The following is a 57,671-nucleotide window of genomic DNA, read 5'->3' on the forward strand; positions in this document are numbered from 1 at the left end:
GACTCGAACCTAGAATGACGGTACCAGAAACCGTAGTGTTGCCAATTACACCATAGGCCAATAAAGACTGGCGCTTTCACACTGTCTTTGTACCCCGTACGGGATTTGAACCCGTGTTACCGCCGTGAGAGGGCGGCGTCCTAGGCCGCTAGACGAACGGGGCTTAGAACTGAATTCGACTCAACTAATCAAGAGACTAACCAAGCGAATTCCGCTGGCCTACCAGGACTCGAACCTAGAATGACGGTACCAGAAACCGTTGTGTTGCCAATTACACCATAGGCCATCGCTGCTGAACGCAACGAGGAATAATATAGCCAATTAGCGTAAACAAGAGCAAATCACCTGGTCAAAGGTTCGTTGTCAAAGGTTCGTTTAAATTCGCGAGCCCCCCACAGCCCACCTCAGCAGTGCGCATAACTAATGCATAACCAATGCAGTGCATATAGCTAACACAATCCCAGATCGAAAGCCCATTCGATCGCAGCGCAAAGCCGATCCGCCCTTCAGGAGACACTTCGTGGTGATGCGGCTGGCAAACAGCCGCCGCACATCAAAAACAGACCTGAAAGGCAATCATCATGACTTCCCCCACATCCGTCAGTTCGCGAAAATCATCTCGGCCCTCAACCTCGATGCCAACCCACGCGTGTCCCGCACCGGCCGCATCACCGATGCCATCATGGAAACCATCGACACCACGCCGGAGCTCTTCGCCTACAAGTCCAAGGGTGTGCTCCTGGCCTCCACTCAGTTCACCAGTGAAGACAGTCTCTACCGCTTCACCTTCAGCAACCGTCGCATCGAAGGCATCCTCGACGGCGGCCACAACTCGCTGGCAATCGCGCTGTTCGTCCTGGGCAAGCTCACTCCGCCGCCTAGCCGCAAAATCAAGACGTGGTCCGAAATGAAGGAGGTCTGGATGGAGTGCTCCGAAGAAATCGAGGAATTGCTTGCCGACAAAAGCCTCACCGAGCTCGATGCCCGAGCTCCGGTAGAGGTACTCGTGCCCGGTGCTCGGGACGAAGACACAGTGCAAGAGTTCTCCGATGCTCTGCTCGATATCTGTGCCGCCCGCAACAACAATGCGGAGCTCAAGGCGGAAGCAAAACTCAATCGCGCCGGCTACTTTGACGATCTGAAACATGCTCTGCCGCAGGGAATTAGCGACAACGTGCAGTGGCGCACCAACGATACTGGTCGACTAAAGGTGGGCGATGTCATCGCTATGGCGTGGATTCCACTGTCCTGTATTGACCTGCCGAAGGATGCCGACGGCAAGCAGATTGAAGCACCGACCCCTACCAGCCTCTACTCCGGCAAGGCCAAGCTGCTTGACCGCTTCGAGGATGTCATGAGTTCCCCGGAGGTCACTAAACCCAGCACTGAAAGCATCAATGAGCGCACCGAAGAGGTCGTTCTCTACAATGAGAAGGTCCGCAGTGCCTTGAACCTCACGCGTGACTTCATCGATATTTTCGAGCGCATCAACGCGGAGCTACCCGATCTCTACAACAAGAGCGGGGGCAAATTCGGCGGCATTGATGCTGTTGACAAGGCCAACAAGAAGAATCCGCGGACTGGCAAGACTTCACAGAAGTACTCGAAGTTCTACCGCCAGCCCATCGGCTACGCGATTCCGGACGGGTTCATCTACCCGCTCGTGTACGCATTTGCCGCACTGCTCAAGCGAAACGAGGACGGCACGGTCTACTGGGGAACCGACTGGCACGAGTTCTTCAACAACCACATGGGGGCGCTGGTCAAGGACTACCGCGAAACCTCCATGAATATGCTGAACCGCGACCCGCAGAAGGTGGGCAAGGAAGCGGGCTCTTACACGAACCTGCTTCGCTCAGCCCAGCTCGCACTCTTTACTGAGCAGCAGTAAAAGGAGTGACCTCGAGAGCCTTGCGCAGTCGACTCAGGCTACGGCTGCGGCCAAGCAGCTCCATGGACTCGAACAGCGGCGGCGATACCTGAGCACCAGTTACAGCCACGCGCACCGGGCCAAAGGCCTTGCGTGGCTTCAGCTCCAGGTCCTCGATGAGGGCCTTCTGAAGTGCAGCTTCGAGCTTCTCGGTGACGAAGTCCTCTTCGCTGAGCGGTTCCACAGCTGCAATGGTGGCCTCCAGGACAGCGACGGCGTCTTCCTTGAAGTTACGGCGTGCCGAGCGCTCATCGAAGGTGAACTCGCCCTCTTCCACAACCAGGAACTTCGAGAGGTCCCAGGCGTCGGAAAGCGTCTTCACACGGGTCTGCAGCAGCGTTGCCAGGAAAGCGAACTTATCCTCCGGGTAGTCGGCCGGGAAGTCGAAGTGGCTTTCCAGGTAGGTGCGCAGACGCTGTTCGAAGTCCTTCGGATCGAGCATGCGGATGTGGTCAGCGTTGATAGCGTCGGCCTTCTTCTGGTCGAAGCGGGCCGGGTTGGACAGCACATCGTGGATGTCGAAAGCCTTGACCATCTCGTCCATGGTGAAGATGTCCTGATCGCCGTCCATGGACCAGCCCAGCAGCGCCAGGTAGTTCAGCAGACCCTCGCGAATGAAACCGTTATCGCGGTGGATGAAGAGGTTGGACTGTGGGTCGCGTTTGGACAGTTTCTTGTTGCCCTCGCCCATCACGAACGGCAGGTGGCCGAACTCCGGAGTGAACTTGGCGACACCGATGCGCTTCAGCGACTCGTAGAGAGCAATCTGACGCGGAGTCGATGGCAGCAGGTCCTCACCACGCAGGACGTGAGTGATCTCCATTAGAGCGTCATCCACCGGGTTAACCAGTGTGTAGAGAGGTTCACCGTTGGAGCGGGCGATGACAAAGTCCGGAACCAGGCCGGCCTTGAACTCAATGCGACCGCGAACGAGGTCCTCGAAGACAATGTCCTCGTCCGGCATGCGCAGGCGGATCACCGGCTTGCGCCCCTCTGCGCGGAAGGCTTCCTTCTGCTCCTCGGTGAGGTTGCGGTCGTAGTTGTCGTAGCCCAGCTTCGGGTCACGGCCGGCGGCCTTGTGGCGCTCCTCAACCTCTTCAGCGGTGGAAAAGGCCTCGTAAGCTTCACCAGCGTCAATGAGGCGCTGCAACACATCGGCGTAGATGTCCTTGCGCTGCGACTGGCGGTACGGGCCGTGCGGACCGCCGACATCGATGCCCTCGTCCCAGTCAATACCGAGCCAATTCAGGGCCTCGATGATTGCCTGATAGGACTCTTCGGAGTCGCGAGCGGCATCGGTATCTTCGATGCGGAAGACCAGCTTGCCACCAGTGTGACGGGCATATGCCCAATTGAACAGGGCGGTGCGGATGAGGCCAACGTGCGGGGTACCGGTTGGCGACGGGCAAAAGCGTACGCGAACATCTGACATGCTTTCCCACGATACCCGCCCTCCCACCTGCAGGCATGCATAGGGTTTTACATAGGGTTACAGAGTCCATTCCCCAGCCACTTCACCGGCGTATCCAGCGGCGCGCAGCCGCTCAACCCAGCTGCGCAGCGGCACCCCGCCGGTGCCCGGCGCGCCGCGGCCTGGGAAATCGGCAATCTGGACGTGCGCCGGCAGACTCACTCTTCCGGCCTCCACATCGGTGAGCCAGGCATCCACGTCCACGCCATTGGCCGCAAAATGGTAAAAGTCCGCGAGCACGCCAGCACCAGCCTGTTGCGCTAACTCCTCGGCCTGCCAGGGATCGGTAATGGGATAATCGCTCATCCCGGACAGTGGCTCAATCAACGCGCGGACACCACTGAGCTCCAGCTGGGCAGTGATCTCAGTTAGCCTCTGCACCTGCAAGTCCGTTAGCTCCCCAGACCGCCCCAGCAGCACATTCGAGCACTTCAACCCCGTGGCACTCGCAATCTGGCTGACTGCTTCCAAGTGTCCGGCAGGCAACCCGTCTGTATCGAGCACTCCCCGCTGTCCCGCTGCCATGTCCCCTCCCCACAGGTTCATGGCATAAAGACCAAGGCTGTCGTCAAAGAGGTCACAAAAAGCGGAAACCTCATCGGGTGCGGGCACTGCGAGGTCAAATGGCCACCAGAATTCCACGGCCGCGTAGCCGTCGTCACGCGCGGCGTTGACGGCGTCGTGCGGGGACATGTGTGCGTAGACCGTAGAACAGTTAATAATGGTGCTCATGACCAAAACGGTAGTAGTAACTGGTGGCGGCGCGGGCATTGGTCGCGAAATTGCTCTGGCTTTCGCCGCCGATGGCTGGCACGTGCATATCTGCGGCAGGCGTATCGACGCGCTCGAGACTGTTGCCGCCGAAGCGGACAACATCACCTACTCCAGGTGTGACATCACCGATCCTGAGCAGGTCCGTGCGATGTTTGAGAACGCGCAGGTGGCTACGGGAACCATCGATGTTGCAGTGCTCAATGCGGGGCTGCCCGGCACGCCCGCGGAGTTCGGAGAGACTGACATTGAGGACTTCCGGGCGGTCATCGATACGAATGTGGTCGGCTCGTACCTGTGTGCACGCGAGGCTTTTTCGCGGATGAAGGCGGGGTGCGAGGGGAAGACAGAGCAAGCAGGCGGCCGAATCCTGGTCAATTGTTCTATCGCAGCGCAGGTGCCGAGAGCGCACACGGCGGCGTACGCGACGTCGAAAAGCGCGCTTGCCGGAATGACCCACGTGCTTGCCCTCGACGGACGCGAGTATGGCATCACGGCAACGCGCATTGATATTGGCAATGCGCAGACTGACCTGTTGGGGACGTTCACAGGCAGCGAGCCGATGTTCGATGCCAAGCAGGCTGCGGAAACTTTCCTCTACGCCGCGAATCTGCCGGCAGGTGCCGTCATCGATCAGCTTACGATTACCGCTGCGGGTATGCCCTTTTTGGGCAGGGGTTAGCCTGCCCCTTAAACTGGAGCACAATTGGGTTTAGATTGAGGAGGCGGGTTAGGGCGATGTCCATGGAAAACCACCCCTCTCTGGGCGGCGGAAACGAAGAAGAGCAGCAGGAAAAGTCTCACCCGTCGAACGAGCCTGCAGCGACTCCGAAACGTTCGACGCGCTGGGACACGTCCCGCCCAACCACCGCTCCTGATTTTTTGCTCTCCCGTGCGCACGGCTCCATCCGCACGCAAGGTATTGAAGAGCAGATTTCCGACCCCTGGCTCGCAGCCGAGGGACTGCACTCGGGCATTCACAAGATGGTGGTCGGCGCCCTGCCCTTCGACTTGGACAAGCCCGCCGCCCTGACCGTTCCCCGGGAAGTCATCCGCTCCTCGCAGCCGCTGGAGCCACCCGCGCACTACCGCTGGAACGCACCGAAGCCTCACGCCAGCATCGTCGCTTACGATCCCCCGCTCGTTGAGCACGCTGAGCGCATCGCCGCAGCCATCCGCACCATCGAGTACTCGGCGCTGGAAAAGGTCGTGCTCGCGCGCGCTGTGGAACTCGAAATCGATCCCCCGATTGACCCACTCCTTCTCGCATCGCGGCTTATCGACGGATCCCCCAACCGTGATGGCTTTGTCGTGGATCTCTCTCCCGCCGGTTCCGATTATGAGGGCAAGTTGCTCATCGGTTCCTCCCCGGAAATGCTGGTCCGCCGTACGGGTGACATCGTTGAGGCATTTCCCTTGGCCGGGTCGCTGCCGAGATCCCGAAATGAAGAGGCGGACCGGGCGTCGGCTCGTCGTTTAGCGGACTCGCGCAAGAACCTGGATGAACACGCCTTCGTTGTCGATGACATCGCCGACAACCTGGCGCCGCTGTGCAGTTCGCTGGATGTTCCGGACAGCCCCGAGCTGATGAGCACCGCCGAGATGTGGCACTTGGCCACACATATCCGCGGTCGATTGAAGGATCCGTCGCTGTCCGCGCTGGATTTGGCACTGGTGGTGCACCCAACACCTGCCATTTGTGGCACGCCGACGGAATCCGCCTTCGGTGTCATCCAGGCCGTGGAAACCGACCGGGGCTTCTACTCCGGCGCTGTCGGCTGGTGCGATGAGAATGGCGATGGTGAGTTCGTGGTCTCCATTCGCTGTGCCGAAATCGACACTGAGGGGTCCGTGGCACGACTATGGGCCGGAGGCGGCATTGTGTCGCACTCCGACCCAGAAGAAGAAGTCACGGAAACCAGCGCCAAAATGGGCACTGTGCTCCGCGCTTTTGGAGTTAAGGGGGCTTAAGCCCCTAGCGGCTTAAGCCCGCTCCACCGGGTTGGCCAGCTTGCCGATACCCGGAATCTCGATTTCGATGCGGTCGCCCGGGAACATCGCAGCGGTACCGGCCGGGGAGCCGGTGCAGATGACGTCACCCGGCAGCAGCGTAATCGAGGCGGTGATGAACTCGATGATCTCCGGGATGGACATAATCATCTGGTTGGAGTTGGAGTCCTGCTTAGTCTCGGTAACACCCTCGTGAGTCAGGTGCGCCTTGATTGGCAGCTCGTTGTAGTCCAGCTCCGTCTGAATCCACGGGCCCAGCGGGCAGAAGGTATCGATGCCCTTTGCGCGCGCCCACTGACCGTCGGCGAACTGCAGGTCACGGGAAGAAACATCATTGACGATGGTGTATCCGAAGATCACATCGTGAGCGTTTTCCTTCTTCACGTTCTTGCACGGCTTACCAATAACCAGTGCCAGCTCGCCCTCAAACTCGACGTTGGTGGCGAAATCCGGAATGCGAATCGGCGCTTCCGGACCAATAACGGCCGTCGGCGGCTTAATGAACATCGTCGGCGGCAGCGATTCTGCCGACTTCTTGAACACCTCGGCGACGTGGTCAGCGTAGTTACGACCAATAGCGATGACCTTCGACGGCAGCATTGGGGCGAGCAGACGTACGTCGGCAAGCGGCCAGGAACGGCTTGTCTTATTCAGCTGACCGAAAGGGTGCCCTTCGATCTCGTGCAAAGTAACTTCATTGCCTTCGCCCTCGACGAGCGCGAAGCACATGCCCTCTGGGTGGGCGATTCGAGCAATACGCATAAAAATAGGGTACACGTCACATTGCAATAATTATGCAACGACCCCCACTCTCAAACACTTACGATTTAAACTCCGCGCGATTCCTGCGCAAGCCACACCAGTGCACAAGCCAGTGCATCATTGAACGCGTGGTGCGCCTTAAGACGGGGAATGCCGTACTTGTCGCACAGTGACCACAACCGCAGCTCATCACGGACGGGCTCGCGGTTGGCCCGCAAAATCGCGTCGTACTCGCGTGTCATAGTGTCCGCCACCGGCACATCAAAGCGCGCATCAAAGTACTTCCGGCACAACGGATTCAGGAAACCAACTTCCATCCGCGCGTAGTGCGCCAGCAGCTTCCGTCCGCGCAGAGCTTCTAACAGCTTGCCGACGGCTACCTCTGCCTCTACCCCGGTTGCGACCATGTCGTCGGTAAGCCCATGCACCGTCGCCGACTCGCCGACGCTCACCTCCTCGCGCTCTGGGCGGATGAGAAGATGACCCGACTCTTCCAGGACGATGTCGCGGCCTTCCACTGCCACCCAGCCGATGGAAAGCAGCTGATCTTTGGAAGGATCCAGACCTGTGGTTTCCACATCGACCGCGAGCCAGGCATTGTCGCGGATAGGTGCGTCCAGGAGTTTCTTGCGGGGTTTGAAAAACTTCAACATTGCGCGCTCCCACAGCTAACTCACACAGCTAAACTCACACAGCTAAACTACGACATCGCCCGGATGGGATACTTCGCCCCGAGACTCTGCTGCAACTTGCGGATAACACCAAACGCATCGCGCAAGTGCTCCCGTTCCAGGCTTGATAGGCGCTTCGGGTAGATGTGGTTATTCGGCTGGGTGCCGGCGTTGAACTGGGCCTGCTGGTGATGAAGCTGCACCGTGCACAGGAACTCGAACGCATCCGCAAGGTCCTGAGCACCTTGGCGACTCACGCTTCCGGCTCCGGCACTTGCTGCCAAACGCTCACGTGTCGACAGCTGTGGCAGACCGGCTGCCACAGCAAATAGACGCGCCATCTGCACCACAGCAGCAGTTCCCCCCTTCTTGATGTCCAGGGTTTCCGCGTGCTCGCCGCCCTTTTCCAGCACCAGGCCACGGAAGAAGCCGAGCGGCGGCTCCCGCCAGGCCGCGAGTTTGGCCAAGTGCGCGTGCAGGCGCTGCGACCCCTGCGCCAGCGGCAGGTAGGCGGCGCGCAGTTCCTCCACTAGTTGCACGTCGCCCGCCACCCCACGCATGTCGAAGAAGGTCTGTGCATGTAGCAACGCCTCCGCCTCCGGTGCCGTAATCCACCCGTGGAAAGTGCGCAGCCACTGCGACTTGGTCATCCGCCACGCAGGGTTACTGGCCATCATGTCCCCTGGACAGAGCGGATAACCGACTCGGTCGAGGTTAGTGCAAATCTCGTCGCTAAGCGCGGCGAAATAGTCAGCGTGAACGTCGGCGTCGTAGTCGTCGGCGAGAACCAGCGCATTGTCTTGATCGGAGGCGAGCCCCATCTCCCCGCGCCCATGCGAGCCCAGTACCGCAAACGCGTAGCTGACCGGCGGGGGCCCGAGCTTTTCCTCAGCAAGCGTGACCAGACGGCGAGTGACAGCATCGGCCACGGCAGTCAGCAGCTTGGCGACCTCCTCCCCCGAGTCACCCCGGTCAATGAACCGGCCGACAATTCGCCGCGCGTTCTGAGCAATCTCCGCGATCTCCGAAATATCACTCTTCCGCGCTAGCATCGCCGTCGCGTACACGGGATCGGTGTGCAGACTGCGCAAGAGGTCACCAATGACAATCATGCCGACCACTCTCGTCCCGTCGTGCACCGGCAGATGATGGTAACCGCGCTCGGCCATCAGCAGCATTGCTTCAAAAACCAACAGATCGGGACTGATGGTTTCCGGGTTTCCGGTCATCACTTCGCTTACGAGACTCTCCGCCGGCTTGGCCTTCGCCAGCACTCGACGACGGAGGTCGCGGTCAGTGATGATGCCAACGAGTGGGCTCTGGTTGGCGCCTGCAGACTCCATCACGAGCAGACTGGAGACATTCCGCTCCGTCATAATCTGTGCCGCCTCTTGCACTGTCGCGTCAGCGCTGCAGGTCACCAGCGACGTTTCCATTAGGTCCGCAACCCGTGTGCGCAACGACTCCGATGCCGCAGTACTCCGCAGCTTCGATGCCACTGCGCGAATGCGCGCGTTCTCACCGCCGTAATAGCGCCGGACCTCTACGAACTGGGCATTGAGCTGGTTAAAGACCTCCTTGGAGATTACCAGGAATACGCAGTCCTCCACCGCCGTCATCGTGTACAGCGAGGGGTCACCGCTCAGCAGCGTTGAATAACCGAAATGATCTCCCACATCTCGCCGGTCCAACAGAGTGCCAGCCGGGTCGAAGATATCCACCATGCCGGAGCGAATGATGAAACAGCTGTTATTGTCCGCACCCGCCCGGATAATCTCCGTACCACGACGGGCATAGCGCATGGTCAAAAGCGATGGGATAGTCGCCCGCTCTTCATCGGAGAGGTCCGAAAAGGGGCGAGTGTGGCTGAGGAAGTCTGCGATTTCCGCAAGCTCGACGGTCATGGGGCCAATTATCCCCTATTTTTGGCCCCAATAGGAGTGATTTGCGGGAATACTCGACCTTATGACCGATTCCACACACAGCGCTTCCACAAATCCCGAATGGCCGCTCGATGCCCACATCCTCGGCAGGATGGACAAGCTCGCGGCACTCGTCGCCACGCTTGACGACGACACCTTCAACGCAACCCTCCCTATCCCAGCCATTAACTCCCTGGCAGTGCTGCTACGGCATGTGACTGGATCTGCGAGGTACTGGCTCGAGCGCGTCTGCCTTGGGCGCGATTATGTCCGCAATCGCGATGGGGAGTTTTCTGCTCATTGCAGTGTTTCGGAAGGGCTGGAGATTTACCACCGTGATCGCGCGGCTATTGAATCCGCGCTGGTGGAGCTGCAAGGCGTTGACCGCGCTGGTGCTCCTGCTGCGATTCCTACCGATAAAGACCGTTGGTGGTGCGGCAGCATCGAAGGAGTGATTGTGCATGTCTTCCACGAGGCGGCTCAGCACCTGGGACATGCGGAGATTACGAGGGATGCACTGGTGGCAGGGCTGGGAGGGAATGGCCCCGATGGCGGCGCAGAAAGCCCTTCCCCACACACCCTCGACACCATCATCAATGTGCTTGCCCAGGTCGGACATGCGTCGGACTTCATCGAGCACACCGCCGACGGTAAGACTCACATCACTACCGTCGATGGCAAAACTGTGATTGTCTAACCCTTCCCCTGTTTTACTGCACTACTGTTTGCACTACCGCATGCGCTACTTCAAAGCAGCAGCAATGCGGTCGCCAACTTCACTGGTCTTGATTGGGCCACTACCGCGGGTAGCCATGTCAGCTTCCACAGCAGCTTCGATGCGCTGAGCGTCTTCCTCACGACCCAGATGGCGAAGCATCATGGCACCCGACAGAATGGCTGCCGTCGGGTCAGCGATCCCCTTGCCAGCAATGTCGGGCGCGGAGCCGTGAACGGGCTCAAACATGGACGGGTTGGTATTGGAGGCGTCAATGTTGCCGGACGCTGCCAGGCCAATACCGCCCGAAACTGCACCAGCTTCATCAGTAATGATGTCGCCGAAGAGATTGTCGGTGACGATGACGTCGAAACGCGAAGGATTAGTGACGAGGTAAATCGTCGCAGCGTCGATGTGCGAGTAATCGACATCTACCTCAGGGTATTCCTTAGCGACCTCGTCGACCGTACGCTGCCACATACCGCCGCCGTGCACCAGCACATTGGTCTTGTGGACGAGTGTCAGCTTCTTGCGACGGGTCATAGCCAGCTCGAAGGCGTAGCGAACAACGCGCTCAGCACCGAAGCGGGTATTGACGGAGGTCTCGTTGGCAACCTCGTGTGGCGTGCCGACGCGAATCGCACCGCCGTTACCGGTGTAGGCACCTTCGGTTCCCTCGCGGACGACCACGAAATCAATCTCGCCCGGGTTCTTCAGCGGAGACTCGACGCCCGGGAAGAGCTTGGAAGGACGCAGGTTAACGTGGTGATCCAGCGCGAAGCGCATCTTCAGCAGCAGTCCGCGTTCGAGAACGCCCGGGGGAACGTTCGCCGGGTCACCGATGGCACCGAGCAGAATAGCGTCGTGCTCGCGCAGAGAGTCAAGGTCGGCGTCGGTGAGCAGTTCGCCATTGCGCAAGTAGCGACGCGAACCGAGGTCATACTCGGTGGTGTCGAACTCGCCGATAGCAGCCTCCAGCACCTTCAGTGCTTCTGCCGTAACTTCCGTGCCGATGCCATCCCCCGGGATGACGGCAATCTTCAGCTTTCCTACCTCAGTCATTTTTTGAGATACCCTTCTCACTATATGGACACAAATGAGTGTAGCAGAACCTAGCACTCACTCCCCATCACTGTCTCCGCGGTTTTTACCATCTCTATCGCTTTCACCATCCCTATCACTTTCACAATCCACCCCGTCTACCGCCTTCTCCTTTTCCAAATCCCTCCGCACCTTATCCACTAGGCCGCGGAGACTGTCATGCAATTTGCGACGTTTCTCATTGTGCTCAGCCAGCGCAGCGGTCTTCTTTTCAGTCTGCGAAGCAAAAGTGTAACGACCATGCCCAGTGTGCTCTTTATCCGACTGCGCAAACGGCCCCTCATCACAAGAGAGGAACGTCCAGGCTTCAGTCCCATCATCACCTCGAACAACTCGCCACATACCAGCAGTTTTAAGGTTGTGGTGCCGTCGACAGAGACAATGGAGATTATCTGTGTGCGTAGCCCCTTCCGTTTGCCGCTCACCACCGGAAAGACTGTGATCAAATTCCACAATATGGTCGATATCGCACTTTTCCGCAGGGACATCGCATCCAGGAAAACTACACACACCGTCACGGGCACGCACGAATGCACGCTGCGACTCGGAGGGCCGATAGCCCTCAACCGCACTATCCCCCAGCACCCGCAATGTCGATACCCGTTTCAGCCAAGACTCGGCCACCAGCGTAGAAAGCCAACCAGCACCAGCGAGCCACACTGGAGTGTTTTCCGGCTCGCCATCCTCCCCGGGAGAGAGCACTCGGAAGAGCTCCAGATTCACCTCCACCTCACAAGTACCGCGTAACGCATGCATGAAAGCTGCCGCGCGACTCACTTTCATCTTCTTAGCCACTGCGTCGATAATTGCACGGGCTTCCACCGCATGATGTCGCTCGAGCACAGTAGTCAGCGTTGTCACTCCAGCGTCACCATGTTCATCAACCGCGATAAACTCCTTAGCCGTCATGCGATCGCCAAAGTAATCGAGAGCCGCAGCTTGAACCTCCTGCACCTCAGACGACTCCGCGGGATCCTCCGCAGATTCCCCATCCTTCTCAACTTGGTATGCCGCCGCATCAATTGCAGCATCTACGGTCGCTTCCACATTCCGGGCCAGGACCCTATCAGTGTGCAACCCAGCGACATCCACATCGCGTGGCCGGACTTCCGGAGCACACCCACCAATCACTCGCTGCACCCGCGTTGCCATCGCCCGCACTCCACGGAGCGCTTCCCCGTCTCGCCTTGGCTTAACGACATCCACGAGACCTGACTCAACTGCGTCAACTTTTTCATCGACTACAGGGCGTGTGTGTTTTCCGAGCATTGTCAAATGCTTCATTGACAAGTGCCCGCGCTCCCGACACATTTCCGCCAATTGCGGCATGCGCCCAAGCATGTAGCCAATTTCCATATATTTATTCACTTCGGTGCGCGAGATGCCCAGCACCACCGACCAATAAGCCAGATGAGCTTCAACATCGCCATCATCTGGTGGTGCGACCCGCTGAGCGATAACCACTTGCAAGCGATTAATCTCCCGCATCACTTCAGCGAGCGGATGAGCCCTCACCTCATGACTGAAGCGAAATTCCCCACACGATTCCAACTCCGACATTGCACTGCCCCCTCCCTAACGAGGTCCCCTAACGAACAGTTCTTTATCAATTCGCCCACACCATATCCCTCACCCCGGATTCAAACCGCCGCCCAAGCCCAAGAATCACCGCCAAATTCGAACACTCTTTCGAGACGATACTAAAAGCAAATCCCGCCCTACGACGCAAACTTCGTCGTAAAGCGGGAAACGCGCTAGAACCTTAGTCGACCGGCTTCATCGAGCCGTTCTCAAGGAAGCGACGGTGGAAGTCGTAAGAAGTACCCAGATCATGCGGGGTGTGCAGGTACGGAGTGGCCTTTTCAGCACGCTCAACGTACTCGAGCAGCGCCTCCTTGTACATCGGGTGAGCACACTTCTCGATAATAAGGCGGGAGCGCTGACGTGGGGCCAGACCACGGAGGTCAGCCAGACCCTGCTCAGTGATGATAACCATCACATCGTGTTCAGTGTGGTCAACATGGGAGACCATGGGCACGATAGCAGAAATATTGCCATTCTTAGCCAACGACGGAGACACGAACGACGAAATGTAGGCGTTGCGGGTGAAGTCGCCGGAGCCACCAATACCGTTCATCAAGCGCGAGCCAGCCACGTGAGTGGAGTTGACATTACCGTAGATGTCGGCCTCAATCATGCCGTTAGTGGCAATCAGACCCATACGGCGAGTCAGCCCCGGATTATTGGAGAGATCCTGCGGACGCAGCACAATCTTGTCACGGTAGTCAGCAGCATTCTCATTCATTCGAGCTGCATATTCCGGAGACAGCGAGAAAGCAGTGCCGGAAGCCATGGTCAGCTTGCCAGCATCCATCAGGTTAATCATTCCATCCTGAATAACCTCAGTAAAGGAGGTCAGGTTCTCATACTTGGAGTCAAGCAGCCCCGCAAGCACGGCGTTTGGAATGTTGCCGACACCCGACTGCATCGGCAGCAGGTTCTCCGGCAGACGTCCGGCCTTGACCTCACAATCGAGGAAGTCGAGCAGGTAACCCGCAATGGCCTTAGAGTCATCATCCAGCGGCTTGAACGGCGAGTTACGATCCTCGGCGTTAGTCTCAACGACAGCAACAACCTTGTCGACATCAATCGGAACATACGGGGTGCCAATACGGTCACCCGGAGTCAGAATCGGAATCTCCTTGCGGTTCGGAGGCAGGCCGACACTGTAGATATCATGCATGCCCTCGAGGTCCTCAGATTGCCAGGAGTTGACCTCAATGATGATCTTCTCGGCGGCATTCAAATATGAAACACTATTACCAACCGAAGAGGAAAGAATCAGGGAGCCATCGGCCTTAATGCGAACGGCTTCAACGACGGCAACATTGACCGGACCAAAGAAGCCCTGCTCCGTCATCGGACCAGAGTGCGAAAGGTGAATATCACTGTAGTACGCGTCGCCCGCATTAATGAGGCTACGCATTGTCGGATCAGACTGGTATGGCATGCGCCACTCGACACCATTGGCCCTTGCCAACACACCATCGAGTTCCGGAGCGGTAGAAGCACCGGTCAAGACCTTAATCTTGAACTCGTCACCCCGTTCGTGAGCGGCCTCCATGCGCTCAGCGAGAGCCGGCGGAACAACCTTCGGATAACCGGCGCCGGTAAATCCGGCAAAGCCCACCATATCTCCGTGATTGATGAACTGTGCCGCCTCCTGCGCGGTCATCACCTTGGATTTGAGGCCGGCATGGGCAATACGATCTGACATGAACTCACCTTTCTGCATCCCCCAACGCGACTATCGGGGGTAGCACTTCGAACACCGAAGCACACCCCCAACCCTATCAACGAAGCGGTTAGCACCCTTCATTCAGAAGCCCGAAAGCGCCCCCGTTTTAGGCACGCTCCATGCGCCACTAAAACCGACTACAACACCGTTTTATGCCCTACGTCACAACTGGCCAATAATCAGCCATACGACACATTTACAACCTTCCCCGCACCTTAATTTACGCACACGTTATTGATAATCATTTTCAGTACGCTAGTCTTGTTGGGTGACTTCTACCGAATTTTCTGATATCACCACCCCGACCACTCCCGTCACCGTCCTGTCCGGATTCCTGGGCGCCGGCAAGACCACGCTCCTGAACAACCTCCTGGCAAACTCACAGGGGCGCAAAATCGCGGTTATCGTTAACGACTTCTCGGAAGTCAACGTCGACGCCGCCCTGATCGAGCAGGGCACATATCTCGAGCGCGGCGAAGACCGTTTCATCGAAATGTCCAACGGCTGCATCTGCTGCACACTGCGAGATGACCTCGTTGAAAACGTCGGCAAGCTCGCGCGCAGCGGCAAATTCGAGCACATCGTCATCGAATCCACCGGCATCTCCGAACCCATGCCAGTCGCCGCTACCTTCGAGTGGGAATTCGACGACGGCCGTCGCCTCGCCGACATCGCCCCCATCGACACGATGGTCACGCTCGTCGACGCCTCCACATTCCTCGACAGCCTCCGCCAGGGGCGTGCACTGCCTGACGACGAACGCACGGTCGCCGACCTCCTTGTCGACCAGGTGGAATTCGCCGATCTCATCCTCATCACCAAATCCGATCTCGCAGGCGAAAAGCTCACCGGCGGTACCGAGGAAACCATCCGCGCAATGAACCCTCGTGCACGCATCGTCCGCGTGACTAACGGAGAAATCGCCACCTCCGCCATTCTCGACGCATCGCTTTACGACGAAGGCACGGCGGCCACTTTCCACGGATATGCAGAAGAACTTGCGAATCCCCACACGCCGGAGACCGAAGAATACGGTATTTCTTCGGTTGTTTTCCGAGGCAACCGCCCCTTCGACCGCGAACGACTAATCAAGGCCCTCCGCGGCACAAAGGGCCTCGTACGATCCAAGGGGCACTGCTGGATTTCCGACCGCCTCGAAGTCGCCCACGTGTGGAGTCAGGCGGGACCGAACCTGAAGATCACCCCTGCTGTCATGTGGGCACAAACCGATGTCCCACCATCCAATGAGGTCGTACTCATCGGTGTGAAATTTAACCCAGAGGCCACACTGCAAGCATTCGAGGATGCCATGCTGACCGACGAAGAAGTGCGGGAGTTGCTGTAGCAAAGCCCCTGGAAGAGCGCCGATAAACAACCAGCTGAAGCGATTACTATGCCATGAATCACTTCCCAACCTGCGGGTGTGGCAACACACTGTTAGCGCATGCTAGGTTAGGCGACAAAACTAAAGTCGAACAGTCAATCTAGGAGATGACATGTCTGATCGCATCGCACATGCCGGTTTGCGCGGCAAAGTAATGACCGCCGACGAGGCGGCACAGTTTATCAATCACGGTGATGCCCTCGGCATCTCTGGCTTCACCGGTGCTGGCTACCCGAAGGCTCTGCCGACTGCGCTGGCAAACCGAGGCAAGGAACTCCACGCCAAGGGTGAAGAATTCGCTGTCGACATCTACACCGGCGCTTCCACCGCCCCGGACTGTGACGGCGTGATGGCAGAAGCTGACATCATCCGCTACCGCATGCCGTACCAGGGAGATCCGGCACTGCGTAAGTCCATCAACGCCGGCAAGGCAAAGTACCAGGACATCCATCTCTCCCACTCCGCGCTGTACATCGAGCAGGGCTTCCTGCCGATTGACGCCGCAATTGTAGAGGTCACTCGTATTACGGAAGATGGACACCTCATTCCGTCGTCAAGCGTTGGCAACAACGTCGAGTGGATGGACAACGCTGACAAGATCATCATTGAGGTCAACTCGTGGCAGTCCGAGGAACTCGAGGGCATGCACGACATCTACCGCATTCAGCACCTGCCTAACCGCACGCCGGCGCCGATCAATGCCCCGGGTGATCGCATTGGTACCCCTTACATCGACATCAACCTGGACAAGGTTGTCGCAGTTGTCGAGACCAACGCGCCGGACCGCAACTCCCCGTTCAAGTCGTTGGATGAGACCTCGAAGGCCATTGCTGGCCACTTCCTCGACTTCCTCGAGGGCGAAGTTCGCGCGGGTCGCCTGGCTTACGACCAGTACATCATGCAGTCGGGCGTCGGTAACGTGCCGAACGCTGTGATGGCAGGTCTGTTGGACTCCAAGTTTGAGAACATCAAGGCCTACACCGAGGTTATTCAGGACGGCATGATTGACCTGATTGACGCAGGTAAGATGACCGTCGCTTCGGCTACCTCCTTCTCCCTGTCTCCAGAAGCAGCCGAGCGCATGAACAACGAGGCTGCTCGCTACCGCAAGAACATCATCCTGCGCCCGCAGCAGATCTCCAACCACCCGGAGGTTGTCCGTCGTGTGGGCCTGATCGCCACCAACGGCATGATTGAGGCCGACATCTACGGCAACGTCAACTCCACCCACATCAACGGCAGCCGCATGATGAACGGCATCGGTGGTTCCGGTGACTTCACCCGTAACGCCTTCGTTTCCTCGTTCATCTCGCCGTCGCTGGCGAAGGACGGTGCGATTTCGACAATCGTTCCGTTCGCTTCGCACATTGACCACACCGAGCACGACGCCATGGTCATCATCACCGAGCGTGGATTCGCTGACCTGCGTGGCCTGGCACCGCGTGACCGCGTGGCTAAGATGATTTCCGTTGCACACCCGGAGTACCAGCCACTGCTGGAGGAGTACTACGAGCGCGCGCTGAAGACCGCTCCGGGCATGTCGACCCCGCACGATCTGCGCACTGCCTTCGACTTCCACGTCAACATGATTGAGAAGGGCTCGATGAAGGGCTAAGGCTTGTAAAACTAGCAGGCAAACAAAAAAATCCCCTCCGGTTGGAGGGGATTTTTCATAGGCTAGGAAGTAGCTCTAAAACGCCTAGTCGTTCAGAACTAGTCCAGCTCAAGCTGCAGAGCATGAGTAGCGGAGATTTCCTCGGCAATCTTCTCGACGAGCTCCTCCGGAACCTCCTTGGAAACACGCAGTACCAGGATGGCAGTCTGATCTGCTTCCTGCGGAGACAGAGCAGCAGCCTCGATGTTGATACCGGACTCACCCAGGGTGGTAGCTACGCGGCCCAGAGCACCCGGAACGTCCTTGTACAGCAGGAAGAGGTTACGGCCCTGAGCACGCATGTCGATGCCGCGGCCATTGATACGAACAATCTTCTCAACGCGGTTCAGGCCAGTGAGAGCACCAACGACGGTAGCGGTGGAGCCATCAGCGCCGATGACCTTGACCTCGAGGACGGAGCGGTGGGAGACGGACTCCGGCTCAGTCTCGACAGTGAAGGTCACACCCCGCTCTTCTGCAATACGCGGAGCGTTAACGAAAGTGACAGGCTCTTCCACCATGAGGGAGAACAGTCCACGGATTGCTGCCATCCCCAGAACGTTAACGTCCTCAGTGTGCAGCTCACCGCGAGCGGTGACCTCAACAGCGGCCGGAGCGCCCTCCAGCAGACCACCAGCAACCAGACCCAGCTCACGAGCCAGCTCGAGCCACAGGGCCACCTCTTCGCCAACAGCGCCACCGGAAACGTTGACGGCATCCGGGACGAACTCGCCAGCCAGTGCCAGCAGTACGGACTTAGCGACATCGGTACCGGCGCGGTCCTGAGCCTCAACGGTGGAGGCGCCCAGGTGCGGAGCACAAACAGTTTCCGGCAGGCCAAACAGCGGGGAATCCGTGCACGGCTCGGTCGCGTACACGTCGAAGCCAGCACCGCGGATGTTGCCAGCCTTAATCGCGTCGGCAAGCGCCTGCTCGTCGACGAGACCGCCGCGGGCAGCGTTGATGATGATCTGTCCCTTCTTGGCCTTGCCCAGGAGCTCAGCATCGAACATGCCAGCGGTTTCCTTGGTCTTCGGCAGGTGGATGGTCACGAAATCAGCGCGAGCCATCAGGTCTTCCAGCTCAACCAGCTCGACACCGAGCTGAGCAGCACGGGCCGGGTTCGCGTACGGATCGTACGCAATGATGTTGGTCTCAAAAGCAGCGAGACGCTGCGCAAACAGCTGGCCGATGTGACCGAAACCGACGATACCGACAGTCTTGCCGAAGATTTCGACGCCCTTGAAGGAAGAGCGCTTCCACTCCCCCTCACGCAGGGACGCGTCCGCAGCCGGCAGCTGGCGAGCGGTGGCCAGCAGCAGTGCGATTGCGTGCTCACATGCAGAGTGAATATTGGAGGTCGGAGCGTTGACAACCATGACGCCGCGCTTGGTAGCGGTATCGATGTCGACGTTATCCAGGCCAACGCCGGCGCGGCCGACGATCTTCAGATTCGGAGCAGCCTCGAGGACTTCCTGATCCACGGTGGTAGCAGAGCGGACGAGCAGTGCGTCAGCGTCACCAACCGCAGCCAGGAGCTCAGCGCGGTTCGGGCCATCTACCCAACGGACCTCAACAGAATCCCCCAATGCGTCCACTGTGGACTGTGCCAGCTTGTCGGCGATGAGGACAACGGGGCGAGCGTTCTGGCTCACAAGCATCTCCTGGTTTGTCTCGAAAAATTTATGCAGTATGTGCGGTGTCACTTAAGAAAACTACTAAAGCGTGCACGCGCATTACGTCTCATCATAAACTCTGGGGGTGAGGCGCGGGGGTACTTACCTAAGCAAAACGGCGCTTACTACCCTTTGTTTAGGGAGTAAGCGCCGTTGCCCCCGACATTCAAGTCGGCAAAACTCTTCGCGTTTTATTTTTATTTCTGCTGGTCTATAACCTACTGGTACGTAACCAACCATGGACGCGGTTCGATGTTCATGGTCTCCTCAGGAGTAAACATCGGCTGGTCCTCGTCGATGAAGTTCTTCCACGCCTCGAAAATCTCCGGCTGCAAATCCTGCAGCATGACGTTCCAGGTCTCAAACTTTTCCTGCGCGGTGCCATGGCCGTCGGCATGCAGTACGAATGCGAGCTCCGGGTGCGACAGATCCAGCGTCTCGCGATCGCGAATCATCTGTAGCTGGAACTGGTGCAGCATCAGCATCTTCTGCGGAAGGTTGTTCTTACGAGTCAGCTCAGCCAGCCAATCAGCAACGCGGTTGACCTCTTCAGCCTTAACGTGACCAACCTGAGTCGCCGGAACCTGCCCCGGTTCCATCTTCCACTCCGGATCCAGCGCCAGACCGACGTTTGGCATCTTCAGCAGTTCTTCGTAGAACTTGGCCTGGTCCAGGAAGTCTGCACTGCCCGGCTGCAAGTCGATGATGACGTAGCCGCCGGCCTTGGTCATGGCCTCGACGTACGGCTTCAGAGTCTCAACCGGAGCTGGCTCAGAGTAGTCACCGCGCGGGCCCGGGTCTGCCTGTGCGACTGAAGCAATAATCTCGAAGGCCGGCAGTACCGGATCATCAGCGAACTTCTCGTACTGCTTGACGTAGTCCTTCGCGCGGGCGACGGCATCCTCCGGATCATCCTCGCCCATCACACCCAATGGAGCGGCACCTGGGTGACCATACGTCGCAATCAGATGACGACCGGGGAACAGCAGTGTGCCTCCACCCGGCAATTCCTTAACCTTGTCATTTTTGGCAAGCTCGATGGACTGATCGAACTTGTCCTTATCGCCGAAAACCTTACCCAGAGCAATCAGGGACTCGCCGTCGCGAGCAGCCGAAATCGACTCAGAGGTAGCACGCGCGTCGCCCACTGGCAACCAACTGACCTTCAGACCAGCGGCGCGGGCCGTAGCAATGGAGGCCAAACCAGTACCCGGTGCGGCCAGTGCCAATTTGTCTTTGACCTCCTTTGGCGATCCCTTCGGCAGCGTGATGCTCTCCTGCCCCTTGTCATCCTGCCCATCGCTGGCGCGATCCTGAGCTTCCTGGTTGGCGCCCCCATCCTTCGTTGCGTCACCCTTGACGACAGTGGGCTTCTCCGGATCCATCTCAACGACAGCGCGAGTCGGCTTCGACTCCGTCTCTTTGAGAACCTTGAATTCAGTACCGACAAGCTCCTTGAGGCCATCGGTCGTACCCGGATCTGCAATAACCTGACGCTCCTCTCCCCCGGTCAGGTCAACTGCCCCCACTGTAAGGACTGTCTTTGCGCCCAGGCGGTCAATCTCTTTTTCCACATCGGCGATATCAGCGCCAGTATCGTGGCCACGAGCGTCCTTCTTGGGACTCTTGGCGGTACTGTCATCTTCCGCATCTTCGGCAGAACCAGCCACCAGCATCGGCAGCCCAGCAGCAACCGCAATGCCTGCCGCCCGACGCTGCTCAGCTGCACCAGCCGAGGAAACGACAACTGCTTCCGAACTGCCGATCAGGCTTTCCGACGCTGCGATGTCGTCGCTAAGCACCGTCGACTCAGCGTCCACCTTCTTCGTGGAAACAGCACTGTCGGAATTACCACACGCGACCAGGGCGCTCGATCCCAGCGCCAGACTGACCGTCAGAGCAACGGTTGCCGTCACGCGCCGCGTCATTGCGGATACTCGCACATTTACCTCCGTGAAATGATTTGATTGCAACGATTAGACTATCGAACGTTTTTGTTGAGGGAGACCTTTAAACCCAGATTAGAACCCCGGATACGACTGGGGCTACACCCGTTTGGCCGTAGTTGCTTTTATCTCAGACGTTTATCCCACCCGTCTACCCCACACGTTTCAGTGAAAGAAAACGAGTAAGAGAGATACGAAAAGGGCCTCATCACGGCGGTGAAGCTCAGTGATGAAGCCCTACTTCGCGAACAAGCGAAGGATTCGCTTAAGCAACAAACTTAGGCGGTCTCAGCGCGAGCGTCGACCTTAACCCAGCTCATCAGGTCGCGCAGCTTGGAGCCGACCTCTTCAATCTGGTGGTTGTTGTAGGAAGCGCGCAGGTCCTCGAGCTCCTTGTTGCCGCCCTCGACGTTGGCAATCAGACGCTTGGTGAAGGTGCCGTCCTGAATGTCAGACAGAATCTCGCGCATGTGCTGCTTGGTATCAGCGGTAATAACGCGTGGGCCAGACAGGTAGCCACCGAACTCAGCGGTGTCGGAGACCGAGTAGTTCATGTTGGCAATACCGCCCTCGAACATCAGGTCAACAATCAGCTTCAGCTCGTGCAGGCACTCGAAGTATGCCATCTCCGGCTCGTAACCAGCTTCAACCAGAACCTCGAAACCGACCTTGACCAGTTCCTCGGTGCCGCCACAGAGAACAGCCTGCTCACCGAAGAGGTCGGTCACAGTTTCTGCCTCGAAGGTGGTCGGGATAACGCCAGCGCGGGCGCCACCGATAGCTGCAGCGTAAGACAGAGCCAGGTCGCGCCCCTCGCCCTTCGGATCCTGGTCAACGGCGATCAGGCACGGAACGCCCTTGCCATCGACGAACTGACGACGAACCAGGTGACCCGGCCCCTTCGGAGCAACCATACCGACGGTGATGTTGTCAGCCGGCTTGATGAGGTCGAAGTGGATGTTCAGACCGTGGCCGAAGAACAGCGCGTCGCCGTCCTTCAGGTTCGGCTCGATGTCCTCGCTGTAAACCTTTGCCTGGGTGGTGTCCGGAACCAGCACCATAATGACGTCTGCCCATGCAGCGGCATCTGCGTTGGACTTAACCTCAAAGCCAGCTTCCTGGGCCTTCACAGCGGACTTGGAGCCTTCACGCAGACCGATAACAACCTCGACACCGGACTCGCGCAGGTTCTGAGCGTGAGCGTGGCCCTGGGAACCGTAGCCCAGGATGGCAACCTTACGCCCCTGGATGATGGACAGATCAGCATCGTCGTCGTACAGCAGTTCAATAGCCATTAAAATTAGCCTCTTTTCGAATCGGATTCGTTAAAAATCTTAGCGTTTAGTTGTTAGCGGGGCTGGAGCATCGGCTTCGGCCCGCGTGCCATTGCGACGGTACCGGACTGAATGAGCTCACGGATACCAAACGGCTCGAGGACCTCCAGCAGGGCTACAAGCTTCGAGCGCTCACCCGTCGCCTCAATGATGACAGACTCTTGAGAGACGTCCACCACGCGGGCACGGAAGAGATTGGCGGCATCGACGACCTGCGGACGATTGGTGTTGTCGCAGGAAACCTTCACCATTAGCAGTCCGCGCGACACCATGGTCTCTGGGGGCTGGCGAACCACCTTCAGCACGGGCACTAGCTTGTTGAGCTGCTTAGTGATCTGTTCGATCGGCAGCGTCTCCGTCTCAACCACGACAGTGATGCGGTTGACTCCCTCGGTCTCAGTTTCACCCGAGGTAATCGACTGGATGCTGAAACCTCGGCGGGTGAACATGCCCGCAATGCGGACCAGAATACCCGGCTCATCGAGGGTCAACACGGATAGAGTGTGCAGTTCAGCCATTTTGGGACTCACTTCCTGTTGCTTCGGATCCCGATTAGCGGGTCTTCATGGACGGGTGGTTAGCGTCGGGCTGCTTCGCGGCGTCCTCGGCGTTGTCCACAACAGTGCCGTGGATGTCAGCCGGGGTCTCGGCCGCTGAGTTCTCATCGTTGAACAGCGGGCGCAGACCACGGGCGTATTCGACCTCATCATTGGATTTGCCAGCTGCCACCATCGGCCACACCTGAGCATCCTCACCGACAATGAAGTCAATAACCACCGGTCGGTCATTAATCTCGCGTGCCTTCTTAATTGCGGCCGCGACATCTTCCTTCTTGGTCACGCGAATCGCCACGCAGCCAAGCCCCTCGGAGAGCTGGACGAAGTCTGGCAGGTAGGAGTTGTCCTCCGGGCGCAGCTTGGTGTTGGAGTAGCGCTGATCGTAGAACAGCGTCTGCCACTGACGAACCATGCCCAGGTTACCGTTGTTGATCAAGGCAACCTTGATGGGAAAACCTTCCATTGCACAGGTGGTTAGCTCCTGATTGGTCATCTGGAAGCAACCGTCACCATCAATGGCCCAGACTTCCTTTTCTGGAGCAGCCGCCTTGGCGCCCATCGCAGCCGGGATTGAGTAGCCCATCGTGCCGGCACCACCGGAGTTAAGCCAGGTGCGCGGGTTCTCGTACTGGACGAACTGCGCTGCCCACATCTGGTGCTGGCCGACGCCAGCGGCATAGATGGCCTCCGGGCCAACGATGTCGGACAGGGTCTGAATTACAAACTGCGGAGCGATTGCACCATCAGCGGGCTCTTCCCACCCGAGGGGGAACTCGTCGCGGAGACCGTCGAGAAGCTTCAGCCAGTCGGCAATCTGGGGGCGACTAAGACCGAGCTTGGTGTAGGACTCGCTAAGTGCGGCAAGGACCTCGCGGGCATCGCCGACGATGGGAACGTCAACTTCACGGAGCTTGCCAATCTCTGCCGGGTCAATGTCTGCGTGGATAACCTTCGCGTTCGGCGCGAAGGAATTCAGATCACCGGTAACACGGTCGTCGAAACGCGCACCGATAGTGATGAGCAGGTCGGACTTCTGCAGAGCAGCGACGGCGGACACCTTGCCGTGCATGCCCGGCATACCCATATGCAGCGGGTGCGAGTCCGGGAATGCGCCGCGAGCCATCAGCGTGGTCACGACCGGAACTCCAGTCTGCTCGGCGAACTCGACCAGCTCCGTGGAAGCATCAGCCTTAATGACGCCACCACCGATGTAGAGCACCGGACGCTTGGCCGCAGCAATCATCTCAGCTGCTTCGTCAATCTGACGCTGGTGCGGAGTCGTCACAGGACGGTAGCCCGGCAGGTCAATCTCCGGCGGCCAGGTGAAGTCAATCATCGTATTCTGGAGGTCCTTCGGAACATCGACCAGAACCGGGCCTGGGCGACCAGAAGAAGCCAGGTGGAATGCCTCAGCGAGCGCGCGCGGGATGTCCTCAGCTTCGGTGACCATGAAGTTGTGCTTAGTGATCGGCATGGTCACACCGCGGATGTCAGCCTCCTGGAAAGCGTCAGTACCCAGCAGCGGGCGACCGACCTGACCGGTGATGGCGACAACCGGAACGGAGTCCATCTGAGCATCCGCGAGCGGGGTAACCAGGTTAGTAGCACCCGGGCCGGAAGTCGCGATACACACACCGACCTTGCCGGAAACCTGCGCGTAACCAGTGGCAGCGTGACCAGCTCCCTGCTCGTGGCGCACGAGGACGTGGCGGAGCTTTTCCGAGTCATAAATCGGATCGTAGAGCGGAAGCACTGCACCACCGGGGATACCGAAGGCTACCTCAACACCAAGCTCTTCAAGAGATCGGACAATGGCTTTTGCACCAGAAATTCGCTCGGGGGCGCTGGTGCGCGCCTTAGCTGCGAATTGGGCGGGCGATGGGGTGTGCTGCTCGTGCGCGTTCACGATTTCGCTCCTGGGTCATGGTGGGCAACTACTCAACTCACATTCACGCGAAGAAGCTACGAATGTGGCGTTGACTACAACCTTAACGTCCACATAGTGAGAAGTCAATCCCGCCAACTGGACACCCCCGCCCGCTTAACACCCGAGCGCCTACCCACTTCCCACCCGTTTCCCCACAGCAGTCCCACCCCAGCTTTGGGAATCACTTTACCCAGAAACACCCCCACCCCCGATACGCTGGTGCACCCGAGACGGCGCAGAGGCGGTGTATCCGAGTCGGCACGCCAGAGCGGCTCACCTCGAAGCTCCTCTTTATGCATAATTCCTTATCTTTAAACTCAGCCCATCTTAAGGCGAACGACCTACGGTGGAGAGCATGGAATTTTTACAATTCATGTTGTTACGGGCATGGCAATGGATAGCCAGCAACGGTCTTGCCATTGCAAGCCTGGCCATTCTGCTAATTCTTGTTCCCCGCATCCGACGTTTCGTTCTGGCAATCGCAGACGGAAATATCTCCTCTGAGGACGAGCAAGCCAAGGGACGACGCGCGCTCATTGGCGCTGTTGTTTACATCGTCGAAGTTATTGCGTACTTCGTCTTAATCATCGCGATTCTGTCGAAATTCGGAATCTCGCTAACCGCCGCCGCCATCCCCGCAACGGTTGTTTCCGCTGCTGTTGGTTTTGGTGCCCAGGGAGTCATCGCCGACTTCCTCGGAGGCATGTTCATCATTGCCGAGAAGCAGTACGGCATCGGCGATTGGGTTGAGTTCCATTCCCCTTCCGGCACCGTGCAGGGCGACGTCGTCAATATGACATTGCGCGCCACGACCATTCGAACCCTAAACGGCGAGGAAATTATCGTGCCGAACTCCGAGGCACGTATGTGTATCAACTACTCCTCGCAGTGGTCGCGTGCCGTCGTCGAAGTACCGGTACCGATGACCGCCGGTGGTTCCATTAAGGATTTGGAAGAGCGCACCGTCGCCGCTGCTAAGCGCGCAATCACGCTGGACTCAATCAAGGACTCCGTTCTCTCCGAAATCAAGATGCAGTCCTCTACAGAGCTCAATCCACCAACGGTTATGGGGCTGCCGTGGACCGTCACCATGCGCTTGATTGTCGACTGCAAACCGGGCGACCAATGGCTTATCGAGCGCGCCATCCGCGCCGCAGTCATCGACACCTGGTGGGATGACTACGGCGAGCGCGCCCAACAGACCCCGTTTGCTCCCGCCGAAGAAATCACCGGCCACGTCCGCGATGACACGATGATTGAACAGCTCAAGCAGGCCGACGCTAAGCGCGAGAACAAGCAGGCGCTTGACGACGTCGACAGCGCTCCAACCGAGGTTGTCGAAATGGTACCGGACACAGCAGTCGAGCCAGTCACCGCGGAAACTAAGCTGATCGAAACTCAGACCGTCGACAAGCAAGACGAGAATGAGCGATCCGATCTTCCGCACGCGGGAGCCGATCTTGACGATGCGCGACGCGAGCAGGAAGACAGTGAAAGCAACAGCGCCATCCGCAAGCTGATTAACCACCCCGATTGGAAGACACTCACGACGCGCCAGAAGGTTCGTCGAACCCTCTCCGCAGGTGGGCGCGCTCGCGTTTCGACGATTGTACTCCTGGTAACCTTACTGATTCTCTTCATTTTGAACCTGATGACACTCGAAACTGAGGACGGCCCATCTGGATGGTTGGCACCGAGCAGGTGGAACGATCGCGTAGCGACACAGGAAGAGGACTCGGAAGAGTCGTCGGCACCACAGTCATCCAACCAGCCGACTAGCACCACACAGAATGTGCAGCCCACCGAGACCACTCAGCAGAATCAGACATCTCAAAACCAGCCAACGGAGACTTCTCAGCAGCCGCAGAACACACAGAACCGCACACCTTCGACCACCACCTCCACCCAGCCAAGCTCCGAGCAGAGCAACACTGGCAACGAGGACACTGGTGGATCGCAGTCGACGGACTCCACTAACAACGCGGAACCGAACTCGGCTGATACGCAATAACGCGCAACCGCCTACCGTGCACTAGCCAATCCGAACTACCCGCTACAATCAATAGCCATGACTGACTCGACTCCACAGCCAAAAATTGCGACGCAGCGATTTCGCCCACAGAAGACGCATCTGTTCATCGTTGCGTTCATGGTCGTGCTGTGTGTAATTGCCGCCGGCTTTACCCCGTGGCTGGCCGTTACCTTCCTGGCACCGTTGATTTATACGCTTTGGATTTTCCGAGTACGCACCACCGTGGGGTCACGCGGCATCACTGCGGTTTATCTACTGTCCCAGCGCCGTTCGGTGCCCTGGAGTGATTTTGCAGGCATCTTCTTCAACAAGGGCGGTCGAGCCTTTGCGGTCACCAAGTCAGATGAGCGTATCGCGCTGCCGGCCATCTCTTTTAATTCACTGCCCGAGCTAAAGGAAGCCACCGGCGGTCTGATTCCGGATCCGATTACTTCGGCTCGCATGGCGGAAAATGACAAGGTCGAGGTCTTTGACCGCGATGGCTACTCCGTAATGAAGAAGGCCAGTGAGGTTGAGGCTGACGCCAAGGTTAAAGGCGCTAAGGCTAAAGGCGAAGCCTCTGCTGAGTAACATCTAAGCAGTCCACAAAAGCCCCTAAATCTCATTATGCGGACACTAGTGACCGCGAAATGAGACATTAGGGGCTTTTGTGATTAGTATGGACAATTAGTTACCTTGCACCCTATCTAGGAAGGGCAGCCCACATGATCCCCCTTCGCTCTAAAGTCACCACTGCCGGACGTAATGCCGCTGGCGCTCGTTCCCTATGGCGTGCGACTGGCATGTCCGATAGCGACTTCGGCAAGCCGATTATCGCAATTGCAAACTCTTACACCCAGTTTGTGCCAGGGCACGTGCACCTGAAGGATGTTGGCGACATCGTTGCGGAAGCTGTAACCGCGGCAGGTGGTGTCCCCCGTGAGTTCAACACCATCGCCGTCGACGACGGTATCGCAATGGGACATGACGGCATGCTCTACTCGCTGCCATCCCGTGAAATTATTGCCGACTCTGTGGAATACATGGTCAACGCTCACACCGCTGACGCGTTGGTGTGTATTTCCAACTGTGACAAGATCACGCCAGGCATGCTCAATGCGGCTCTGCGCCTGAATATCCCGGTGGTCTTCGTTTCCGGCGGGCCGATGGAATCGGGGTCATCGGTTGTTATCGATGGCGTCGTCAAGCCTGGCTCTGACCTAATCTCGGCTATTTCTGCATCCGCGAATGACAAGGTCGATGACAAGAACCTGCTGGACATCGAGCGCTCGGCGTGCCCGACCTGTGGTTCTTGCTCGGGTATGTTCACCGCAAACTCGATGAACTGCCTGACCGAGGCCCTCGGCCTGTCCCTGCCGGGCAATGGTTCTACGCTGGCGACTCAGCAGGCTCGCCGCGACTTGTTCACCCGCGCCGGTGAGCTAATCGTGGACCTGGCGAAGAGCTACTACAACGATGGCGACGAGTCCGTGCTGCCGCGCAACATCGCCAACCGCGACGCATTTGTCAACGCCATGACGCTCGATGTTGCCATGGGTGGCTCCACCAACACCGTGCTGCACATTCTCGCTGCCGCGCAGGAGGGCGAGATTGACTTCGACCTCTCTGACATCGACGCGATTTCCCGTCGTGTTCCGTGTCTGTCTAAGGTAGCGCCGAACTCTGACTACTACATGGAGGACGTCCACCGCGCCGGTGGTATTCCAGCCATCCTCGGCGAGCTGCGTCGCGCCGGCCTGCTGCAAATGGATGTCCGCTCTGTACACTCCCCGTCGTTGGAGGAGCACCTGGATAACTGGGATATCCGCGGCGGCAAGGCCACTGACGAGGCCATCGAGCTGTTCCACGCAGCACCGGGCGGTGTGCGCACCACCGAGCCGTTCTCCACTTCCAACCGCTGGGAAAGTCTGGACACGGACTCCGAAAATGGCTGCATCCGCGACTTCGACCACGCCTACACCAAGGAAGGCGGTCTCTGTGTCCTGCGCGGCAACATCGCCGAGGACGGCGCTGTCCTGAAGACCGCGGGTATTGGCGAGGACCAGTTCCACTTCGAGGGCACCGCTCGCGTCGTAGAGAGCCAGGAAGAGGCTGTCTCTGTCATCTTGAACCGCACCTTGCAGCCGGGCGAAGTTCTCTTCGTCATCTACGAGGGGCCGTCAGGTGGTCCGGGCATGCAGGAGATGCTGCACCCGACCGCATTCATCAAGGGTGCTGGTCTGGGTAAGGTTTGCGCCCTGGTCACCGACGGCCGCTTTTCCGGCGGTTCCTCTGGACTGTCGATTGGTCACGTTTCCCCGGAGGCCGCTGCAGGTGGCGCAATCGGTCTCGTCCGCAACGGCGACCCAGTGTACATCGATGTCGCAGAACGACGCCTCGAAATTCAGGTGTCCGACGAGGAGCTTGCGGCCCGCCGTGATGAAGAGCTCAAGCGCGATAAGCCGTTTACTCCCCACAAGCCACGTCCGCGCAAGGTGTCCAAGGCGCTGCGCGCATATGCCAAGATGGCGTCCAGTGCGGATAAGGGCGCGGTCCGCATTGTCGACTAGCTAGATCAAACCCGCTTAAAGGCCTGTGCTTACCGCACGGGCCTTTGGCGTTTCTAGGGTAGCTTTGCGCCCAGTCTTCCGCGTGGGCTTCACCCAATCCCGGTACTCGACGTCGGCAATCCCCTCAGCGACGTCCTCGGTGTGTGCATATTTGCTGCCCTCGGTAATGGCCGCCATTACATATCCGGGGCCAAAAACAACGGAAGAGTGCCACGAACGCCGGTTGGACCAGCCCATCTTCGCGCCTTCAGAACCGGGCAGGCCGGCAAGACCAAAATTCTGTCGATAGCCATCGGCAGCAATCGGCGACCAGTGTCGCATCGCCTCAAGCACCTCAGAATTAGGATGCTTCAGACGAAGCTGGGAAATAAAAGACACCACATCTTCCGCAGTGGTCCTCGATACTCCCCACTTTTCTCCGCCGGAGGTGTTGAACAGGCCGTACTCGGTCGCAACGGAATCGACCGATTCCGGGTACTTCCGGTAGAAGTCGGCTGCCAAATCGTCGTCGGAACGCGAAATCATCTTTTCGACGCGCTCGGCATCGTCGGCAGTGCCGTGTTCGAGCACATACTGACCGATATACAACTTAATCAGGGATAGCGCCGGCAGCGGGCGTTGCGATGCCTGGCTGCTGTACCCCACGCCCACCGGCTCGTAGCTCACCGCCATTTGCGTGCGTGGGTCAACCTCAATCAACCCTTCGGCGTTGAGGTCCATGCGTGGCAGACTCACCTGATGTGTCGGCCAGACGCTTGCCGACGAGACGGAGGCTGCAACCTCACTGTGCTCATCGGCAGCAGCTGTCGATGGTGAGTGGATCGACGTTGTCGCGCCTATCGAAGACATGAAAAAGACCACCGCGAGGGTGGTCTTTAGTGCGTGTCTCGACTTTAGCATAGGGGGCATTGTACCCCGGCCCTAACTGAGAACCTAGTTTAGGCCGCTCGACTGTTTGTGTAGCTGCGAGCTGCCTTAGCCGATAAACGGCAGCGTGCCGGTCGTCAGCCACCACAGGCCAATTGCTGCAGCGATGGACAGAATTCCGAAGATCCACGACGATGCCAGTGGACGACGAGCCCAGCCGCGTCCGAAGTCGATGCCGATGCGGCCCGGGCCGGTGAACTGCAAGCCAAGTGCCATGGCGGTCATCAACAGTTGTAGCTGAAGGTTGCTGGAATCCTGGCCGACGATATTCACGCCATTGGCAGAGGTAGCCACATCAAACATGCTGAGGTAGGCGGACAATGCCAGCGCCAATGCTGCGGCCAGCGGTGTCGCAAGCCCTAAGATGAGCAGGGCACCCGCGATGAGCTGAACCGTTGGGATGGCAGTGGCCATCACAGGGCCGAGGGCGAAGTTGTTCTGGCTAAACTGTGTCTCCAGCGCAGTGGTGCCACCGGAGCTGCCCCAGCCGAGCAGCGTTGTCAGGCCATGGACCAACAGCAGCGCACCCAATCCAAGACGCAGCAGCAGGAGGCCGAAGTCGGTGGTACCGCGACGGAACTCCGGTTCGTTGTCGTCGTTGAAGTCCGTGTCTTCATCGTCGTCAGCAGCGGCGGTAGTCGTAGCCGCAGTTGCCCCGGCGGCCCCTACGCCTGCTCCTGCAACACCAGCGGCACCAGCGGCACCAGCGGTATCGCGAGAGGCAGCCGGTTCAGCGAAATCCGATTCATCGAAATACTGAGTCTCAGCTGCGGAATTGCGTGCAGAGCCATAGGTTGACTCCGCCTCATCGTCGAATGCTGACTGTGCTTCCGACTTATTTGCGGCAGTTCCCGCTGTGGACGCTGCTGCCGCTTCAGAAGCCGAGAAGGCTTGCGTCGGCTGGCTGAAATCCTCATCTGAATCAACGCGCTCGCTACGGGCCGGCTGCTCAAAGATCTCGGTCGCCTCCGACTCCGGGGCTACCTCCGACTCTTTATCGGCCGCGGGTGCCAATTCAGTTTCGGCCTGTTCATCCCGCGGCGAAGGCTTACCGGCAGGGCTAATCACCTGAGGTGCCGTGCGGCCTGCAGCGGCGTAGGCGTCGTAGCGCTTCTTCGGGGTTTCCTGAACTTCAGGCTCCGGTTCCGAGCTCGGCTCGACCTCTGTCTCTGCCACTGTCTCTGATGCAGCGGCGGATTCCGGCGGCAGGTTTTCTTGGTCTACCTCCGCCTCCGGCTCCTCATCTACGCGCTTTTCCGGCACACCCGGAAAAATTTGCGTTGCGGTGTTGTCGCTGTCATCGCGGTTGGTTTCTTCGTTCATTGGCTCAGCGAGCTTGCGGTAGGTCGGGACGTCGAGATCGTCATCGAATCCGTCCTCCACATTCTCGAGGGCGCGGTCGTTCGGGTACTTCTCTGAGTCGCTCACATCGTCCACATTAAAACTACTGCCTCACTTTTGGTCGCAGGCGTGGCCGTGAAACGAGGCTGTATTGTGTATGCCTATGGGATTCCACCTCGTCCACACCAGCAGTGCACAGGCTCGCGCTCGCGGGCGGCGTCGTCGTGCTGCGCTCGCCGCTGGTGTCGTCGGGATGGTCTCTCTTTCCGGCTGCATGAGTGCCTCGAGCGCGCTTGAGTTGCCGTTTACTGAAGACAAGTCAGAACCGACAGGCATTGCCATGCCGAAGTTTTCCTCCCCTGATTTGCCCTCTACCCCGGTCCCGACCACGGAAAGCAAAGCCAAAGACAAAGGTCCCTGCGACCTCGATGATGTCACTCTCGCCGCCTGCCTACCGCTTACCACCGCGCTAGCCTCAACCGGCCCTGGGGAAGCTCTCGTCGCCACCGACGACGGTGCACTCACCGCTGTCGCACCGGGTAAGACACCGCGTGAGGTCGCACGGCTCGGCGCCCCTGCAAAACAACTGCTGCCCAGTCCCTCGGTTGAAGAGGACCGTCAGGTCTTTGTTTTGCGTAACGACGACACCATTGCGCGCGTCACCCTCGTGGAGGGCAGCACCGCTGATGTGCGCGAACTTCCGGACCTCAGCGAGCCCGGCATTCTCGGAATCTATTTTGACCGAACTTCGGACACCCTGTCCCCGCGCAAATTGCTCGTGGGAGATCCAGGCATTGAGTTTCAGCAGTTCTGCCATGGTCCGGACGGAATGCCGCCGTTGGCAACCGCCATTCTCGACGGCACCCCACAACTGGTTCAGCTCACCGGCCCTGTGATTAACCCCCTCGGCGGTGTGGACCTGAACGATTCCATCGGTGGATGCGCAGTGATGGGTGACCGCGTGGTCATTGCCATCCCAGACGCGCAGAAGGTCATCTCCATGCCGGTGGGTCCGAAGTCAAGTGGGCCCGACGCGGCGTGGGAGGTCAAGGGTTCCCCTGAAGTGCTTGTCGACGGCGACTTCGGCCACATCTCGTATGTAGCGGCTGTCGCAGCGAATCAGGGTATTGAAGTTTGGGGTGCCACGACCAACAAAACCGCCGGGGCACAACCGTCGGAGTCCGACGAACGCGTCGTCAGACTGCCGAGCGATGGTGCCGCCGGCGGTTCCCCGGATTAGCTTTCAGGGAGGCTAGCTCAGCTTCTTCGCAATCAGCTGGTTGACCTGAGCCGGGTCTGCCTTGCCGCGGGTGGCCTTCATGACCTGCCCCACGATGGCACCGACGACCTTCTTGTTGCCAGCTCGGTACTTCTCGACGATGTCCGGGTTAGCAGCCAGTGCATCGTCGACGGCCTTCTCAATAGCACCGTCGTCGCGAACGACCTCCAGGCCACGGGCAGCAACGACCTCATCAACATCGCCCTCGCCTGCGAGCACGCCGTCGACGGCCTTACGGGCCAGCTTGTTGGTCAGCTTGCCCTCTTCAATCAGTGCAATCACACGTGCAACCTGTGCCGGGGTAATCGCGAGCTCAGCCAGCTCCACGCCTGCCTCGTTGGCCTTCTGCGCCAGGTAAGCGACCCACCAGGAACGAGCCTCAGCCGGACCGGCACCAGCCTCAACGGTGTCGACAATCAGGTCGAGAGCGCCGGCGTTAACCAGGTCGCGCATTTCCTCGTCCTTCAGACCCCACTCTTCCTGAATACGGGCACGACGCACCCACGGCAGCTCCGGCAGAGTTGCACGGATTTCCTCCACCCACTCACGCGGCGCAATCACCGGTGGCAGATCCGGGTCGTTGAAGTAGCGGTAATCCGACTGCGATTCCTTCGGGCGGCCCTTGGAGGTCGTGCCGTCGGTCTCCTGGTAGTGGCGGGTTTCCTGAACAATCTCCTCGCCATTAGTAATCGCAGCAGCCTGGCGCTGCATCTCGTAGCGAACAGCCTGTTCAACCGACTTCAGGGAGTTGATGTTCTTAGTCTCGGTACGAGTGCCGAACTCCTCCTGGCCGATTGGGCGCAGGGAAACGTTGGAGTCCACACGCATCGAGCCCTGGTCCATGCGGGCATCGGAGACGCCGAGGGACTTCACCAGGTCACGCAGCGCAGAAACGTACGCACGAGCAACCTCTGGGGCACGCTCCCCTGCACCGAGAATTGGCTTAGTAACGATCTCAATCAGCGGAATACCTGCGCGGTTGCAGTCCACCAGCGAACGCGTAGCACCGTGAATACGACCATCGGCACCGCCCAAGTGCGTCAGCTTGCCGGTGTCCTCTTCCATGTGAGCGCGCTCGATTTCGACACGGAACTCCGTGCCGTCGTCAAGCTGAACGTCAAGATATCCGTCGTAGGCGATTGGTTCGTCGTACTGCGAAATCTGGTAGTTCTTCGGCTGGTCCGGGTAGAAGTAGTTCTTGCGCGCGAAGCGGGAGGACTCAGCAATCTCGCAGTTCAGCGCCAGGCCAATCTTGATGGCCCACTCAACGCCCTGACGGTTAACCACGGGCAGCGCGCCAGGTAGGCCGAGGCTGCAGGGATCGACGTTGCTATTCGGCTCGGCACCAAAGTGCGCCGAAGAGGGGGAGAACATCTTGGTATTCGTCGAGAGCTCGACGTGAACCTCCATGCCCATTACCGGATCAAAACGTTCGAGGACCTCATCAAAGTCCATCAAGTCATCAGCGTATGCAGCGGTCATGTTTGTAGAGTCTACTAGCGATGGCCCCGCAGGCGTGCCCTAGGGTATAAGTCGTGCCCGGAGTTAACGAACACCCACCGATTCCACCGACGTCAGCACGCGAAACGCCAACGTTCCGTGACGCCGCTGACCGCCACCGCGCAGGCGCTACTTTCGACGACGACCTACAAGAAAGCGCTGACGGCGCCACTGGCTACCACCGCGTACGCCCCGGATATCCTCCAACCGTCAGTGAAGCGCTTACCCGCCTTGCACCGCGCCCACAGGTAGTCGCCGATATCGGCGCCGGCACTGGAAAACTCACCGCCTCGCTTGCCGACGTCTACCGCGACGCCACCCTGCTGGCACTCGATCCCTCCACCGCGATGCGGCAAGCACTGATGCACAATGTGCCAGCGGCGGAATGCCTGAACGGCACTGCGGAGCACACGGGACTGGAGTCCAACAGCGTCGATGTAGCAACATGTGCGCAGACATGGCACTGGGTGGACCCGACAGCTGCAAGTAAAGAACTCACTCGGGTGCTACGCGCGGATGGCGTGGCTATGTTGGTGTGGAACACCTTGGATGTTTCCGTACCGTGGGTGCATCGGCTCAGCCGTATCATGCACGCCGGCGACGTGTTGCGTCCCGGCTTCTACCCCGAGGTTGGCCCGGAGTTGGAGCTAGTCGATGAGGTACGCCTGGCCTGGGAGCAGACACTGACCATCGAGGACATCGTGCTGCTGGAACGAACCCGTTCCTATTGGCTTCGTTCCAAGCCTGCCACACGCGCCAAGGTGGAGACGAACTTACATTGGTATCTCCACGAACACTTGGGGCACACATACGAAGAAGGCATCGCCCTTCCCTACCGGTGCGATGCCTTCTATTTTCGAGCCACCTAAATTTTCGAGCCGCCTAGTCGCGCTAGTTACTTTTCTTTCTTCGGCTTAGGGTGAGCCACACGCTTCAATGCGTTCTTAGTCTGTCCGGCAAGCTTCTTCGGCGCAGTAGCCGTGACCTCGCCTGGGAAGGAGTCCCTCGCGGTCTCGCGAGGATTGTCCTCATCGGAGGCTTCCTCGATTTCGGAAAGTTTCTCCAGGCGCTCATTATCCTTTTCTACGATGCGCTCGGCGTCATCCTCGGTGAATTCAACATTATCGTCGCTAACCAGTTCCTCGACGATGTCGTCGCGGACGCTCTCCTGAAGATCGACGTTGGAAATGTTGGAGTTGGCCAAAGCGCGGTCGAGCTTCTTCTGATCGGCGGTGGTGAACTTCTTGTTCGGATGCATCTTCCGGCGTGCGAGCTTACGGATACGGCCGCGACGCTTCGACTCCTCCATCAGCTTGTTACGTCCAGCCAGGTACGCACCACACAGAATCACGATAAGAGCGATACCGACGTAGCCAAGGGCCGGGTAGATGGAGCCAACCAGGGCCTTGAAACCGAAGAAGCTCAATCCAAAACCAATCAGCACCGTCACGATGAATACCAGTCGGAAACGCTGCGGAGTATTGCGTGTCAAGCGGCGACCCAACGCGTAGAACATACCGATGGCGGTACTGAAAATCATGGCGTAGATGATGATCGCCATCACCGTACCCAGAACCGGATGAATTTCATTGACAATTGCCAGAGTCGGCATATCCTCATGGCCAACGGACTCGACCTTGAAGAAGAGGGCAAAGGTCACCAACGTCAGCAGACCTGCGTAAATGGTGCCGCCCATGAGACCACCGATGCCAGCTTCACGCGGGTTCAGGTAGCTACCGCCAATGACGATGGACATCGATACGGCCACCATCACGCAGAAACCAACATAGTTCAGGGCAGAAACAGACCAGTGCGGCAGCGAGGTCGACAGTTCAGTGGTGTACTGCGCGGCCTCCGACATCGAAGTATCGGTGGTGAACAAAGTGTAGATACCGGCTCCCAGCAGGAACACGATAATGAATGGAGTGACCATGCCGATCACTCGGCTGACCTTGTCCGCATCCAGCATGCCGACACCCAAAGTCAGGGCAACCATGATGACGGCGCCGATCCACACCTCAAGTCCGAATTGCTGATTCAGGTTCGCACCGGCACCGGCGAACATGACGAAGCCGGTACAGAACAGCGTGATCATCACGGCGATGTCCAGAATCTTCGAAACCCAATTGCGGGTGATTACGTCGAAGACCTCGGAGTGCTCGTCAGCCTGCAAGTAGCTGGCAATTGACAGCACTGCCAGGCCACTGGCAATCATCACGACGGAAGCGAGTACAACGCCCCACAAGCCGTTAGTGCCAAATGCCACGAAGTACTGCATCATTTCCTGGCCGGATGCGAATCCGGCACCGACAGTTAGGCCGACAAAGGCCATCGCGATTGTTGTGGCTCTTTTCCACATAACGAGAAAATCCTAAATATAAGTCTATTTTTCAAAACCGGAACCTTACAAAGCATACTGCCCGAGCTGGTGATTGATACACCAGCTCGGGCAGTATGCCTATTTTGTTACGAAGATGTGCCTAAATGTTTAGCAACGCGTGCTTAACCAAACAGCGCAGCAGCGGCACGGTAACGGCCATCCGGCACAACCTTCAACTCAGCAACCGCATCGTCGATGTCGATACGCTCGATGTTCTCACCGTGCAGAGCGACAATCTTGCCGAAGTCCCCCTCGTGTACTGCTCGGGTGGCATGGACACCGTAGCGGGTAGCTAGCACGCGGTCGTACGCAGTCGGCGTACCGCCACGCTGAATGTGGCCCAGAACCGTGGTGCGAACGTCGTACCCGGTGCGCTTCTTAATCTCCGCGCCAATGACCTGACCAATACCGTTGAAGGTCTGGTGACCAAACTGGTCAACACCGCCCTCTTCGTACTCCATGGTGCCCGGCTTCGGGGTGGCGCCCTCAGCGACGACGATAATGCCGTACTTCTCACCCATCTGGAAACGGCGCTCCATCGACTTCACAATCTCGTTGATGTCGAATGGCTTTTCCGGAATGACAATGTGGTGAGCACCGCCGGCCATACCCGCATGCAAAGCAATCCAGCCCACGTGTCGACCCATGACCTCAACAATCATGACGCGCTGGTGGGATTCCGCAGTGGTGTGCAGACGGTCAACCGCGTCGGTGGCAACAGCCACAGCCGTGTCGAAACCGAAGGTGTAGTCCGTACCGTTGACGTCATTATCAATAGTCTTCGGAACACCGACAACCGGCACCCCATTGTCCGAAAGCCACTTGCCGGCCTTCAGCGTACCTTCGCCACCGATTGGGATCAGGGCATCGATGCCCGCATCAGAGAGATTTTCCTTGATGCGGTCGAGGTTAGACATGAGAATGTCCGGATGCACGCGGCCGGTGCCCAGCATCGTGCCGCCACGCAGCAGCATGCGGTCAATCCGCTCATCGTCGTAAAGCTGGACCCTACGGTCTTCCATAAGACCAATCCAACCGTCCTCAAAACCGACGACGGTTGAGCCGTACTCGCTCGAGCTGGTACGGACAATTGCACGGATAACGGCATTCAGACCGGGACAATCTCCACCGGAGGTAAGGGTCGCAATTCGCATGATGCCCACCTTAGTCGCGTTAGTCAGTTCGTGCTTGACGGCCTTGGTCGAAACTACTTCTGCAGGTACTCCTGCCCTGGTAGCTCGGACGGTAGCTCCATCTTCGTCGTCACCTCCGATGTCGGCAGAAGACCATATTCCTCGAGCGTCTTGCGCACGTACTCTGCGGCATCGACGTTCAGCGGAGACTCCGTCCACAATGCAATCGGTAGGTTAATAAAGCGATTCTTCTTGACCGCCTCGAGATCCTTCGTTGCCGGATTCGTGCGCAGAACCTTGATCTTCTCTTCAAAGGTCTGACCCGGATAGTCCACAATCGCGATGAAGTCTGGATTCATCTCCGCGACATGCTGCCAGGAGGTCGTAGTCCAGGTGTCCTTAATCGACTCGGTCGCATTGGTCGCACCAGCCTTGTCCAGGATGCCCTGCGGGGCACCAAAGGAACCCGAGGTAAACGGGGCGTCACCAGCAGAGTCAAAGAGGAAACCCACCGGCTTCTTGTCGCCCTTCGGTGCGGTATCCAGGGCATGTAGACGGTTATCAATATCCGCAATAACCTTGTCGCCCTCACCGTCGTGGCCAGTCAGGGTAGCGATGTTCTTCAGATCAATTTTGACAGCTTCCCACGGATCCACCAGACCACGAGTATGCCCCGGGTCGCCACTGCCTTCCTTGCCCGCCGAGGCTGCGTCACCAGTGCGGCAAGATTCCGTCAGGGTGTAGGCGCCGATACCGTGCTCGGAAAGCGATTCCGGGGTAATACCCTTATCCTCGCTAAACCCATAGCCCCATCCCGCCAGCATCACATCCGGCTCGGCCGCAATAACTTGCTCCAGATTCGGGTACTCCTTCGCGACCTCCGGCTTCTGCGCGATTGCATCGCCGTAAGCTGCGGTCAACACCGGCAGATGCGAGGCCATAGAGCTCACCGCTGTGATCTCATCCGCAGCCCCCACCGCCAGCGCCAGCGAAGCAATATTGCCGTCATTGATTAGCAGTTTCTTAGCCACACCCGGGTAACTAACTTCTTCACCGCAGTTGGTGAGAGTAAGGCCTGACGACGAGGCCTGCGTTCCCTCATCAGAGCCACAGGCGGCGGCTCCGAATGCCAGAGCAGCCACAGCGATACCAGCTGCTGAGGCACGAAGAGGACGTCGGAAAGTGTGTCCGTAATTCATGGGAATACTCCTAGTTGATGGTGACAGCATCCAGCTCGCTATCGATTGCGAGGTGGCGGCGGCCAGCGGGGGAATTGAGCTGACAGGATTCAACCTGAAAGATTTGGGCGACAAAGTCGCGGGTAAGCACTTCTGTGGGAATGCCGTCGGCCGCGATACCGCCGTCCGCGACCACGATGACGCGGTCGAAGTGGTTCATCACCAGGTCCAAGTCGTGGATCGCGGCAATGACACACGCTCCGCTGGAGCGGGCCAGACGGAGGACGGATTGTTGATGGCGCACGTCGAGGTGGTTAGTGGGCTCGTCGAGAAGCATGATTGGCGAGTCCTGGGCGATGGCACGCGCCAGACACACGCGACGGCGTTGCCCACCCGAGAGTTGCCCACACAGGCGTTGCGCAACCGCTTCCAACCCCACGAGCTCCAGCGCACGGTCGACGTGGGAATTGTCCTCGGCAGTGTTGCCACCAAAAAGGCGCTGGTAGGGCAAGCGCCCCAGGGAGACAAAGTCGCGCACGCGCATTTCGGCGGGTGGAACCTCGTTCTGCGCGACGAAAGCCAGATCGCGGGCGCGGTGCTTCGAGCTGATTGAGCTCATCGATTTGCCGTTAATCTCAACCTCGCCCGTGGCCGGTTTCGTGATTCCACCGAGCGCACGCAGCAACGTGGATTTGCCCGCGCCGTTAACACCGATGATGGCGGTCATGGGTTCTGCACCGAAGTTGAGGTTGACTCCGCTGACAATGGTGCGCCCAGCGATATCGCAGCGCACATCTTTAGCGGCGAGTACAGATTTTTGTGGGGCGCTCATTTACTCGGCACCTCCGTAGCTGTAGTGCGAACGGCTCATGAGGTATAGGAAAAGTGGTGCACCAACCAATCCCGTGACTACTCCCAGCGGCATTTCCTGGCTTCCGCCCACTACGCGCGCGATGATGTCCACCCAGATGAGAAACAGTCCACCCATGAGTGCAGCAACCGGTAGGACAACGCGGTGTGTGGCCCCTACCAAGATGCGGGTCAAGTGTGGAATCACCAGGCCGACAAACCCGATGCCACCCGAGACCGCAACAAGCGTGCCAACGAGGACAGCCTGGAGCACAAATACCTGTGTGCGTAGCCGAGAAACGTCAATACCTACGGCTGCTGCAGTGCTCTCACCAGTTGCCAACGCATCCAGATGACGGGCTTTGACCAGGAAAAACAACAGTACTGCGATGAGGACAATGAGCGGGAAGAGCGTCTTCAGCCATGTCGCACCGGCAACAGAGCCCAGCATCCAAAACATCACGGACTGCGCGGCCCTCGGGTCTGGCCCAGCGAAGACCATGAAGCTACTCAGCGCGGAAAACGCAGCGGAGAGCACAACGCCAGAGAGCACCAAGCGCAGCGGAGTCAGCCCACCGCCTGCAGTGGCGAAAGCACCGACTGCGAGGGTGGCCATGACTGCACCGAGGAGTGCGCCGAATGTCAGCGGCGCGATGGGGCTACCGGAGAAAGCACCAAAGATAATCACCGCGGTCGCACCAGCGCCGGCGCCGGCAGAAATACCTAGCAGATACGGGTCTGCCAACGGGTTACGGACCAATGTCTGCATAGCCACACCGGAGACAGCTAGCCCCGCCCCTACAATCGCTGCGAGAATTCCCCGGGGAGCGCGGAGGTTCCAGATGATGGTGTCCGAACTGGCGGGCACAGATTCATCGAGCTCAGTGCCGAAGATGTGATGCGAGATGACCTGTGTCGTGGTGGACCAGGTGATATCCGCCGAGCCGAAGACCACCGCAGCGACCAGACTGACGGCAATGGCTATGACAATGACCAGCCCATAGATCCACGGCATAAACCGCGGTGGGTTTTTAAATCTAACTCTCTCCATGTTTGCGTTCCTGCGCATGTATGAAACTCTCCCCGACACGACAACAACCGCCGCTCTCCCACTTCAGTGAGAAAACGACGGTTGCAGAAAACCGACTAAGGCTTATTGAACGCTTTTATGCAATCGAGCCGCGAACCTTTTCGTAGGCAGCGCCGACCTTGTACAGACGATCATCACCGTGGCGCGGAGCCATAATCTGCAGGCCTACCGGCAGGCCGGTGTCTTCAGCCAGGCCCGACGGCACGGACATGCCACACATGCCGGCCAGGTTGAGCGGCAGAGTACACAGGTCGAACATGTACATGCTCAGCGGGTCGTCAACCTTCTCGCCCAACTTAAACGCAGTGGTCGGAGTGGTCGGCGAGATCAGGACATCCACCTGTTCGAAGGCCCGCTCGAAGTCCTGCTGAATCAGGGTACGGACGCGCTGTGCCTGGATGTAGTAGGCGTCGTAGTAACCGACCGATAGCGCATAGGTACCGATGATGATGCGTCGCTTAACCTCATCGCCGAAACCAGCGGCACGGGTCATAGCCATGACCTCATCGGCCGAGTGCGAACCGTCATCACCAACACGCTGGCCGTAACGCATGCCGTCGAAACGAGCCAGGTTGGAGCTGACCTCACACGGCAGAATCAGGTAGTACGCGCTCAGTGCGTGGTCGAAGTTCGGGCAATCGACCTCGACCACCTCTGCGCCAGCTTCCTTAAGCTTGTCGACGGCCTCGTGGAAGCTGTCCAGTACGCCGGCCTGGTAACCCTCGGTGCGGTCGAACTGCTTGACGATGCCGACCTTAACCCCCGTGAGGTCACCGGTAGCACCTTCCTTGGCAGCAGCAACCACATCGGCAATCGGCTGCTCCGTGGAAGTCGAGTCATTCTCGTCGTGACCAGCAATGATTTCGTGCAGCAGCGCGGTGTCCAGAACGGTTCGCGCGGTCGGCCCACCCTGGTCCAACGAGGAGGCACAAGCGACCAGGCCGTAGCGGGATACCGTGCCATAGGTCGGCTTCACGCCGACCGTTGCGGTCAGAGCTGCTGGCTGACGAATCGAGCCACCGGTGTCAGTACCGATAGCCAGCGGAGCCATACCGGAAGCCAGCGCCGCGGAAGAGCCACCACCGGAACCGCCTGCGGTGCGCTCAACATCCCACGGGTTGTGAGTCGGGCCGTAAGCGGAGTTTTCAGTCGACGAGCCCATGGCGAACTCATCCATGTTGGTCTTACCCAGGATTGGGATGCCAGCTGCACGCAGCTTGGCAGTAACCGTTGCGTCGTAAGGGCTCATGTAGCCCTCGAGCATCTTGGAAGCACAGGTGGTCGGCGCATCGGTGGTAGTGAAGACATCCTTCAGTGCCAGCGGAACACCGGCCAGCGCGGAGGCCGGCTCCTCGCCAGCATCCAGCGACTCATCGACCTTGCGAGCTGCAGCCAGGGCCTCTTCGGCACCGACGTGCAGGAATGCGTGAATGTCCTCATCAATTGCCGCGATACGGTCGAGGAACGCCTGGGTGACCTCTACCGAGGTCAGCTCACGAGCGTGAATCTTCTGTGCGAGCTCGAAAGCGCTCAGCCCCAGAATCGGGTCCTCAGCAACAGCGGCATGCAGATTCGGGTTAGCTGCAGTCATTTCTTCCACGTACTCCTACTCGCCGAGAATCTGGGGAACTTCAAAGCGCTGGCGGTCCTGCGACGGCGCCTGGTCCAGCGCCTGCTCCGCAGTCAGCGTCGGCTTGACGACGTCCTCGCGCATCACACCGGACAGCGAAGAGGGGTGACTCATCGGTTCCACATCATCCGCAGCCACCTTTTGAACGGCCTGGACGTGGTTAATAATGCCGTCGATCTGACCGGCGAACTCGTCGAGTTCCGCGTCAGTCAGAGCCAGACGGGACAATCGCGCTAGGTGTGCGACCTCATCGCGTGAGATAGCTGGCACGCTAGTACCCCTTTCATTTCTTCGTACGAAGCTAGTGCACAGAAGTTTAGTTGAAACTGATTTTGAACCGCGCGAGCGGGCTGTACTTGCCAACAGTAGTCGTTATCGTTGAGTCGTTGTCCGCAGGGTCTTACATTTCAGAGGTTTACCCTGTAACCTAAATCACTACTTCTATAGTTACACCGCAAGAATCACTCTCAATTATTCGAAAGGTTGTACACACAGCCATGAGTTACCTCCTTCGCATCCAGCTTCCCGACGAACCAGGCGCACTTGGCTACGTCGCGGCTGCCCTGGGCGAAGTAGAAGGTGATATTCGCAGTGTCGACGTCGTAGATTACGGCGCTAATGGCGTTGTTGTCGACGACATCGTGGTTGACCTGCCTATGGGCCTGCTCCCAGACACACTGATTACAGCGGCTCAGTCCATTAGCGGAGTGGAAGTCGATTCAATTAGACCTTTCTCCGGCTCGGTTGACCGCCGCGGACAGATTGCGCTGCTGGCCAAGTTCTCACAGCACACGAAGAACTTGGATCGTGCCCTCGGAGATGTCGTCGACGGCCTGCCTCAGACTATGACTGCAGGCTGGGCTATCGTCCTCGGCGAACAGAGCGATGGCCACTGGGTGCGTCGCGCTTCCTCTACCGCTGCTCCAGAGGATAACGGCCGGACTCTGCCGGAAGCCCCGATTGACTCGCCACGAAACCTGGATCCGGACGAAGAAACGTGGCTGCCGGAGGACTGGACGGTTATGGACTCCTCCATTGCCGCTACTCCAATGGGCGAGGGTCTGGTTCTCGTTATTGGCCGGCCCGGCGGGCCGGACTTCCTGCCAAGTGAGGTTGAGCACTTGGGACGTATTGGCACGATTGTCGGCGCGATTATCGACTAGCAGCGACTAGTGGGCTGCTCCCTTCTGCTCGAAGCTCTTACCCTATGGCTCCTCCCCTATGGAGCGCAGTGATTCACGCTTAGCGGTAAAGTCTGGAAATGATACCAGTCAATAAGGAGCTTCTTTGATGTCGAACTTGAGTGACCTCGTCGGATCCCACGTTCGTGCCGAATCCGGCCGTGTCCCCCAGTCGTCCACTGAGATGGAATTCTGGTCCGGTCTGTCACGGGTTGTTGTCGATGACCTAGCGGACAACTGGCAGCGCACCACGGAGGCATACGCTGCTACCCGCCAGCAGCACTACTTCTCCGCCGAGTTCCTCATGGGTCGCGCCCTGCTGAACAACCTGCTCAATGCAGGCCTGGTGGATGAGGCCTCCGCTGCGGTGGAAAAGTACGGCAAGAATCTGACAGACGTGCTCGAGGCCGAACACGACGCCGCTCTCGGTAACGGTGGCCTGGGTCGTCTGGCCGCCTGCTTCCTGGATTCCTGTGCCACGCAGAATCTGCCGGTGACCGGTTATGGCATCCTCTACCGCTACGGTCTGTTCAAGCAGAGCTTTGAAAACGGCTTCCAGGATGAGCACCCGGATCCGTGGATGGAAGAGGGCTACCCCTTCGTCATTCGTCGCGAGGAACTGTCCAAGATTGTCACCTTTGATGACCTGGTCGTGCGCGCTGTTCCATATGACATGCCAATTACCGGCTACGGCACCGATAACGTCGGCACGCTGCGCCTGTGGCACTCGGAGCCAATGCGTGAGTTCGACTATGACGCCTTCAACTCGCAGCGTTTCACCGACGCCATTGTCGAACGGGAGCGCGTCCATGACCTGTGCCGCGTGCTCTACCCGAATGACTCGACCTATGACGGCAAGGTGCTGCGCGTTCGCCAGCAGTACTTCTTCGTCTCGGCTTCGCTGCAGACAATGATTGATTCTTACATCGAGAATCACGGCGAGGACCTGCGCGATTTCCACAAGTACAACTCCATTCAGCTCAATGACACCCACCCGGTGCTCGCGATCCCAGAGCTGATGCGTCTACTCCTGGATGAGCACGATATGAGCTGGGACGACGCCTGGAACGTCGTTTCCAACACCTTCGCCTACACCAACCACACCGTTCTGGCAGAAGCGTTGGAGACCTGGGAATACTCCATTTTTGACCGTCTCTTCGGTCGCGTTCTGGAGATCACCCGTGAGATCGACCGCCGCTTCCGCGAAGACCTGGCGGGGCGCGGCTTCGACCAGGGCAAGATTGACTACATGGCGCCGATTTCCCACGGCCGCATCCACATGGCGTGGATCGCCTGCTACGCTGCGTACTCCATCAACGGTGTGGCTGCCCTGCACACGGAAATCATTAAGCGCGAAACGTTGAAGGACTGGCACGATATCTGGCCGGAGCGCTTCAACAACAAGACCAACGGAGTCACCCCGCGCCGCTGGCTCAACCAGTGCAACCCGCGCCTGTCGGCGCTGCTGACTCGCCTGTCGGGTTCGGATGCCTGGGTCACCGACCTGGACAAGCTCGCTGAGCTCGAAAAGTTTGCTGACGACGAGGCCGTGTTGCGTGAGATTCTCGACATCAAGCACGAGAACAAGAAGGACTTCGCCACCTGGCTGGAGCACCGCCAGGGTATTTCGGTGAACCCGGACGCCATCTTCGATACCCAGATTAAGCGTCTGCACGAGTACAAGCGCCAGCTTCTCAACGCGCTCTACATCCTGGATCTCTACTACCGCATCAAGGAAGACCCAGCGCTGGACGTGCCACCGCGCGTGTTCATCTTCGGTGCCAAGGCCGCCCCAGGCTACGTTCGCGCGAAGGCCATCATTAAGTTCATCAACGCTATCGCGGACAAGATCAACAACGATCCGGACATGGACGGTCGCCTGCAGGTCGCCTTCGTTGAAAACTACAACGTCACCCCGGCAGAGCACATCATCCCAGCCACCGACGTCTCCGAGCAGATTTCCACTGCCGGTAAGGAAGCTTCGGGTACCTCGAACATGAAGTTCATGATGAATGGCGCACTGACGCTGGGCACCATGGACGGTGCAAACGTCGAAATCGTCGACGCCGCCGGCGAAGAGAACGCCTACATCTTCGGTGCGCTGGAAGAGGAACTGCCGGAGCTGCGCCGCACCTACAGCCCACGTGGCACTTACGAAACGGTGCCGGGGCTCAAGCGCGCTGTCGATTCGCTTGTCGACGGCACTTTTGATGACGGTGGCAGCGGAATGTTCCACGACCTGCACTTCTCGCTGCTAGAGTCCAACGGGTACGAGCCGGCCGACGTTTACTACGTCCTCGGCGACTTCGCTGACTACCGCGAAACCCGTGACCGCATGGCCGAGGACTACCGCGACGAGCTGGCGTGGGCCAAGAAGTGCTTCCTGAACATCATCCGTTCGGGCCGCTTCTCCTCCGACCGCACCATCCGCGATTACGCCAACGAGGTCTGGAAGCTAGAAGAGACCAAGATTTAGGCCTGACCAGTTTCCAGCAACCGCTTGAACCCATCCTCATCGAGGATGGGCAAGCCCAGTTCCTCGGCCTTTGTGGCCTTGGAGCCGGCGTTTTCGCCAACCACCACGTAGTCGGTCTTCTTCGACACCGACCCCGCGGCCTTACCACCACGGGAGATAATGGCTTCCTTCGCGCTATCGCGTGTGAAGTCCTCCAAAGAGCCGGTGACTACCACGGTCAATCCCTCTAGCACCTGATCTGGGCGATCGGTGACCTCATCGGCCATGCGCACACCCGCAGCTTCCCAGCGCTCAACAACCTCGCGGTGCCAGTCCACCTCAAACCAATCGGCTACGGAATCGCCAATAATCTCACCGATCCCGTCAATCGCCGAAATCTCCTCACGGCTCGCAGCCCGCAGCGCCTCCATCGAGCCGAACTTCTGCGCCAAGGTCCGCGCTACCGTCGGGCCCACATGGCGAATAGACAGACTGACCAATACACGCCACAGCTCTTTATCCTTGGCTGCCTCAATATTGGCCAGCAGCTTCTTACCATTGGCATTCAGCGTTTTGCGCGAAGCCGTGGTGTAGACCTCAGTGCCGAGCAAATCTTCCTCGGTGAGGTCGAAGAGCAGGGACTCGTCGTCAAGCACGCCGCGATGAATCAAGTCGGCAGCACCCCTCTCCCCCAGGTTTTCAATATCAAACCCGGAGCGAGAGGCGAGGAATTCAATACGACGACGCAGCTGACCTGGGCAGTAACGGGTATTGGGGCAACGCCAATCGGCATCGCTGTCCTTTGCCGGAGCCAAACGAGTACCGCACTCGGGGCACAGAGTCGGGTAAATGTACTTTCGCTCGCTGCCATCTCGGAGATCGGCCACGGGACCGAGCACCTCTGGAATCACGTCACCGGCCTTGCGGATGGTCACGCGGTCCCCGATGAGCACTCCCTTTCGGTGCACTTCAGAAGGGTTGTGTAGCGTCGCCATCTCGACCGTCGATCCCGCCACAAAGACTGGCTTCATGACGGCATATGGCGTCGCACGACCAGTTCGTCCGATGGAGACTCGAATGTCCAGCAGGTCCGTCGTGACCTCTTCTGGCGGGTACTTATACGCAATCGCCCAGCGTGGCGCCCGCGAGGTCGCGCCCAGCGCGCGCTGCTCGGAAAGGGAGTCAACCTTGACCACAAGCCCATCCATCTCGTGGATAGCATCGTGGCGGTGCTCTCCCCAGTACTGCATCTGCTTGACGACGTCGTCCGCGGAATGAACCTGCTTTGTATACGGCGACACGTGGAAGCCCCACTCGTCCAAAGCCCGATAGGCCTCGTGTTGGGACTGCGGACGCCATCCCTCGATATGGCCAATTCCATGGCAAATCATGGACAAACGGCGCTTTGCCACTTCTGCAACGTCCTTTTGTCGCAGTGAACCCGCAGCTGCGTTACGCGGGTTCGCGAACGGCTTCTGGCCTGCGTCGACGCGGTCGGCATTGATGCGTTCGAACTCTTCCAACGAGATAAAGACTTCACCACGTACCTCGAGCACGTCGGGGATGTTCTCGCCGCTGATTTCATGCGGAATATCTTCGATGGTGCGCGCATTAGCGGTGACGTTCTCCCCCACGCGGCCGTCTCCGCGGGTGGCCGCCCGGACAAGGCGACCTTTCTCATAGACCAGGTCAATTGACAGGCCATCGATCTTCAGCTCAGTCAGGTATGTGCTGGCCGGAGTGCGGGCCAACCAGTCGCGCAGTTCCTGCTCATCGAAAACATTATCCAAGCTGTAGAGGCGTTCGAGATGCTCAACGGGCTCGAACACTTCGCCGTCGGCAGGCGCTTCGACCTGCGCACCGACCTGCTGCGTGGGGCTGTCCGGCACCACCAGATCGGGCCACTGCTCCTCTAAGTGCTGCAATTGACGGAACATCTCGTCGTACTCAGCATCGGAGATAACCGGCTGTGCGGTGTAGTACAGCGCAGCGTTTTCACGAATGCGAGTAGCTAGATCTTGCCAATTCTCCCGGACGTCCGCCGGCGCTGGTTCGGAGGCGGGGGCGCTGGAAAACGAAGACAAATCGGAGGTTGACAGGTCGGAGTTCTCATCGGTCGAGGAAGTCACGTCGCTCATTCTATGTCATTGCCCGGATGCGCCGGTCGAACTGAAATTCTCTTGACCCGTTCCTGTCACGTCAGTGAATCCGTGCTCTCCGCTACAGTTGAGACATGCATAATTTCGATCCGCGACGCATGCTCGCGTTTGATCTGGAGACTACCGGCACGGACCCCCGTACCTGCAAAATCGTCACTTCCGCATTGGTCCGGCTGACGGAGCAGGGCAAAGATTCCACCATCATGCTCGCCGATCCCGGTGTCGAAATTCCGCAAGCTGCGTCTGATGTGCACGGCATCACCACTGAAAAAGCTCGCGCGGAGGGGCGTCCGCATGATGAAGTTTTGGCGGATACCATTGCGGGTCTTCGAGCTGCCTGGCGCGATGGTCTGACTGTAGTGGCCTACAACGCGGCCTATGATTTGACCGTACTTCGCTCGCAAGACCCCAGTTTTACTGTTGACGGGCTCGTGGTCGATCCTTTTGTGCTGGACAATTACTTCGATCCTGATCGCCGTGAAAAGCGCACTCTAACTGATGTCTCCCGCCACTATCAGGTGCGGCTAGACGGGGCACATGATGCCACCGAGGATGCTCTCGCCGCCGCGCGCATCGCGTGGGTGATGGCGCGTCACTACCGTGAATTGACCGAAAAATCGGGAGACGAACTCATGGAGCTGCAAGCTGTCGCGTACTACCAGTACAAGAAGAACCTGCAGCGTTGGCTGGCAGACAAAGGCCGCGACGTATCTAACTTCACTTTCGGGTGGCCGACCGACGTTACTGACGCTTAAGGTCGGCTCACCGTACTTGCACACGGAAGGGCTGGTTAGCCACTGCCCACTAGTGTTCGGCTGACACTATTTCTGCCCGCGGCTGTTCCTTTGATTCGGCGAGCAACTTGCTCGGCTTTGTTGGCCACAGTGCATTGTCACCAATCAGGCGGACAATGGCCGGGACAATGAAGGGGCGGACCACGAAGGTATCCAGCAAAATACCAAGTGCCAGGCCCAAACCGAACTGGTAGAGCTCACGGATTGGCTGCGTCATCAGCACTGCGAAGGTAGCTGCCAGAATCAGACCTGCCGATGAAACCACGCCGCCAGTTCGGGCAACGGCAATCTTCATTGCCGCACGCATATCGTGGTGCTTCAGCTCCTGCCGCAGCCTACTCATCACAAAGATGGTGTAGTCCACCCCCAGTGCAATCAAGAACACCAGAATGTAGGAAGTCACGCGGTTACCAATGCCCTCATCTCCCTGAATATTCAGTGCAATTAGGACGGTTACCCCCATCGTGGCGACGAACGACAGCAACAGTGTCGCTGCCAAGTACAGCGGCGCTAGTAGGGATTTGAGTAGCACTGCCAACACAATTGCCACGATGACAATCATCACTGGCACCAGCATCTTGATATCGCGATCGAGCTCAGCGCGGACGTCGCTAAGCTCAGCGGTTTCGCCCGTGGCAGTCACTGTCGTGTCTGCGGAAGCACCAGCCGTCTTCAGTGCATCGCGCACATCATTGCTGATGGGTTCCAGAGCTTCCATGGATTCTATGATGTATGGATCCTGATTGAGCACAACAGTCATGTGTGCCGTCTCACCGTCATCGGTGACATCACGGGCAGTGACACTAATTCGGGCGATATCCGCAGAATCCTTCTTTGCCACCTCTTCAGCGGCCTGCTGCAGCTGCGGCAAGTCGAGATTCTTCCCTTCGATAAGCAAGGTAGTCGGGGCAATTTCGCCCGCACCAATATCGCGGGCCGCAAGCTCCTGCCCCGCCGCCGAGTCGGTATCCACGCGGAAGCCAGTGAGGAAGTTGAAAGACTCCTTGTAATTCAAGACCCCCAGCGACATCACAATCAGCAGTGCCAGGCCTGCGGCTAGAACAGCCTTTGGCTTCTTGTCGACGGTATTGGCGACCTTCGTCCACATCTTCGAGTCGACTCGCTGGAGTGCCTTGTCATATCCGCCCGGCCAGAATGCAGCCTTGCCCACCGCAATGAACAACGCCGGCAGGAACACGGCAGCAACGATGGCCATTGAAGCGACACCGATAGCGAGATACGGGCCGAAGCCTTGCAACGCGGGCGACTTGGTGAATAGCAGCGCCATCATTGCCAGGATGATGGTGCCTGCGGAGCTAGCGAGAACCTCGCCAGTACGCCCCATTGCATCCACCATTGCAGCATTACGGTCCAGCTCTTGCTCCTTTTCTCGCTGGGTAGCCAGTGCTTCACGGTAGCGGGCATTGATAATCACCGCATAGTCAGTACCGACACCGAAGAGCAACACTGTCATAATCGATGCGGTCTGCGAGCTGATCTCAATGGCACCGGTATCTGCGAGCAACGCGCCGACGCTCTGTACCAGCTGCATTGCAACACCAACGGCCATCAACGGCAGGACCGCGAGTACTGGCGAACGATAAACTAGTAGCAAAATAACTAGCACCAAAAGAATGGTTCCGAGCATGAGCACCCGGTCACCAGAGGAAAAGACCTTCACGGTATCGGTGACGATGCCCGCTGGGCCGGTGAGGTGAGTTTCCACGTTGCCGGATTTGTCAGCATTATCTGCAATGGCGGCGATATCCTCGCGCAGTGCATCAATGTCATCGCGGTAGGACTTCTCAGTAGCATCGCCCACCGTGGGGACAACGATGGTTACGGTCTTTCCATCCTCGCTGCGGGTTCCTTCCGGTGAACCCGGGATACACTTGCCTTCACGAAGCACCTGGCTTCCCAAGCTGGTACACACGGGGCTAATCGGCGCCCGAGTAAAACCCCCGTCCCGCTCAGCTAAATCAGCGAGAACGTCGTGCGCGGCTTTCTCAGTGGTCTTTGCCGAGTCTGAGGTCAACACTACGACGGCAGGCAGAAGATTTGGCTCGGTGGGAAATGCCTCACGGAGACGCTTCTTCGCTTCCATTGACTGCGCAGTTTCCGACGGACCGTCGCCGGAATTCGTCTTTACGTCCTCCACAGAGGGCGCTACTGCTGACAGAAGCCCCACTACCAGCAACGACACGACGATGGTGAGCCACATGCGTCGTTTAGTGCCAAATAAAGCGGCGTTGAATCGCCGATACATGACGCGGGTGTCCTTTCTAGGTGATTATCTGCATTTTCTTGTGGATTGTCTCCAGTTCCTGAGATTATGAGAACACCGTGACTTATAAAATCAGAGAAACGAACGCTCCATTTCTTCTCAGAATCCGAGGATTTCGCCATGCCTAGAATTTCTGCGGCCACCGTTGTCGAACACCGTCGACAAGTCAATGAAAAGCTGATGGATGCCGCTAGCAGCCTGCTCGCAAAACAAACACTTAGCGACATCGAGGCACCCCTTAAGGTGGGTGAGATTGCAAAGGAAGCCGGAATTGCTCGGTCCAGTTTTTATCGCTACTACAACACTGTCGATGATCTGGTCGCAGCGTTGGTCCTACGCGACTTCCCCGAATGGAAAGCCACCGTCGGCACTTCCGTGAAAGAGGCAAAGGACCCTATTTCCGCAGCTCGCGCATTTGTCCGCGCCAACATCAGTATGGCCAGCGACTCAAAGCACGCGTGGCGCACCGCTGTCTTTTCCTACCACTTTCACCAAGATGCACAGCGCGAAATCGGTGCGATTCACTCGGAACTGCATGACATTCTCGTCGTGGCAATCACTAAGCTCGACAGCCTCGCCGAATCTCAGGGCTATCTCGTCGCACGCACAATCCAAAACATTGTCAACTCCGCCGTCACTGCCGTAGAGGCACTTTCGCTTAACGACGAACAGTTGGATACCTACATTGCGTGGCATGAAGAAGCTGTGGAAGCGATATTGGTCTCCGCTACCGCGCAGGCTACAAATCCCCCGCAGCGCGACGCATCAACTCAGCTGTCTCCCGACCCGCACGAAGCTGAGCAATAGTTTCATCAATGTCGCTGTGCGCAAACCCTGACACTGGGGCAATGGAGAGTTTGCTTGCGCGGTTCTGGTGGGAATACCCCAATTCCTCCCACAACCGTGCAGCCTGCTCAGCTACTCCACGCGGAGAGCTACCGATAGCTGCTCCGGTAAACTCTTCCCGCTCCGCTACATGCACGGGCACGATGCCAAGCTGCAGCTCTATTCCCTTATCGACCGCCGCAGCAACAAAGTCCAGGTTTGCATTCGTCGAGAGTTCAGTATGCGGAATCCACAGCCCGGTAACACCGGAGTCTGCAATTGCGCTGAGCTCCACACCCTCAATTTTCTCCACGGCGATTGCGGTCTCGATTCCATCGTTAAGCAATTCGGACGTGAGACGGCGGTACTCTTCGGCGATCTCACGCGATCCGACAGCTGGAAGGTAGCCGTTGATACCAAGCATCATTGAAGGGGCGCGTACTGTCCCGCTGGCAACTGCACTGAGCATCGGCTCAACGAGAAGGACTTCCACGGCGCAATCAAAGCGACGTCGCACATCGGCAGCCTGGTCGATGAGGCCAGCAGCCAGAGATTCGGCGAAGTAGGAAACTGCACCAGGGTCTGTTGCCACTAACCTGCCACCGGCAGTTTCCACGGAAGCTGCCATAGTCCAGGGGCCAGCTGCTACCAGGCGAACCAGCTGAGGCGCCGTTTCCCACAGTTCTTCGCAGGCATCAATGTCTCGAGCGAGGAAATCACGGGCCCGGGATTGAAGCCGGCCGACTCTGTCAGCTATCTTCCAGCTGCGCGCTCCCCTATCCACGTTCAGGTCGGCCATGAGTACAGCCGTGCGGCCAATCAAATCAGCACCGAGGCCGCGCGCAGGAAGTAGCGGCAGCGCTACATGTCCGTCCAAGCATTCACCTATAATGATCTCTGCTGCTGCACGGGGATCGATACCCGGCATGGGGCCTAAGCCGACAAAAGATGTCACGGTAAACGCGCTCTCCTGAATGAGGAATTAACAAGTAGCAATAATCGTGCCAGAACCGAGCACATAGTCTCCGGCCGGATCAGCGTGATACAGCACCGCCGCCTGGCCTGGAGCGATACCGCGAAGCGGCTCGGAGAGCTTTAGCTCAAAAGCACCACCTCGGCCGGTGAGTGCATCCTCTGGACCTGCCTTAACGTCGACAGTGCAGTCCACAGGCTGACCGTGGGCACGTACCTGCACCTGTAGTTTCCCTGCATCTGCCGCTGCCACAACCTCCGAAGGCTCAACCAACCAAATAGCTCGGTCCGCCTGCAGCACATTGACCTTCAGATCTTCGGCAGTGCCAATGGTCACCGTTGCGGTATCCGCATCGATTCCAGTGACATAGCGTGGCTTGCCGTCAGCCATAGGCCCGGGCAGGCCAATGCCTTTGCGCTGGCCGATGGTGAACCCATAAACACCATCGTGCTCAGCGACGGTATCGCCGCTCTCCTTATCAACGATAAGGCCCGGCCGACGCCCAATTTTAGCGCCCAGAAAAGCCTGGGTATTCCCATCCGGAATGAAACAAATATCGTAAGAATCTGGCTTATTTGCCGTGCCCAGCCCCATATCGCGCGCTTCTTCGCGGATCTCGGGCTTTTCAGTATCGCCGACCGGGAAAAGGGAGTGGTTGAGTTGCTCACGGTCGAGCACTCCAAGGACGTAGGACTGATCCTTTTTCATATCGCGGCCACGGCGCAACAGACCATCGTCGCCAAGCAAAGCGTAGTGACCAGTCACCACCGCGTCGAAGCCGAGCGCCAGACCGCGTTCCAACAGGGCTGCGAACTTAATCCGTTCGTTGCAGCGCAGGCAGGGGTTGGGGGTTTCGCCACGTTCGTATGAGTCGTAGAAGTCGTCCATGACCTCTTCTTTGAAGCGCTCGGAGAAGTCCCATACATAGAACGGAATCCCCAATTCGTCGCATACCCGTCGCGCGTCGCCGGAGTCTTCCAGTGAACAGCAACCCCGGGAGCCAGCGCGAACGGACTGCGGATCCTTCGACAGGGCTAAGTGCACACCCACAACCTCGTGTCCTGCTGCCAATGCGCGAGCAGCTGCCACCGAAGAATCGACGCCACCACTCATAGCCGCCAAAACACGCATAGTGAATCCTTTCTGTGATTTGTACACCTAGTTTTGCCACCGTTGGAAAGCTCGTGTCACCGTACCATCGTTGAGCGGACCTGTAGTGATCCGCCGTAGTGGCCCCGCGCCCGTGAGACCAAACAACTACTACGCCATGCCGGCCTTGCGTGCTCGCATCACTGTTTCGGGCAGTGCTGCGATAACGGCATCGACATCGTCCTGCGTCGAGGTCCACCCCAGCGTAAAGCGGATGGCAGAACGCGCCTCGGGCTCACTCACGCCCATGGCTGAGAGCACATGAGAAGGACGATTAACGCCTGCACTACATGCCGAACCGGTCGAGCAATCGATACCAGCAGCGTCGAAAAGCATAATGAGGCTATCTGCTTCTGCACCGGGAAAACTGGCATATACGTGACCAGCTAATGCCGGCTGAGTTGTGTGCACGATTGCACCGTCAATGCCGGCAATCGCATGAGTCAGCTGTTCAGTGAGATTCTTGACCCGGTCATGTTCGGCTTGCATGTCAGAGACCGCCGCGCGCAAACCGGCCGCCATCCCCGCTGCCGATGCAACATCCTGGGTACCGGAACGCAATCCGCGCTCCTGGCCACCACCGTTGTTGTGGGGACATAGCGTTATATCCCGGCGCACTAATAACGCTCCGATGCCGCGGGGTCCGCCAAACTTATGGGCTGAGATTGCCATCGTCGCGGCACCCGAAGAATGAAAATCGATAGGCACATGACCAGCGGCCTGCACAGCGTCAATGTGGAAAGGAACCCGCGTTTTTCTAGCGAGCGCTGAAATCTCACTAATCGGTTGTACAGCCCCTGTTTCATTGTTGGCCCACATACAAGTCACCAGTGCAGTGGAGTTTCTGTCCAGCGTGGGAAAGGCTTGTAAATCCACCCTTCCCGTAGAGTCCACCGGGGCAGGGACAATTCGCGCCCAGTGTTCCTTCTCCAAATGACGACAGGTCTTCAACACTGCGTCGTGTTCAATTGGGGGAACCACAATGTCTGAACCTGTCGCCTTGAAGTACAAGCCGGAAACTGCCAGATTGTCAGCCTCCGTGCCTCCAGAGGTAAAAACTACCTCAATAGGGTCGGCACCAAGCAGCTCCGCTATTTCTTCGCGCGACTCCTCCAGAACTTTCTTAGCAACGCGAGCGGTAGTGTACTGCCCCGATGGGTTGGTCAAACCCAAGTTATCGACCATTGCCGTGCGTGCTTCTGGGCGCAGTGGTGTGGTGGCGGCATGATCCACAAAGTGGCGCGTCTTCGCAGAAGAATTCACGCCACTCTTTTTACGCGGAGCGGCAACATTGCGGTCATTAGACATGCAGGCAGTATAACGCCGGGCACGCCTAAAACTCACTACGCACCATCACCGAGGTCCTCTCACCACATCGGGTGAGATCAGTGGCGAATAAAAACCGTCCCATATAAAAACGGTCGGGGCGGGAACAGACGTGGAAATCTGTGCCCACCCCGAGCGGGTAGTTGCTAGCAGCCTTACGGCAAGTGCGTATTACTTCAGGTTCTCGATAGCCTGCGGGACAACGTCGAACAGGTCACCGACGACACCGAAGTCAGCAATCTCAAACAGCGGAGCCTCTTCGTCCTTGTTGACCACGACGATGGTCTTGGAGGTCTGCATACCGGCCTTGTGCTGAATTGCACCGGAGATACCCAGAGCAAGGTAGAGGTCCGGGGAAACGGTCTTACCGGTCTGGCCGACCTGGAACTGGCCCGGGTAGTAGCCAGCGTCAACAGCGGCACGGGAAGCACCAACAGCAGCGCCGAGAACGTCTGCCAGCGGCTCCACAACGTTCTTGAAGCCATCCTCGGATGCGACACCGCGGCCACCGGAAACAACCAGCTTAGCCTCGGTCAGCTCCGGACGGTCGCCGCCCTCAGCCGGTGCGAAGGAAACGATTTCGACAGCGTTGTTGCCGATCTCCGGGAATGCAATCTCAGTGACGTCAGCGGAACCGGACTTCTCCTCCGGGTCAACGGAACCCGGGCGCAGAGCGTAGACCGGGGATGCGCCGTAGCCGACACCGTCGACGATGTACTCGCCACCGAAGATGGAGTACTTAACGGAAGCGTCGTCGTTGATGGCAACAACGTCGGACAGCAGACCGGAACCGGTCAGTGCTGCAACGCGGCCAGCGATTTCCTTGCCGGTTGCGGAAGCGGAAACCAGCACCGGAACCTCACGCTCGGAGGCCAGGCCGACGAGAACGTCAACCTCAGGGGTGATCAGGTACTTAGCGGCATCGTCCGACTCAGCAGCGAGAATCTCGCCAGCGCCGTAGGAAGCCAGGGTCTCTGCAAAGCCAGCAGCGGTACCCGGGGTGCCCACGACAACTGCGGCCGGGGTGCCGAATGCGGAAGCAGCAGTCAGCAGTTCAGCGGTGGTGTTCTTCAGCTCGCCATTTGCGTGCTCGACGAGAACGAGGACGTCGGTCATAGTGATCTTTCTCCTACTTGTATCTCTATTTGTCTTCTATTCGCGTCAAGCGCCTTAGATGAACTTCTGGGCCTTGAGGTACTCGGCCAGCTTGGCGCCGCCGTCTCCCTCATCGTTAATGCGCTCACCAGCGGTCTTAGCAGGCTTCGGAGTGGAGCCAGTGACACCGGTAGCAGCGTTTTCGAGACCAACCTGCTCTGCCTCAGCAGCAACATCGTCCAGGGTCAGCTCGGTGACCGGCTTCTTCTTAGCGGCCATGATGCCCTTGAAGGATGCGAAGCGCGGGCTGTTTGCCTTCTCAGTGACGGAGACGACTGCCGGCAGGGATGCCTTGAGCTGGTAGATGCCGTCTTCAACCTCGCGCTCACCTGTGATGGAGTCACCCTCGATAG

The 57,671-nt window shown here is 58.4% G+C and carries 45 protein-coding genes and 2 tRNA genes (1 of these 47 cut by a window edge); 15 read left to right on the top strand and 32 right to left on the bottom strand.

Going from position 1 to position 57,671, the window contains the following annotated elements; genetic code table 11:
• Positions 1-90: 90 nt before the first annotated feature.
• A tRNA-Glu gene (locus HMPREF2651_RS02345) sits at positions 91-163 on the bottom strand.
• A gap of 51 nt (positions 164-214) precedes the next feature.
• Positions 215-286 (bottom strand) — tRNA-Gln (locus tag HMPREF2651_RS02350).
• 240 nt (positions 287-526) lie between these two features.
• Here HMPREF2651_RS02350 and HMPREF2651_RS02355 point away from each other — a divergent pair.
• Positions 527-1,891: a hypothetical protein gene (locus HMPREF2651_RS02355; protein ID WP_239663059.1), complete on the top strand. Its 1,365-nt coding sequence runs from the start codon at positions 527-529 to the stop codon at positions 1,889-1,891.
• On the opposite strand, the gene gltX is transcribed toward HMPREF2651_RS02355, so the two are convergent.
• Together gltX and HMPREF2651_RS02365 are read right to left on the bottom strand one after the other, a co-directional pair.
• On the bottom strand, positions 1,875-3,362 hold the full coding sequence (gene gltX / locus HMPREF2651_RS02360; protein ID WP_038628577.1) for a glutamate--tRNA ligase: 1,488 nt from the start codon (positions 3,360-3,362) through the stop codon (positions 1,875-1,877). The two genes, HMPREF2651_RS02355 and gltX, sit on opposite strands and share 17 nt — an antisense overlap.
• A 57-nt stretch (positions 3,363-3,419) precedes the next feature.
• Positions 3,420-4,133 carry a TIM barrel protein gene (locus HMPREF2651_RS02365; protein ID WP_065422978.1) on the bottom strand — a complete coding sequence of 238 codons (714 nt, stop codon included), beginning with the start codon at positions 4,131-4,133 and terminating at the stop codon, positions 3,420-3,422.
• On the opposite strand from HMPREF2651_RS02365, the gene HMPREF2651_RS02370 reads away from it, so the two are divergent.
• Entirely contained in the window at positions 4,132-4,854 is a 723-nt protein-coding gene (locus HMPREF2651_RS02370) for an SDR family oxidoreductase (RefSeq protein WP_038629531.1), read from the top strand. The two genes, HMPREF2651_RS02365 and HMPREF2651_RS02370, sit on opposite strands and share 2 nt — an antisense overlap.
• A 56-nt stretch (positions 4,855-4,910) precedes the next feature.
• Complete coding sequence (locus HMPREF2651_RS02375; protein ID WP_038628575.1) at positions 4,911-6,143, top strand: isochorismate synthase; 1,233 nt, start codon at positions 4,911-4,913, stop codon at positions 6,141-6,143.
• Positions 6,144-6,155: 12 nt separating this feature from the next.
• Here the strand turns inward: HMPREF2651_RS02375 and HMPREF2651_RS02380 are convergent, their stop codons facing one another.
• The 3 genes from HMPREF2651_RS02380 to HMPREF2651_RS02390 all read right to left on the bottom strand — a co-directional run bounded on the left by HMPREF2651_RS02380 (position 6,156) and on the right by HMPREF2651_RS02390 (position 9,519).
• The gene (locus tag HMPREF2651_RS02380; protein WP_049181189.1) at positions 6,156-6,944 is read right to left on the bottom strand and encodes a fumarylacetoacetate hydrolase family protein; all 789 of its coding nucleotides are present in this window, start codon (positions 6,942-6,944) and stop codon (positions 6,156-6,158) included.
• 65 nt (positions 6,945-7,009) lie between these two features.
• Positions 7,010-7,597: a 3'-5' exonuclease gene (locus HMPREF2651_RS02385; RefSeq protein WP_049181187.1), complete on the bottom strand. Its 588-nt coding sequence runs from the start codon at positions 7,595-7,597 to the stop codon at positions 7,010-7,012.
• A gap of 47 nt (positions 7,598-7,644) precedes the next feature.
• The gene (locus HMPREF2651_RS02390; RefSeq protein WP_049181186.1) at positions 7,645-9,519 is read right to left on the bottom strand and encodes a DUF294 nucleotidyltransferase-like domain-containing protein; all 1,875 of its coding nucleotides are present in this window, start codon (positions 9,517-9,519) and stop codon (positions 7,645-7,647) included.
• Between the two features lie 61 nt (positions 9,520-9,580).
• Between HMPREF2651_RS02390 and HMPREF2651_RS02395 the strand changes: the two genes are divergently transcribed.
• Entirely contained in the window at positions 9,581-10,234 is a 654-nt protein-coding gene (locus HMPREF2651_RS02395; protein WP_070560636.1) for a mycothiol transferase, read from the top strand.
• A gap of 45 nt (positions 10,235-10,279) precedes the next feature.
• Here the strand turns inward: HMPREF2651_RS02395 and HMPREF2651_RS02400 are convergent, their stop codons facing one another.
• The 3 genes from HMPREF2651_RS02400 to HMPREF2651_RS02410 form a co-directional block, all read right to left on the bottom strand.
• Positions 10,280-11,296, bottom strand: a complete 1,017-nt coding sequence (locus HMPREF2651_RS02400) for a 3-isopropylmalate dehydrogenase (protein WP_141745476.1) — start codon at positions 11,294-11,296, stop codon at positions 10,280-10,282.
• 75 nt (positions 11,297-11,371) lie between these two features.
• Positions 11,372-12,913: an HNH endonuclease signature motif containing protein gene (locus HMPREF2651_RS02405; RefSeq protein WP_049181183.1), complete on the bottom strand. Its 1,542-nt coding sequence runs from the start codon at positions 12,911-12,913 to the stop codon at positions 11,372-11,374.
• Positions 12,914-13,115: 202 nt separating this feature from the next.
• Positions 13,116-14,630: an acetyl-CoA hydrolase/transferase family protein gene (locus HMPREF2651_RS02410; RefSeq protein ID WP_038629527.1), complete on the bottom strand. Its 1,515-nt coding sequence runs from the start codon at positions 14,628-14,630 to the stop codon at positions 13,116-13,118.
• 289 nt (positions 14,631-14,919) lie between these two features.
• On the opposite strand from HMPREF2651_RS02410, the gene HMPREF2651_RS02415 reads away from it, so the two are divergent.
• Both HMPREF2651_RS02415 and HMPREF2651_RS02420 read left to right on the top strand, forming a co-directional pair.
• On the top strand, positions 14,920-15,996 hold the full coding sequence (locus HMPREF2651_RS02415; RefSeq protein ID WP_038628564.1) for a GTP-binding protein: 1,077 nt from the start codon (positions 14,920-14,922) through the stop codon (positions 15,994-15,996).
• Positions 15,997-16,147: 151 nt separating this feature from the next.
• Positions 16,148-17,650 (top strand): acetyl-CoA hydrolase/transferase family protein, encoded by a 1,503-nt coding sequence (locus HMPREF2651_RS02420; RefSeq protein WP_049181182.1) that lies wholly within the window; start codon positions 16,148-16,150, stop codon positions 17,648-17,650.
• Positions 17,651-17,748: 98 nt separating this feature from the next.
• On the opposite strand, the gene serA is transcribed toward HMPREF2651_RS02420, so the two are convergent.
• The 5 genes from serA to HMPREF2651_RS02445 all read right to left on the bottom strand — a co-directional run bounded on the left by serA (position 17,749) and on the right by HMPREF2651_RS02445 (position 25,108).
• Positions 17,749-19,344 (bottom strand): phosphoglycerate dehydrogenase, encoded by a 1,596-nt coding sequence (gene serA, locus HMPREF2651_RS02425; protein ID WP_038629526.1) that lies wholly within the window; start codon positions 19,342-19,344, stop codon positions 17,749-17,751.
• A gap of 239 nt (positions 19,345-19,583) precedes the next feature.
• Positions 19,584-21,308 carry a hypothetical protein gene (locus HMPREF2651_RS02430; RefSeq protein WP_049181181.1) on the bottom strand — a complete coding sequence of 575 codons (1,725 nt, stop codon included), beginning with the start codon at positions 21,306-21,308 and terminating at the stop codon, positions 19,584-19,586.
• A 281-nt stretch (positions 21,309-21,589) separates the two neighbouring features.
• Complete coding sequence (ilvC, locus tag HMPREF2651_RS02435; RefSeq protein ID WP_038628558.1) at positions 21,590-22,606, bottom strand: ketol-acid reductoisomerase; 1,017 nt, start codon at positions 22,604-22,606, stop codon at positions 21,590-21,592.
• A 53-nt stretch (positions 22,607-22,659) separates the two neighbouring features.
• Positions 22,660-23,163, bottom strand: a complete 504-nt coding sequence (gene ilvN / locus HMPREF2651_RS02440; RefSeq protein WP_038628556.1) for an acetolactate synthase small subunit — start codon at positions 23,161-23,163, stop codon at positions 22,660-22,662.
• Positions 23,164-23,197: 34 nt separating this feature from the next.
• The gene (locus HMPREF2651_RS02445; RefSeq protein WP_038628554.1) at positions 23,198-25,108 is read right to left on the bottom strand and encodes an acetolactate synthase large subunit; all 1,911 of its coding nucleotides are present in this window, start codon (positions 25,106-25,108) and stop codon (positions 23,198-23,200) included.
• Positions 25,109-25,502: 394 nt separating this feature from the next.
• Between HMPREF2651_RS02445 and HMPREF2651_RS02450 the strand changes: the two genes are divergently transcribed.
• From HMPREF2651_RS02450 to ilvD, 3 genes are all read left to right on the top strand, one after another.
• Complete coding sequence (locus HMPREF2651_RS02450) at positions 25,503-27,140, top strand: mechanosensitive ion channel family protein (RefSeq protein ID WP_239663058.1); 1,638 nt, start codon at positions 25,503-25,505, stop codon at positions 27,138-27,140.
• 57 nt (positions 27,141-27,197) lie between these two features.
• A complete protein-coding gene (locus tag HMPREF2651_RS02455) occupies positions 27,198-27,731 on the top strand; it encodes a PH domain-containing protein (protein ID WP_038628550.1) in 534 nt (177 codons plus the stop codon).
• Between the two features lie 134 nt (positions 27,732-27,865).
• Positions 27,866-29,710 carry a dihydroxy-acid dehydratase gene (ilvD, locus tag HMPREF2651_RS02460; RefSeq protein WP_038628548.1) on the top strand — a complete coding sequence of 615 codons (1,845 nt, stop codon included), beginning with the start codon at positions 27,866-27,868 and terminating at the stop codon, positions 29,708-29,710.
• A gap of 15 nt (positions 29,711-29,725) precedes the next feature.
• Here the strand turns inward: ilvD and HMPREF2651_RS02465 are convergent, their stop codons facing one another.
• Together HMPREF2651_RS02465 and HMPREF2651_RS02470 are read right to left on the bottom strand one after the other, a co-directional pair.
• Positions 29,726-30,610, bottom strand: a complete 885-nt coding sequence (locus tag HMPREF2651_RS02465) for a hypothetical protein (protein ID WP_239663057.1) — start codon at positions 30,608-30,610, stop codon at positions 29,726-29,728.
• Positions 30,611-30,685: 75 nt separating this feature from the next.
• Positions 30,686-32,065: a DoxX family membrane protein gene (locus HMPREF2651_RS02470; RefSeq protein ID WP_239663056.1), complete on the bottom strand. Its 1,380-nt coding sequence runs from the start codon at positions 32,063-32,065 to the stop codon at positions 30,686-30,688.
• A gap of 76 nt (positions 32,066-32,141) precedes the next feature.
• Here HMPREF2651_RS02470 and HMPREF2651_RS02475 point away from each other — a divergent pair, with 76 nt between their 5' ends.
• Entirely contained in the window at positions 32,142-33,218 is a 1,077-nt protein-coding gene (locus HMPREF2651_RS02475; protein ID WP_239663055.1) for a glucose dehydrogenase, read from the top strand.
• A gap of 12 nt (positions 33,219-33,230) precedes the next feature.
• Here the strand turns inward: HMPREF2651_RS02475 and gatB are convergent, their stop codons facing one another.
• Positions 33,231-34,739, bottom strand: a complete 1,509-nt coding sequence (gatB, locus tag HMPREF2651_RS02480) for an Asp-tRNA(Asn)/Glu-tRNA(Gln) amidotransferase subunit GatB (RefSeq protein WP_049181176.1) — start codon at positions 34,737-34,739, stop codon at positions 33,231-33,233.
• A 53-nt stretch (positions 34,740-34,792) separates the two neighbouring features.
• Between gatB and HMPREF2651_RS02485 the strand changes: the two genes are divergently transcribed.
• Positions 34,793-35,626: a class I SAM-dependent methyltransferase gene (locus HMPREF2651_RS02485; protein WP_049181175.1), complete on the top strand. Its 834-nt coding sequence runs from the start codon at positions 34,793-34,795 to the stop codon at positions 35,624-35,626.
• 26 nt (positions 35,627-35,652) lie between these two features.
• Here HMPREF2651_RS02485 and HMPREF2651_RS02490 read toward each other — a convergent pair whose 3' ends face one another.
• The 7 genes from HMPREF2651_RS02490 to gatC form a co-directional block, all read right to left on the bottom strand.
• The gene (locus HMPREF2651_RS02490; RefSeq protein ID WP_070585963.1) at positions 35,653-37,116 is read right to left on the bottom strand and encodes a YkvI family membrane protein; all 1,464 of its coding nucleotides are present in this window, start codon (positions 37,114-37,116) and stop codon (positions 35,653-35,655) included.
• 143 nt (positions 37,117-37,259) lie between these two features.
• On the bottom strand, positions 37,260-38,291 hold the full coding sequence (locus HMPREF2651_RS02495) for an ATP-dependent 6-phosphofructokinase (RefSeq protein WP_038628534.1): 1,032 nt from the start codon (positions 38,289-38,291) through the stop codon (positions 37,260-37,262).
• Between the two features lie 53 nt (positions 38,292-38,344).
• Complete coding sequence (locus HMPREF2651_RS02500) at positions 38,345-39,469, bottom strand: ABC transporter substrate-binding protein (RefSeq protein WP_070585964.1); 1,125 nt, start codon at positions 39,467-39,469, stop codon at positions 38,345-38,347.
• 10 nt (positions 39,470-39,479) lie between these two features.
• The gene (locus tag HMPREF2651_RS02505) at positions 39,480-40,280 is read right to left on the bottom strand and encodes an ABC transporter ATP-binding protein (RefSeq protein WP_038628530.1); all 801 of its coding nucleotides are present in this window, start codon (positions 40,278-40,280) and stop codon (positions 39,480-39,482) included.
• Positions 40,281-41,348: a FecCD family ABC transporter permease gene (locus HMPREF2651_RS02510; RefSeq protein WP_370547363.1), complete on the bottom strand. Its 1,068-nt coding sequence runs from the start codon at positions 41,346-41,348 to the stop codon at positions 40,281-40,283.
• A gap of 115 nt (positions 41,349-41,463) precedes the next feature.
• Positions 41,464-42,978, bottom strand: coding sequence for an Asp-tRNA(Asn)/Glu-tRNA(Gln) amidotransferase subunit GatA (gene gatA, locus HMPREF2651_RS02515; RefSeq protein WP_049181171.1), 1,515 nt, complete (start codon positions 42,976-42,978; stop codon positions 41,464-41,466).
• Between the two features lie 15 nt (positions 42,979-42,993).
• On the bottom strand, positions 42,994-43,287 hold the full coding sequence (gene gatC, locus HMPREF2651_RS02520; RefSeq protein ID WP_005509328.1) for an Asp-tRNA(Asn)/Glu-tRNA(Gln) amidotransferase subunit GatC: 294 nt from the start codon (positions 43,285-43,287) through the stop codon (positions 42,994-42,996).
• Positions 43,288-43,514: 227 nt separating this feature from the next.
• Here gatC and HMPREF2651_RS02525 point away from each other — a divergent pair, with 227 nt between their 5' ends.
• Both HMPREF2651_RS02525 and HMPREF2651_RS02530 read left to right on the top strand, forming a co-directional pair.
• Positions 43,515-44,180, top strand: coding sequence for an ACT domain-containing protein (locus tag HMPREF2651_RS02525; RefSeq protein WP_038628526.1), 666 nt, complete (start codon positions 43,515-43,517; stop codon positions 44,178-44,180).
• 127 nt (positions 44,181-44,307) lie between these two features.
• Entirely contained in the window at positions 44,308-46,674 is a 2,367-nt protein-coding gene (locus HMPREF2651_RS02530) for a glycogen/starch/alpha-glucan phosphorylase (RefSeq protein ID WP_038628524.1), read from the top strand.
• On the opposite strand, the gene ligA is transcribed toward HMPREF2651_RS02530, so the two are convergent.
• Positions 46,671-48,791, bottom strand: coding sequence for an NAD-dependent DNA ligase LigA (ligA, locus tag HMPREF2651_RS02535; protein ID WP_141745475.1), 2,121 nt, complete (start codon positions 48,789-48,791; stop codon positions 46,671-46,673). The genes HMPREF2651_RS02530 and ligA overlap by 4 nt on opposite strands.
• Positions 48,792-48,886: 95 nt before the next feature.
• Between ligA and HMPREF2651_RS02540 the strand changes: the two genes are divergently transcribed.
• The gene (locus HMPREF2651_RS02540; protein ID WP_038628522.1) at positions 48,887-49,567 is read left to right on the top strand and encodes a 3'-5' exonuclease; all 681 of its coding nucleotides are present in this window, start codon (positions 48,887-48,889) and stop codon (positions 49,565-49,567) included.
• Positions 49,568-49,616: 49 nt separating this feature from the next.
• On the opposite strand, the gene HMPREF2651_RS02545 is transcribed toward HMPREF2651_RS02540, so the two are convergent.
• Positions 49,617-51,827: an MMPL family transporter gene (locus tag HMPREF2651_RS02545; protein ID WP_246815689.1), complete on the bottom strand. Its 2,211-nt coding sequence runs from the start codon at positions 51,825-51,827 to the stop codon at positions 49,617-49,619.
• A gap of 183 nt (positions 51,828-52,010) precedes the next feature.
• On the opposite strand from HMPREF2651_RS02545, the gene HMPREF2651_RS02550 reads away from it, so the two are divergent.
• Entirely contained in the window at positions 52,011-52,697 is a 687-nt protein-coding gene (locus HMPREF2651_RS02550) for a TetR/AcrR family transcriptional regulator (RefSeq protein ID WP_052155599.1), read from the top strand.
• Here HMPREF2651_RS02550 and HMPREF2651_RS02555 read toward each other — a convergent pair.
• From HMPREF2651_RS02555 to HMPREF2651_RS02575, 5 genes are all read right to left on the bottom strand, one after another.
• Positions 52,630-53,670 (bottom strand): uroporphyrinogen decarboxylase/cobalamine-independent methonine synthase family protein, encoded by a 1,041-nt coding sequence (locus HMPREF2651_RS02555; RefSeq protein ID WP_049181168.1) that lies wholly within the window; start codon positions 53,668-53,670, stop codon positions 52,630-52,632. The two genes, HMPREF2651_RS02550 and HMPREF2651_RS02555, sit on opposite strands and share 68 nt — an antisense overlap.
• Before the next feature lie 27 nt (positions 53,671-53,697).
• A complete protein-coding gene (gene mnmA, locus HMPREF2651_RS02560; protein WP_038628517.1) occupies positions 53,698-54,819 on the bottom strand; it encodes a tRNA 2-thiouridine(34) synthase MnmA in 1,122 nt (373 codons plus the stop codon).
• 129 nt (positions 54,820-54,948) lie between these two features.
• A complete protein-coding gene (locus HMPREF2651_RS02565; protein WP_080972857.1) occupies positions 54,949-56,145 on the bottom strand; it encodes a cysteine desulfurase family protein in 1,197 nt (398 codons plus the stop codon).
• Positions 56,146-56,334: 189 nt separating this feature from the next.
• Positions 56,335-57,279: an electron transfer flavoprotein subunit alpha/FixB family protein gene (locus HMPREF2651_RS02570; RefSeq protein ID WP_038628515.1), complete on the bottom strand. Its 945-nt coding sequence runs from the start codon at positions 57,277-57,279 to the stop codon at positions 56,335-56,337.
• 54 nt (positions 57,280-57,333) lie between these two features.
• On the bottom strand, positions 57,334-57,671 hold the end of the coding sequence (locus HMPREF2651_RS02575) for an electron transfer flavoprotein subunit beta/FixA family protein (RefSeq protein ID WP_038628514.1). Its footprint extends 448 nt past the window's final position; only the last 338 of its 786 coding nucleotides appear in the window; its start codon lies beyond the right edge, outside the window; the stop codon is at positions 57,334-57,336.

Source organism: Corynebacterium sp. HMSC063A05 (assembly GCF_001809695.1).
GTDB classification, from domain to species: domain Bacteria; phylum Actinomycetota; class Actinomycetes; order Mycobacteriales; family Mycobacteriaceae; genus Corynebacterium; species Corynebacterium amycolatum.

Coding starts and splice junctions, on each gene's coding strand:
- HMPREF2651_RS02385 (WP_049181187.1), bottom strand. CDS start 7,597: ATGTTGAAGTTTTTCAAACCCCGCAAGAAACTCCTGGACGCACCTATC.
- gatA (WP_049181171.1), bottom strand. CDS start 42,978: ATGACTGCAGCTAACCCGAATCTGCATGCCGCTGTTGCTGAGGACCCG.
- ilvD (WP_038628548.1), top strand. CDS start 27,866: ATGATCCCCCTTCGCTCTAAAGTCACCACTGCCGGACGTAATGCCGCT.
- HMPREF2651_RS02365 (WP_065422978.1), bottom strand. CDS start 4,133: ATGAGCACCATTATTAACTGTTCTACGGTCTACGCACACATGTCCCCG.
- HMPREF2651_RS02405 (WP_049181183.1), bottom strand. CDS start 12,913: ATGTCGGAGTTGGAATCGTGTGGGGAATTTCGCTTCAGTCATGAGGTG.
- HMPREF2651_RS02505 (WP_038628530.1), bottom strand. CDS start 40,280: ATGAGCGCCCCACAAAAATCTGTACTCGCCGCTAAAGATGTGCGCTGC.
- HMPREF2651_RS02420 (WP_049181182.1), top strand. CDS start 16,148: ATGTCTGATCGCATCGCACATGCCGGTTTGCGCGGCAAAGTAATGACC.
- HMPREF2651_RS02355 (WP_239663059.1), top strand. CDS start 527: ATGCGGCTGGCAAACAGCCGCCGCACATCAAAAACAGACCTGAAAGGC.
- HMPREF2651_RS02565 (WP_080972857.1), bottom strand. CDS start 56,145: ATGTCTAATGACCGCAATGTTGCCGCTCCGCGTAAAAAGAGTGGCGTG.
- HMPREF2651_RS02525 (WP_038628526.1), top strand. CDS start 43,515: ATGAGTTACCTCCTTCGCATCCAGCTTCCCGACGAACCAGGCGCACTT.
- HMPREF2651_RS02495 (WP_038628534.1), bottom strand. CDS start 38,291: ATGCGAATTGCGACCCTTACCTCCGGTGGAGATTGTCCCGGTCTGAAT.
- HMPREF2651_RS02475 (WP_239663055.1), top strand. CDS start 32,142: ATGGGATTCCACCTCGTCCACACCAGCAGTGCACAGGCTCGCGCTCGC.
- mnmA (WP_038628517.1), bottom strand. CDS start 54,819: ATGCGTGTTTTGGCGGCTATGAGTGGTGGCGTCGATTCTTCGGTGGCA.
- HMPREF2651_RS02550 (WP_052155599.1), top strand. CDS start 52,011: ATGCCTAGAATTTCTGCGGCCACCGTTGTCGAACACCGTCGACAAGTC.
- HMPREF2651_RS02380 (WP_049181189.1), bottom strand. CDS start 6,944: ATGCGTATTGCTCGAATCGCCCACCCAGAGGGCATGTGCTTCGCGCTC.
- HMPREF2651_RS02410 (WP_038629527.1), bottom strand. CDS start 14,630: ATGTCAGATCGTATTGCCCATGCCGGCCTCAAATCCAAGGTGATGACC.
- gltX (WP_038628577.1), bottom strand. CDS start 3,362: ATGTCAGATGTTCGCGTACGCTTTTGCCCGTCGCCAACCGGTACCCCG.
- ilvN (WP_038628556.1), bottom strand. CDS start 23,163: ATGGCTGAACTGCACACTCTATCCGTGTTGACCCTCGATGAGCCGGGT.
- HMPREF2651_RS02370 (WP_038629531.1), top strand. CDS start 4,132: ATGACCAAAACGGTAGTAGTAACTGGTGGCGGCGCGGGCATTGGTCGC.
- HMPREF2651_RS02465 (WP_239663057.1), bottom strand. CDS start 30,610: ATGCTAAAGTCGAGACACGCACTAAAGACCACCCTCGCGGTGGTCTTT.
- HMPREF2651_RS02450 (WP_239663058.1), top strand. CDS start 25,503: ATGTTGTTACGGGCATGGCAATGGATAGCCAGCAACGGTCTTGCCATT.
- HMPREF2651_RS02500 (WP_070585964.1), bottom strand. CDS start 39,469: ATGAATTACGGACACACTTTCCGACGTCCTCTTCGTGCCTCAGCAGCT.
- gatB (WP_049181176.1), bottom strand. CDS start 34,739: ATGACCGCTGCATACGCTGATGACTTGATGGACTTTGATGAGGTCCTC.
- HMPREF2651_RS02455 (WP_038628550.1), top strand. CDS start 27,198: ATGACTGACTCGACTCCACAGCCAAAAATTGCGACGCAGCGATTTCGC.
- HMPREF2651_RS02545 (WP_246815689.1), bottom strand. CDS start 51,827: ATGTGGCTCACCATCGTCGTGTCGTTGCTGGTAGTGGGGCTTCTGTCA.
- ilvC (WP_038628558.1), bottom strand. CDS start 22,606: ATGGCTATTGAACTGCTGTACGACGACGATGCTGATCTGTCCATCATC.
- HMPREF2651_RS02490 (WP_070585963.1), bottom strand. CDS start 37,116: ATGTGGAAAAGAGCCACAACAATCGCGATGGCCTTTGTCGGCCTAACT.
- HMPREF2651_RS02530 (WP_038628524.1), top strand. CDS start 44,308: ATGTCGAACTTGAGTGACCTCGTCGGATCCCACGTTCGTGCCGAATCC.
- HMPREF2651_RS02390 (WP_049181186.1), bottom strand. CDS start 9,519: ATGACCGTCGAGCTTGCGGAAATCGCAGACTTCCTCAGCCACACTCGC.
- ligA (WP_141745475.1), bottom strand. CDS start 48,791: ATGAGCGACGTGACTTCCTCGACCGATGAGAACTCCGACCTGTCAACC.
- HMPREF2651_RS02540 (WP_038628522.1), top strand. CDS start 48,887: ATGCATAATTTCGATCCGCGACGCATGCTCGCGTTTGATCTGGAGACT.
- HMPREF2651_RS02510 (WP_370547363.1), bottom strand. CDS start 41,348: ATGGAGAGAGTTAGATTTAAAAACCCACCGCGGTTTATGCCGTGGATC.
- HMPREF2651_RS02395 (WP_070560636.1), top strand. CDS start 9,581: ATGACCGATTCCACACACAGCGCTTCCACAAATCCCGAATGGCCGCTC.
- HMPREF2651_RS02570 (WP_038628515.1), bottom strand. CDS start 57,279: ATGACCGACGTCCTCGTTCTCGTCGAGCACGCAAATGGCGAGCTGAAG.
- HMPREF2651_RS02375 (WP_038628575.1), top strand. CDS start 4,911: ATGTCCATGGAAAACCACCCCTCTCTGGGCGGCGGAAACGAAGAAGAG.